Consider the following 57,671-nt stretch of genomic DNA (forward strand, 5'->3'; position numbering starts at 1 on the left):
CTAACCCAGGCCAATCTTCTAGCCGAAATAACCAGAATAAAACCAGGCAAGGCACTTCAGATGAGCCGGTAATTCAATATGACAATACTGGTCCTAACAATAATAATAGATAAAAAAAGTTCAAGCTGATTCATAAGTCAGCTTGAATTTTTTTACTTATAAATTTTTACAAAAAAATTAGGGCCTAAGCCCTAATTTATATTTTTTATTTATTATCTTCTTGGTCTATTTGTGTGATTAGGTTTATTAGTATTTTTTGTAATAAGACCAATAATCCATAATAGTAGACAAGCACCAATTACAGCCCAAATAATTTGAACAAATGTATTAGGAGCTGCTCCATTTAAGAAAAATGCATTGTAAATCCATCCTCCAATAAATGAACCAATAATACCTACAATAATATTAGCAATAGATCCCATTTGTGCATCTTTGCCCATGAACATACTTGCAATCCATCCAGCAAGAGCACCTAGGATAAGTGTCATTATAAATCCTTGTGTTGAAAACATATTTTCTCCTCTCATGTTTTAAAATAAATCCGTAATAAAATATAAGTTATTACAGTATATATATGCCCACTTTTTATAATTTTAAACAAATAATATCTCAACCCCCTAATACTTTGCTCTTATGGTATAATATTTGTGAGGTGAATGTCATGAATGATATTACAATTTTAATAATAGAAGATGAAAACAAAATTTCAACAATAATGAAATCCTACTTTGAAAAAGAAGGCTATAAAGTTTTTCAGGCCTTTGATGGAGAAGAAGGGCTTAGAGTTTTTAACAGCGAAAATATAGACTTAATTATTCTTGATTTAATGCTTCCAAAAATATCTGGCGAGGAAGTTATTAAAGAAATCAGAAATAAATCTGAGTTACCAGTTATAATGGTATCAGCAAAAGTCGAAGAAGATAATAGAGTCGATGGACTAAGGCTAGGTGCAGATGATTATGTAACTAAGCCATTCTCCCCAAAAGAATTAGTAGAACGTGTAAAAGCTATCTTAAGACGTATAGAAAAATATAATATTCCACGTGCAGATATTATAAAAACCAGCGATGGTAGACTTGAAATGGATTTAGAATATAACAGGATCTTTAAGGATAACAATGAAATTTTACTAACCAAAAATGAATTTCAAATTCTTAAAACCCTTTTTACAAATCCAAATAAAATATACTCTAGAGATGAGATTATAGAACAAACTTTTGGCTATGACTATGATGCCTATGATAGGGCTATAGATACTCATATCAAAAATATCCGTTCAAAAATTGAGGATAATCCGAAAAAACCTTTATATATTAAAACTATATACGGTATGGGTTACAAATCAGGCGGGATAGATGATTACATTAAAGAGTAAAATAATCAGAAACTTTACCGCAGGTATCCTATCCTGCGTTTTAGTTTTTTCAATTTTAGTTACCTTACTTGTCACTTCTAGCTATACAGAGCTAATAAAAGATAGTCCTGATTCTCGTCCCCACCAGGTTGCTACTTGGTTTAAAAAATTTAATAATGATCCAGCCTTTACAAAAAAAGATATGCAGGATGGTCTAGATAATCTTGCAAAAAACTTAGATGTAGATATATATTTTGAAAACATAAATGGAACTATTTCATACCCTGCCTATGGTAGGAACAAAAATTCTCCGTTACAAAAAAATGAGCAGGAATTTTCTGTCTATAATATTAATAGAAAAAGAAAATCTGGTACCTTGCATGTAGTTTATAACGCTGATGCAGAACCGGTTAAAAAATTACAAAGAGATTTTTCGAAAGCAATCATCTACTCTCTAAGTATATCATTATTAATAGGCATTATCATATCCTTAATACTTTCAGAAAATATATCAGAGCCTATTATGATAATCAGTGATGAAACTATAAATTTAAAAGATGGTAATTATAAAGTAGATGATAGGATAACTGATATAAAAGAAATAGAAACACTGCAAACAAATATTAATTATCTATCTAATAACTTAAAAAAACAAGAAGAAATTCGAAAACAATATGCCCAAGACATTTCTCATGAGTTGCGCACTCCCCTAACTAATTTGCAATTATATATAGAAGCTATAAAAGATGGAGTTATAGAACCTGAGGAAAACACAATGGCTATTTTATTAGAAGATGTAAATAGGCTAGAAGGACTTATCGAAGGGTTAAAAAAGACCTTTGATGAAAATGTAGAATACTTAGAACTTAATAAAGAAGACTTTAATGTATCAGATCTTACAGAAAATATAGTCCAAAGCTTTAAAGCCAATGCAGAATATAATAATATAAATATAAGTACCTATATCCAAGAAGATATTATTTTTTATTCTGACTATGATAAATATAGCCAAATCCTACAAAATCTTATTTCAAATGCGATAAAAGCTATCGGAAAAAATGGTGAGATAGATGTATATCTAACGGCAGATAACGAAGAAATAAAATTAAGTGTCAGAGATAATGGAGTAGGTATTGCTGAAGATAAAATCGATCGTATATTTGATAGATTTTATAGGATTGAAGATGCGAGAAACACCAAAGAAAATGGACATGGTTTAGGTCTTTCTATAACAAAAAACTTTGTTGATGCTCTTGGCGGAAAAATAAGCGTAGATTCTAAGATAAATGTAGGAAGTACATTTATGCTTACATTTATTAGATAAGGTTGTAATTATGGCAAAAAGAAATTACAGTAATTCTAGAAAATCCAACAGATCTAGAAATACTTCTAGAAATGCAAAAATAAATTCTAATTCATCGAGTAGAAAAAGAGCCTATCAAAAAAGAATTAGAATGCAAAAAAAATATAGGAGAAGGCGCATAGGGCTTGCTATTGTAGCCTTTCTTCTTTTGGCATTCCTGATAAATATTGTAGTAAATGGATTCAATAGATATAAAATCATGGGCTATCCTTCATTTCGTGAAGAAGTTTTAGAAGATATAGGTGAAAATGTATTTGTTGCATCATCTGAAGGCAGGAGCCTATCAAGTGCAGAAAAAGTAACAGATTTTGATGAACTTTATAAAGTTATACAAAGAAATTACGCAGTAGATAGTTTAAATATAGATGATTTCAAAGAATTTATTAGCAAATATGAAGACTATCGAAAAAAAGTGTACACTTCAAAAACTGATCAAGAATATTTTAAACTCATTAACGAATATTTAGATGTATTAAATGATAATAGAACATTTATCTTAGATAAAGAAACCTATGATAGCTTATTTGAATATCATAGGAAATCAAATGATAGCGATAGAAAATCAGTTCTTGAAAATCCACAAGCTGTAGATAGGTATAAAAGGCTTGTAACATCGAGTACTACCTTAAAACCATCCATGACTGCTACAATAGAGCGTGAAGGTGTATTAAAAATTAGCCTAGAAGATTTTAAACCAAACGAATTTGAAAAAGATTTAGAAACTATAGTAGATATATTTTTAGAAAATCCACCTATTACTTCTATTATTTTAGACTTATCAAATAATAATTCTATAGATGATATTTATAAAAATAAACTATTAGAAGTTCTTCTTAATAATAATTATGAAGAGAATAATCTAATATTTTATAGAGGCAATATAGAAGCAAAAAGTCTGGAAGCTTTAAAGAAAAATTCTGATAATTATTATAAAACTGCTTATGTAAAAAATTTAGCGGGTAAATACAACCAAGAGCTTCAAAAAATAGACTTAGAGGATTATATGTATTATGACGAAGTTAGTTTAAATATTACAAAAAATCCTGATTTTTCAAATAGAAATATTTATGTTCTAACAAATGAAAATACAGCTAATGAAGCAATTAAATTAGCAGATATCTTACAAAAAAATGGAGCTTATATAATAAAAAATGGTTTTGAAAGCTCCCCTACCTCTAAAGATATAATCTATAATTTTAAATCAAATTTATATGTTTTAGAGCATTCTGGTTTAGTTTTAAGTTTAAATGGAGCCTATAGCAAAAACGAAGAAAATTTATCATTAACATATGATGAGAAAATAAATTCAAATAATCCTATAATGTCTATTTTAGATATGATTAATTAAAATAACTAGCAGACGCTAGTTATTTTTTTGTATAGAAAAACCAGCAAGACTAGAAAAGTCTTACTGGCTTAAAAATTATTATCTAATTGTATCTTTTCTTACAAGATCTTTAGATTTTTCTTCACCTAGTTTACCACCCCAAGCTGAAAGTGCTAGAGCTGCTAATAAACCTAGGAATGTGATTACAGAACCTGCTGAAAGTTTGTTTGAAGCATCTTCTGCACCTTTTCTTGCACCTGCAACAGTTTCATCAACTGTTCTTTGTGCTTGGTTAGAAAGTTGTTGTACTTTTACTGATGCATCATCAAGAGTTTCTTGTGCTTGTTTATTAGCTTCTTGTAAACCATTGTAGATATTATCTGTTACTTGTTCAGCTTCTTCTTGAGTTAAATCAGAGTTAGCTTCAACAGCATTTGCAATTGCATCTCTATCTGCAGAGTCAGCTATAGTTTGAGCTCTATCAGCTAAGTCTTTAGAAACTCTATCTATTTCAGATTGTGCTGAATCTGGATTTAAAGCAACATTTTTAACTGCTTGTGCAATTTCATCTTTAGATTCTTCTAATTGATTATTTAGGTAATCTGGTTGTAGTTCTGGAATATCTGTATCTGATAGATATTTTTCAATATCTGCTTGTACTTCTTCATTATCAAAGTTTACATCACTAATAGCATTTCCTGCTGATTCAAATCCTGAACTAATAGCATCATTTGTTGCGCTAATTGCAGAACCTGCTACGTTACCAACTCCACCTGCTACATTACCAGCTACGTTTGCTGCTGTACCTAGTACTGAAGAAATAGTATTTAATACTAATGTTAGTAATAATAGAATTGATAGAGCCCATGTGATTGCTCCGTGTAATAGACCAGATTTTCTTGCTGAATAACCTGCAATGTAACCACCTGCTAGGAATGAAAGGATAAGTGTAATTGCTGTCCAAATACCTGTTCCTACTCCAACACCGTCTAGTGGATGAGCGTTAGTTGGTGAAAATAAACCAAATCCTAAAGCTGCTGTAATTAAGCTTAGTGTTGCAAAACATGCTGCTGCTGTTACCGCACCTGCGATGATTGAACCCCAAGATAGGTTATTACCTGCTGGTAGTACGCTAGTTGCTTGTTCGTAAACTGGTACTCCTTCTCTACGTCTTTCTACTCTTTCGCCTCTGCGTGGTGCTCTGCCAGCTTGACGATTATTTGATCTTTCAACAGTTGATTCTGTTTCAAAAGCATCAACTTTTGGATCATTGTTTTTTCTATCTGTCATAATTCCTCCTTTTTAAAATATAATAACAAATAAAACAGTGTTCTGTTACTTCATTATATTACCCTATTTTTTACAAATTTAAACTTTTAATAAATAATTAATTGTACATTTCATAAATTGATTATATTTTTTAATAATTTAAATAATATACTTATAATTTCTCTGTTTTATAAATCTGGGCTCTTTCTATCTCTGCTACCATATCCCTACCTGCCAGCATTTTCTGAATATTTTTTACATCTAAAATTATTACATCATGGTTTAGCAATTCTTTTTTACTAGAGTCATCTAAAAATGAAGTATTTATAACCAAGACAGGTACTATTCCTTCTATTAAATTTTCGTACATACCTATAAGTTTTTTGATAAAATGTCTATCAACTTTTTTCTCATACTCATAATTTTTTATATCAATAGCGTATTTTTTATCAGCTTTTCTTGCAAAAAGTTCAAAATCATGGCTTCTTTGGTATTTTTCTTGGTAGGGTTCTATAAAATATCCTGTATTTTTAAAAGCCTGAGTGATTAATTGCTGAGAATTGTAGTCAAACTGGATTTTCCTTAAGGCATCTAAGAGTTTATTTGGATTTAGTTTAAAAAATCCCCTATACTCAATTTCATTTCCATATCTTTGAATATCAAATCCAACCACCACATCATCGATCACATTAAAATTGCCATGGGCTATGGCATTTCTAATATGCCTTAAAAGGGCCATAGTCTTTGTTTCATCTGTAGCTAGAGTCATAATTATTTTTGGGCAATGGGTACAAATTTCGTTTAGGAATGGTTTTATAACTTCTTGGTCTATAGTTTCAGTAAATAAAACATCTTCATCTTTTAAGCCCATAGCCTTCATTATCTCTATAAATATAAAATCGTCGTACTGGGGATTTAGCAAAAGTTCATTTTTTTCTGATTGCTCAGATTTTATATTTGGTACATACCAGAGTAAATAATAAATTGCCTCCCTTAGCTCCTTACTAAGGTTAATGGGAATGTTCTGGTGTCTTATTTTATATTTTGTTTTATTTTTGCACGTATCGTAGGTAAATTTATCAGTTAATTGCATGGTTAAACCTTATTTAATCTCTGCTAATAAGTCCTTATCAATAATAGTTAGGTAAATATCCATTTCATTTTTACTTAAAAAATCATCTATGGTATTTTGTGCAATAGCTAGGGCCTCTTTTTTTGGATAACCATATATACCAGCTGATATAAGCGGAAAGGCTATGGATTGTAGTTCATTTTCCTTAGCTAGCTTTAATGAATTCTTATAAGACTTTGCTAATAATTCTTCCGATTTTTTTGGATTTATTGTATTATAAACAGGGCCGGCTGTGTGGATGATGTATCTTGCTTTTAGGTCAAAGCCATCAGTTATGACAGCATCTCCTGTTGAGATTGGAGCAAGTTTATTACACACTTTTTCTAATTTTTCTGCCCCTGCTGCTTTAAAGATAGCCCCACACACTCCTCCACCCCTTTGTAGAGAAGTATTTGCAGCATTTACTATAGCATCTACATCTAGTTTTGTTATATCTTTATTGATAATTTCAAAGCTCATTTTAGGACTCCACCAAAATTTTGTTATCCCACTTTATTTCTAGGTCTCCACAATAATGGATATCTATAAAACAATCAAAAGCCTTATCACCTTTTGTTGCTATTCCATAAAAATGAACTAGACCAAAACCATAGGCTTCCTCAAGAATTGTAAAATTATATTTGTTTAAGTCTGCATAAGTTATACTCTTAACACTATCATCCGATATCAATTTTATCCTTATTGGGTAATCCTCATTTGTTTTTATATCAATTAAATCATTTACTATAATGATAGGATTATCTAGGATATAATCATCCTCTGTGGATATTAAAACTGCCTGGCTAAGCTTAATTAAGACCTTGCCGTTTTCTACAGTAAAATCAATAATATTCATATCATGCAAAGACAATACTTCACTATATGGATTTACAATCATCTTATATACTCCTCAATATCATTAAAAAATTCACTCACATAGTAGTCTGTAAATTCTTTTTTTGATCTATCAAAATAATAAAAATAATAAGGTCTACCATTGGCAACCATGCCAGTAACATCAACATAAGACCAATTATCATTAAGTTTTACAACATTCCATTGATGCTCCCCAGAATAGTCTTGAGGTCTGATCTTTTCTTTGGTATTTCCTGTTATTGAATAAGAAGGTATACCCACCCTTTGGCAAAGAATAGCAAAACTTTGAGCAAAACCTGAACATTGGGACAACCCTTTTACTAAAGCCCCATACATATTATTTTCTATTAAATTTTCTGGGCTTGAATCAAACTGGTATTCATTATTTTCTGCTAGCCACTGAGCAAAGTAATAGGCCTTATCATAATCGGATTCATAATTTTCATTAGCATAGTCTACTAAAACCTTTAATTGATTTTCCACTTGAGCTGCCTCTTCATCTGTCATATATGTTTTGGTATTTTCTTCTATTTGATATCTAGGAACAATTTTAAAAGTGTCCTCATCAAACCAATAATTTGCATATATGTAAGGCTCTGTCTTTGCTTGGGAGTAGTAAGGACTTAATAAAAATAAGGTGCTTACAAAATCCATCTTATCATCAAAGTCGTTTGTTAGTTTTACTTTAGGATCTTGGAGGGCTTCTTTTATGATGCGACTAACATAGAATATTTGATTTTTCTCATCATAAAACTCCATCATACGCACCCCATATTTATCCTGGGTTTCTAAATCCTCAAATCTATCTTTTACTAAAAATCCTGGTTTTACTATTTCATAGTCCAGGGAAATTGGCTCAAAAGTTGGTTGTTTTAGAACGGGGCTTTTGGGTTTAATTTTTTCAAGAGAAATATTACTCTCATCAACCACATCTTCTTTTTTTGTATTAGTAATGGGCGGGACACCACCCTCCTTACCCCTGCTACCACAAGAAGTAAGTAACAGTAAAGTAAGTATATAAATAAGTTTTTTCATCAAATATCCTTTTCTTTATTGATATCTTTATTTTAACATAAAAGGAAAACCTTATAAATTTATCTCTTTTTCATTTGTATGAATTTTTAAGTATTCATAGGCACCTGCTATATCTAAATAATTATTAATAACATAATCTGCTCTAAGATTTTCAGGAACTAAAATCATATATTTATTTGGCGTAAGGTAGGCATCTAGAAGAGTCTTTTCTTTTAGCAAAAACTTAAATATTTGATTTCTTTTTACTGGATTTATCCTAAGTTCTTCAAAAATTTCAGGAGTTTCAGGACCGCACACTATACTATCCGCTTCTGAAATAAAATATGAAGTTGATTTACTAATTACATTAAACATTATAGCGAGCGTCCTATTTATTTTTGTTCCCTGAAAGGTCATTAATCCTATATAGTCATCTTCTACTGAAAAAGGATATTCATATGGTTTTAAAGCGTCATGAAGTTCGTATATATATCTTGCAGATTCTTCATCAAAACTAAAATCATCTGGATAATCTATTATATATCTCATACGCTCTCTTATTATCGGACTTATATCCACATCTCCAGCTGATAAAAATTTTGGAGGAGCACCTTCATTTGCAGCAGAAACTCTTATTTTTTTGCTATCTCTGTAGATCTTATCAATTTTCCATACTTGACCAGCCAAAAATATATTTGCTTCTTCTTGGACTTCTGGACGGATTTCTATCTTTCCTATTTTTCCCGCCTCATTATAAACTGTAAAGGCTTGGGCTGTTATAAATTGATTATAAAATCTCCCCATAAACATGAGCTTATCCAGGTTTAATCCTGTAATTACTTCATTTTCTAATATTTCTATATATCCTTCATTAGCCATATACTCAGTTATTTCTTCAAATTCGTCATCAGTTATATCAGCAAATGTAGATAATGTTTTATTTAAAAATAAGTATTCATCAATAGGCAGTCCATAATTTTCTAGAAGAGTTGATAAAACTTGGTGGGCAAAAACATCGTAGGCCTTAGTTGTTTCTTCAATTTTATCTAAAACACCCTCTTCAAATAAAGAAATAGCTGCCATAGATTGGAGGGCATCATAAACTCCAATATTTATTTGATGAAGAATTGACTTGTGAGTTTTTCTTCCACTTCTTCCCAGCCTTTGGGCTAGGGATAGAACTGTGTGAGGAGCTGTAAACTGAACAACTGAGTGCACAGATCCTATATCAATTCCTAATTCTAGAGTAGATGTTGCAACAATTACATAATTTTCATTATTTGCTTCCTTGGCAAATTCTTCAATTTCTTTTCTGAGCAATTTACTGACTGAAGAGTGGTGGGCAAATATTTTTATATCTTCATTCTTTTCCTTATATAAATTGGAAAGCTTCACTGCAATTAGCTCAACCTTTTCCCTAGAATTTGGAAAAATAAGCATAGGCCCCTCTAGGGAGTAATAGTACATGAAATTTACATAATCATCTGACATTTCAATAGGTTCTGGCATATCAAAGGTGTATGCAAAGTCATTTTGACTTTTATCTACTAATATATTTGTATCACGGCCATTGTTAAAAAATCTTTTTGCAAGGTCATAATTTTTATCACCAATTGTCGCAGATAAACCTATCATACGCGGTGGTTCGTAAGTAAATCTAAGCATACGATTTAGTAAAGATTTTAATTGCAAACCACGATTTCCTGATAAAAAGCTATGGATTTCATCAACTACTATGTATTCTAAATCTTCAAATAATATTTTCGCCACTTCTGGCTTACCAGATAGCAAGGCCTCGATAGATTCCGGAGTGATTAACAAAATTCCCCTTGGGCTATCTATAAGATTATCTTTTTTTGCCTTGCTAGCTTCTCCATGCCATGAGGTAATTGGAATGTTCATATCAAAACACATATCATTTATGCGTTTAAATTGGTCATTGATAAGGGCAATAAGGGGCGAAATATATAAAATTTTCACACCCTTGTCCCAATTTTTAACCTTGCTAATGGCAGGCAAAAAAGCAGCTTCAGTTTTTCCAGATGCTGTAGCTGCTGATAAAATCAAATTATTTTCTGTAGAAAAAAATGCTTTTATAGATGCATTTTGAATTTTTGTTAGGGCAGGCCAGCCCTTCTCATGAATATAAAATCTAAGTTCTCTATTTAATAAATCAAAGGAAGTTGTCATATTATTTCTATCTCATCATCCATATCATCAGGATCTTTGCTTATAGTAAGGACATCCTTAAATCGTTCACTTATAATGTCAATTATCTCTTCATTTGGATTTTGTCTTTTTAAATCTAGGATTTCTATAAAATCTTTTATAACCGCACGTGGAGTTAAGAATTCATTTGCTCCTGGCCTATTTAATTGCCCCTCCATGTAGGTAATTATTTCTGACTCAGCTATTTCAATAGATTCTCTGTAATGAACATTATAAACATTTACTAAATTTTCTAAAAGCGTGTAGATTTCTTCATTAGAAAGTGGTTTTAGCCCTAGGACAGTTCGATTTGTATTTACTAATTTATTATCCATACTATCTTCGCTACCTAGTCTCCCTTTTAGTGCCCCGTAGGAAGATAAACCGCGGTTTTCATCAAAAATGGTTTTTCGAGTGGCACCAAAATTTATAAATAAACCCTTAGCTATATTTGACTTCGCCTCGTTATATATATTTAAAATGCGTTCATAGTTTCTCTCACGAGTTACTGAGTGAGGTATCTTATATAAATTTACTGCCTCGTCAAAATTAACTACAAAGCCACTATAACCAATACCTAAAAATAGCTCACTCATATTTTTAAGAGCGTCAAACCAGTTATCATCATTTATTATTTGGTTAATACCTACAACTTTTTTGGCCTCAGTCTTGGTAGTGATATCTCCCCTTAGCCACCTAATAGCATTTGTCTTTATCAGCCTATTATCGTTTATAAATCCTTCATAAAATTTAACTAAGGCCTCTCCAAATTCAAAGGATAAACCTACTGCTGAAAAATTTCCAATGATATTTAAAATCTCATTGGTTACTTCTTTTTGGTAGGCACCTTCTAAAATTTCAGAGACTTCTATACTTAAGTTATCAGCAACCTTAGAAAAAATTTGATTTAACCATTCTTCAATAATTGAGCTTAGGACATTACCATTTTTTAGCGTCTTAGTTTTTATATTATCAATTATTTCAGTATAAAGAGCTACAGCTTTTCTATCTGTCGCATAAAATCTCCTAGATGGATTGAGGTCTAGGGTAGAAACTACAAAGTTTTTTTGTAAGGCAAGCTGTTCTATTGTTGCAAGCATAAAACTTTTCCCAGATCCAAAGTCCCCTACCCAAAAACGGATGTCACTTCCTCCATCAGCTACACTATCTAAAATTTTTATAACTTCTTCTACTTCTCTATTTCTACCAACTAAAAGATGTTGGACACCCATATTTGGCACCACTCCACCTTCTAGGGATTTTATGATAACTGATGCTTCTTTGGGGTTAATTCTTGCTGCCATCTACATACTCCTTTATCATATCTACATAAAATTCATCTATAATTACTTTTTTGTCTTCTACTACTAGAGTCTGGTCACCTATATAATCAAATAAGCTTTCATTTATATTTCCTATAAAGGTATTTAGGGTAAGACCATCTTTTTTTGCCAAAGCTTGGACTTCATCAACAGAAATAAATCCTTGGTCCAAAATTCTAGCCAATACATCAGTATAGGAATTGTCATCTTCATTTGCTACATCTTCTTTAGTCTCATCTATCGGTTCAAGGCTTTCTTCTTCATCGAAAAATTCATTTACTAGACTTACTGTTTTATCCAAGTTTCTCCTAGAAATATCAATTTTTTTGCTATCTACTTTAATTTTTTTAGGGGCAATATTTTTAAGCTTGCTGATTTCTTCAATTAAACTTAAGCTTAGTTCGTTTTCTTTTATAAGTTTTAAAAATTCGTCAAAATTTGCTTTATTAATAATTTCAAATAAATATTTGACATGGCTTTTTTTGTTTAAATCTTTTTTGTATAAGTAATACAAAGCGATTATTTTCTCATCCTCATACCATGACTTAACCAGTTCTTTTAATATTTTTTCAAAGTTTTCATGGTCTTCATAATCTTTTACAAGTTTTATTTCTTCTTCTATGTCAAGGTATATTAGATAATTTATAAAGTCCTGAGTTTTTTTAGGATTTTTAACAAAGTAGTCTCGGTAAATTTCATCTAACAATTTAAAGTCAAGATTATTTAGATAGTCTTTTTGATAGTCACTTACAAAATTATAAATATCAATATTAGCTTCTTCTTTTAATAAGTCACTAGCCTTTTCTGTCGATATCCAGCCATAAAAACTAAATATTTCCCTAATATTTTTCTCACTTATGACTAAGATAGCATCTAAAATATCTTTTGATTGCTGGTAGGGTTTTATTACTCTAGTAAGTCTTTTAGTTTCTATATCTTTTGCATCAAACAAGGCCCTTAAGGTGGATAAGTATAAGTCCATCAGTAGCTTGTAAACTTTTTTGTTTTTCCATAAGACATTAGAGCGCTTGGAAATTTGATTAATTGCTAACTGCTCTTCTTTAGTAAAATTATATTTTTCTCTAGCAGATCCGTCAGGATCCCACCATAAGGAAATTTTATTATTGTCTGTGAGTTTAAAATATTCTTTGGTTTCCTTATCTGCAGGTTTTAATTCATACTTTAATTCATCTGCCCTATCTTCCAGTAATTTTCTAGCATCAGACCCTACATAATCTTCAATTATCTTATAAGACTTTTCTGCTGTTTTTCTTGAAAGGGGATTATAAAAGTTTAAAACTTGTGTTTCTGCTATGAGATATATAGTGTAGTATAGGTCAAAATTTACTGTTTCACGTCTTAACTTTGAGACATGTCTTGCAACAGTTGTACCCTTTTCGTTTAAATAAAGTTCTAGGGTCTCACAAAGTCTTGCATACATTTTTAAGGCGGCCACATTAACTTGGTTTACTCTCATAGCCTTAGACTTATAATGACGATCAAGTTTTAGTATCCAATACCTATAGTCTTTTACTATTGGCTTATCATTTTTTATCTTTGGTGGAATTTTTTCTTCCTTTTCATGGCTTATATCTATAACCCCACTTATATCTCCTACCTCAATTTTTCTTTTAAAGGTCTGTTTTTCGCCTTTTTGGAGCTTAGAAATATCAGCTGCTATATTATCTATCAACTTCTTTATATCTTCATATTTCATATAAGCCCCCTTAATTAATCTTCCAATCATTATACCTTGTCAAGGATTTTTTTGCTCAAAAAAACGCTAGTTTCCTAGCGCTCCTCATTTATAAACCAAATTTTCTAGCAATGGCTACCGATTCATGGTAGTAGGATTTTGCTACCCCATCTTCATTGGCCAAGATATATTCATCTACTAAAAAATTGCTTTCATCGTCATTATCTTTTATTCTATATACTTCATAGCCCTCATAGTCGCCTAAGTAAGATATTTCACTATCTTCTTCAAATTCCTTTATAGCAAACTCTAAGGCCTCATCATAATATTTATTTTCCATATTTCTCCTAATCTATACTAAAAAAATGTACTATTTCGTAATCTTCATCACTATCAGATAGTCGTACACCATCTTCATTTACTAGAGCAAAGGCTCCTACACCATCTGTATCTTCATCAGTATTTATTTCATAGCAATCATAGCTTTCCCACTCGCCTATATAGTTAATATCAGTATAGCCGTCGTATTCACTCTGAACAAATTCCAAAACTTTTTCTTTGCTATTTTCTATTAATGTCATAATTTACCTCAATATCCTAATATATTTTCCATGGTCATATTTACAGATGACTCATACATATTGCCAAATTTTACCAAATGTACCATATATAGGTAGAGTCTGTAAAATTCTAAGCGCAATCTGTAGTTGCTATCTAGTGGGTATATTTCATTATATTTTTCATAAAACTCATCCGTAAATCCACCAAATACTGTTGTAATACCAATATCAAACTCCCTATCTCCATAAAATGGACTTGGGTCGAATAAAGCTGGAGTGCCATCTTTTAAAAACATATAATTTCCTCCCCACAAATCTCCATGTAGTAAGGATGGTTGTGATATATGTTTATCTAATTCTTCTTTCATTATGGCATGCACTTTTTGATATTTTTCATAATCATAACTAGTCCACAAATCCATATCCACAAGTTGCTTAGCAAGGACTGCCATTCTTTGGTCAAGAAAAACTTCTGACCACGTATCACTCCAGTCATTTGAAAAAGTAGTTTGTGAACCCCTATGCGCAAAATCAAAACCAAATTTACCATCGGGATTTTTGTATTGGTGAAGTTTTGCAACAGTTTTAGCAAGTTCACTTTGTGATCCACGGCTACCTTCATCTAAAAACGATAAAAGTAAATATGCATCATTATCAACAAACCCATGATCAATTACACTAGGCCCTGTTATGCCAATTTTTTCGAAAAGTTTTAAACCAGATATTTCTCCATCATAAAAACTATCATCAGTATTTTCTTGGACTAGCAAATAATAGATATCATCATGGGAGTAAATCTTATAAGCATCATTTACATCTCCCCCGCGTGCTGCCCTAACATCTGTTACATCTATTGGTAATTTTTTAATAATTTTTTCCATAGTAATCACCTCTTATAAGCTACTTTTACCCTTACTTATGCTTTACAAACGCAATGAAATATAAAATAAATTTTACAAAAGACTTTTGTAAATTATTATATGATATAATTATATAAAATAATACTAAGGGGGAATTATGTTTACCAACAAAAAAGTAAAGCCAATCTTTTCTGGTGTACTAAGCCTTGCTCTTCTAACATCAGGTGTTTTTACAACAGGAAATGAAGCGTACGCTGCAAATTTAAATGATAGCCAAAAATCTCAACTTGAAACATCATATTTTTCTAACAATGTTTCAAATAAAGCTAGTAAAATGCTTTTAGAAGAATATCCAGGTCTATCAAATGGCTCTGAATCTCAGCTAAAAGATTTAATAAATAAATCTGATGCTGCAATTAAAAAATCAAAGCCAGTTGTAGATAGTCTACACCCAGAACGTGCAAACGAAAGTGAACAAATTAAAAAACTTGATGCTTCTACTTTTGATAACAAGGTAAAGCAAGAATCAGTATTTCTTTTATTTGAACTAACTCCTAAAAAAGTCGAAGCTAAGAAAGATAAATTTGTAAAAATTGTTAATGATTCAATGAAAGTTCAGGCAAAATCAGAATATACCCTAAATAAACTTCGTGGATATAAAACAATCTCTGTAGTTCATGTAAATGATACTCACGGAAGAGTGGAAGAAAATGAAAAAAATGGTGAACTAGGTTTTGCAAAACTTAAAACTTATTACGATAATAAAAATGTAGCAGACAACGCCCTCCTATTAAATGCAGGAGATGTAATCCACGGTACAACATTTGCTACTATTTCTAAAGGTGATAGCGTAATAAATGTCATGAATCAAATGGGATTTGATGCTATGACCGCTGGTAACCACGACTTTAACTATGGTTATCAAAGATTAGTAGAATTAAAAAGCAAAGCAAACTTCCCAATATTTGGAGCAAATGTAGTAAATGAAAATGGCGATAACGTGCTTGACTCAGATAAAATAGTTGATATAAATGGAGTTAAAGTAGGTATATTTGGTCTAGCTACAGAAGAAACAAAAACAAAATCATCTCCAGCAAATACAGAAGGTCTTACATTTGTAAATTCAGTTGAAACTGCACAAAATGAAGTAACAAACCTTAAAAATCAAGGTGCTGATGTAATTATTTGCCTATCTCACCTAGGAGAAGATAAAGAAAGTAAAGAAACATCTACATTAATTGCAGAAAATGTAGAAGGAATTGACCTTATAGTAGATGGACACTCTCACACAGAATTACAAAATGGAAGATACGTTGGTAATACATTGATTGCTCAAACAAAAGCACACGGATATTTCATTGGTGATGTTACACTCTTATTAGATAAAGATAATAAAATTGTAAGTAAAAATGCTAGCTTAAAACCATATAACAGAATGAAATACCTAAATGCAAACAACGATACACTAGCGCAAATTGAATCAGTTACAAATGAGAATAAAAAAGTTCTTGATCAACAAGTAGGAGAAACTAGTGTAGATTTAGTTGGTGTTCGTGATATGGTTAGAACTCGCGAAACAAACTTAGGTGATTTTGTAGCAGATGCTATGATAAATGCAACTGGTGCAGACGTAGCAATCACTAATGGTGGTGGTATTAGAGAATCAATTGCAGCTGGTAGCATTACCAAAGGAGATGTTCTTACAGTATTCCCATTTACAAATTTTGCAGTAACTCTTGAAGTTAAGGGATCAGTGATTAAGGAAGCTTTAGAACACGGACTTTCAGAAGCTCCAAACTCAGCAGGAAAATTCCCACAAATTGGTGGCATGGTTGTAAGATATGATGAAACAAAACCAGCTGGCCAAAGAGTTACAGAAATTACTATTAAAGGCGAAGCATATGATCCAGAAAAAACTTATACCCTAGTAACTAATGACTTTATGGCTATTGGTGGAGATGGATATGAAATGTTTAAAGGTCAAACTAAACTAGCTGAATACGAACTAATATCAGAAATATTTGAAAATGCAATAAAAGAAGGTGGCACAATAGCTCCAGAAAATGATAACCGCCTAAGCCCTATTAGTGCGCAAGTAGATACTAATAAAGCTGCTTAGGTAAAAATATTAACTCCTACTAAAAAGTAGGAGTTTTTTTGTTTACAAATCATTTAAATATAGCTAAAAAACGAGTAATACATATAAATTATAGCTATATTTGACAAAGTACTGATATGCGACTATAATAACGCTGTTAATCGAATTAACAAAAAGGAGAGTATTATGAACAAAAAATTATTAGCACTAGCATTAGCAGGAACATTCGCATTTGCAGGATGTGGAAACAATGCTGAAAACACAGAAAAAGCTGACACAACAGAAACAACAGTTGAAGAACCAGCAGTAGAAGAAGAAACTACAACAGAAGTAGAAGAAAAAGCAGACGAAGCAGCTGATAAAGCAGCTACAGACGCTGAAGAAAAAGTAGAAGACGCTGCTGATGAAGCAGCTAAAGACGCAGCTGATGATGCAGCTAAAGAAGTAGAAGAAGAAACTACTACAGAAAAAACAAACAACTAATAAAGTTAAAATGGATGAGTACGCTCATCCATTTTTATTGACCATTTATAAAATTTAGCTTTTTATATCGACTTACTAATGTAAATTTAATCTACCCTCTCTGATATAAATATTTCATTTTTATCTAAATAAACATCCGATTTTCTCTCATCAAGGTACTTGATTAAAATATATTCTAAGCTATACGAGCTAATATCAGCATTTAGTAGCTCATTTATTTTTTTAAACAATTCAGACTTAGTTATTGGTGAATTACTATATAGTATTGAATCTATAAGTTCGTTTCTATCATTTTCATCTGAAAAATCAACTCTACTGACTATATTTCTATCTTTAATATTAATAATATTATACTTATCAAAGAAAAAATCATATTTACCATTAGAAGTATCATCTATTATGTTTAATTCCTCAGTATTTACTTCTTCCATATTTAAAGTACTTTCAGCAAATGAATTAAATCTATTAACCACTTGTTGGCACACAATTAGTAAATCTTCTTTCGCTCTATTGTTATTTTTATACCAATCAGTTGACCATATTCTATAAAAAGACCATCCCAAATTTTCTAATATTTCTTGCCTTAATACATCCCTATCTCTTGCGTTTTTAGAAGAATGATATGTTCTCCCATCACACTCTATAGCTAATAGATACTTGGTTGTTCCTTCAATTCTTAATCCCATATCAATTTTATAACCTGAAACTCCTATCTGGGTATCAACAGTAAAACCATTTTCTCTTAAAAAATAGCATACCTCTTGTTCGAATGGAGAATCAAAGTGATCATAGTTTTCAATATTTATACTTCTATCTAAAGCCCTGGTACCATTTTCTGCATAATCTAAATAGTCTCTTAAATATCTAGCTCCATCGTATTTTAAATCTTCTACTTTCAAGTCATAATCATGAATAGATGAAACTACTTTCATATTTATTTTAGCGCGAGAAGCAGCAACATTAAGTCTTCTTTCTCCACCTTCTCTACTTAATGGACCAAAGTTCCTTTTTAAGATTCCGTTTTCATTTAACGCATATCCAATACTAAAAATGATTGTATCTCGTTCATCCCCCTGCACTGTTTCAAGATTTTTTAAAAAGAATGGTTCATTTTTTTCATCACTAAAGAATTCCTCAAAGCTAGGTTCTTTTATTCTTCGATTATCTAAGATATTTTCGATTAACTCTGCATGTTTTGAATTTAATGATATTACACCTAATGATCTATTGGGAAAATTTTTAAAATGTTCATATATTAAATTTACTACTTGTTCTGCTTCTTTTATATTTTGATTAGTAACAGAATCTAATTTCGAGTTTACAAACTCAAACTCCATTCCTTCATCCTTACCAACAGGGTTTGAGGACGGAAAAGTTAACAAATTACCATCATAAAATTTTTTATTGGAAAAAGCAATTAGTTCTTCATATTTACTTCTATAGTGCCAATTTAATCTTATTTGGTTAAAATATCCAGTACATATATCCAAAATTGATTCGTAATCATTAACCTCACTTAAATTTTCTTCAAAATCAGAATCAACTGAACTTCTAAAATAATCTGATGGGGGCATTTGCATGGTATCCCCTACAATAATTGATTGTTTTGCTCTATATATGGATCCTATAGCTTCCCAAGGAAATATTTGGCTAGCTTCATCAAATATTACTAAATCAAATTTGAATACTTGTGGATCAAGATAACTACTTACATTTAATGGTGATACTAAAAAACATGGTTTTATGTTTAAAATTTCATTTCCAGCCTCTGTTAGTATTTCTCTGATTGATTTAACTTTTCTCTTCTTTTGATTCTCTTTTCTTAAAAAAGTATATTTGCTATTGGCCTTAATTTTAGTATTGTTTGGTATTTTTTGATATAATCTATGCTTTATAGTTTCTTGGTTATTATTGAAACTTTTTTTATCCAATTCTCTGAAGTCCTCTACATGCTTATCCCAAATATTCTTATTAAAGCTATTTAAAATGTTAGATTGAGTGATTTTAGACTCTATAACTTGCATATAAAATCTTTTTAGAAATAATTTATCTATATTTTCTAAAGGTATATTTTTTTCATTAACTTTATTAACAAATCCTAAAATTTTATATCTATCTAAACTATCAATTAATTTTTTAAAATTTATCCAATTATCAAGATTATCAAACTCAGTAATTATTAATTCTAACTTAAATAGAGATTCTCTCAGTTTTGTATTTTTTATATCAAAAATGTCATTATTAAAATAATTTTGAATTAATTCCAAATCTTCATCATAACTATTAATTCTTTTAGAGATATTTACTAGCTCTTTATCTAACCTAACGATACTTAATAAGTTATTTACAGATGTATCCAATAAAATATTACTTATATTAGGATTATTTAAATATTCATATAAATCTAAGCAAAATTCTACTTGGCCCCAATCGCTATTTATTCCATTATAATCTGGCCCTAACAAGCTTACGATATCTTCTTCTAAACTTTTATATTCTGCAAGCATATCATTATAATCTATTAAAGTGTTGATTATTTTTAAAGCATCGTCGTAGTCAATTTCGGAACTTTTTCTATTCTTACTAATCTCATAAATAGTTTTCTTATATTCTTTTCTAGAAGTAATTCTTTTAAGTTTAGAATCAAATATTTGAGTTAATTTATAGTGTAAATCTTTATAGTCCACAAGATAGATTTCTGCTTTATAAAGATTTTCTATTTCGCTTGATAAAGATTTAATACGTATAGCTAAATCTTTTAATTTGTTAATTTTATCCACATTCGTTTCATCAAATTTTTCTACATCTAAATCTAGAATTATGTTGTTGTTTAGCAAATAGTCTATCAACTTATTAACAATTAATAAATCGTTGTAGTTATTAATTCTTACATTCATTCTATTACTTAAATACTCACTGTGATTAATTAAATCCTTAAAAGCATTAATTGATATATTTATATTTTCATAAACTTCATGTTTGGTAAACAAAGAATTATCTTGTAGTTTATAACCATACCATGGATTTTTGCGGTAATCATACCCTAAATCTTTAGCATATGCTTTATAAGAGTTTAAATAATCTATCACATTATGTAGGTATTCTTTTTTTTCGTTAATAGGAATTGACAATATATAATCAACATCTGGATACTTATTAAGTTTATAATACTCTCCATAATAATCATATAAACTTTTTCCTGTATCTTCATCTAAAGAATGTATAAGGTTATTGTATTCATTTAGGTCTTTAATTAGATTTTTTTCTCGTATATTATCATCATTTACTATATAAGACTTATTATGTCTTCTATTTAATAAATTATTTATATCTGACAATACATCTTTATTGGACACGTTATCAAACAAATCAAGATAAAAGTCTGAAAGACCAACTTTATTTAAATTATTTTTTACAACTTCTAATGCGGCTTGTTTTTGGGATACAAATAATACTTTTTTCCCATCGAATAAACTTTCTGCTATAATATTCGTGATAGTTTGACTTTTTCCAGTTCCTGGGGGACCTTGAAGGACAAAACTTTCATTCCTCTTAGCTGATAGAATGGCTTCTATTTGGCTGGAGTCAGCATTCACTACATTATGTAAATCTAACAACGGATAGAATTCTTCTGAATAATTCTCCTCTTCAATAGAGCTATAGTCTCCATCATCTCTTTCTCCTAATATTTTTAAAATATTTTGATTATTTAAAATTAATTCGTGGTTATTTTTAATGTCTAAGTACATACTGATTTTATCAGTTCTGAAATTACTAATGTAAGTATCTTTTTTTACTTCATAATTGATATTATAAGAATCTTTTAATCTGGACATTTCATTATCTAAAATACTTAAATAATCATCTATGGATTCATTAGAATATTCTGATAATTCAATACCAAAATCTTGATAAAATTTATATCTAAGGATCGGGTTTAATATAATAGAGCTATTGTTCGAGCTTACCGTAAAAGGAGAACCTTTACTTTTTTGATTTATGCTAATTTCCATTAATGAAAGCGGAGAGATATTATAAGTAATAGAAGTAGGTGACTCATTCCATTTTACAAATCCTAGTGCAATATGTAGAACATGTATCCCTCTTTCTTTTTTATATGTTTCAGATTTTTTAATAAGTTCTTCGAGTTTTTTTAATGTTGTATCTTTTTCTAAATCAATACTTTTATTTTTACTAGAGTACAGTACAATTTCTTTCTTATTTATTATTTTTGATAAATTAAATTTTGTGTAAGTACTATTACTTATAAAACCATCATCTTCAATTTTATTTTTTAAATCATTTGGACTCAGATGATCATCTTCCACAATTTCATTATTTTTGCTAAAATACTCATCATATTTTCTGATTACATCTTCAATAGATATAATTGCAGCCGTTTCGTTATCAACTAATTGATTATATATTGTATCAATTGTCGGATATATAACTTTAAAAGATTGCAAATTTTCCTTTAAATTTATTAAATTATTTCTTCTATCTGTTTCTATTAGATTATTCTCATAATCTTTTAATTTATTAATCACTTGTTGATTCATTATTACTCCATATAATTATTATTTGCTATTATTATATTTTATATGAGATCTAAGTTTACTCAAGCTTAATTATAAGCAATAAAAAACTAGAACTTCAGTTCTAGTTTTCAAGACTTTTACTAGATTAGATTTGTAATTATCTAAAAGTATACGAATTGCCCAATTTTGCTTTATAGATTTTTATCTGATATATTAGCGCTGTAAGTTTCCAAAATTCTATGTATTGCAACGCCGTCTTTCTTTATAATATTAATCCTTACTTAATTGCAACTCGGTATTGGAGATCACCAGCAAATCGACTTGTCTTTTAATCTGCCAATCTCTAATCTATTCTCGAAAATAGTTATTTTATTTATTATCAGGATTTTCGTATCCTTTTTTAACTATTTTTTCGCCTTTACAAGTGTTGATTCGTTGGCCTTCAAACTCAACGATACCGCAGTGCTCGCCGTTGCTCATTGGAACGTCTTCTACGATTGATTCTTGATATTCTTTAATTTTTTCTATTTCTTCGTTTGTTTTTTTGTAATTTTCTCTATCTTCTAGTTCTAAATCATCGGCTTCAAATACTTGTTTATCTTTATTATTTTCCATTTTAATTCTCCTTTAGTTCTTTAGTAGAATATACCCATTTTTTTGCAATTTAAAAGACCCCTTAGGGTCTTTATTTTAGTGAGTTGCTCCACCTGTTACGCTTAGGTCTTCTTTATTATCGTATTTTACTATTGCTCTAATTGCTGCATTTAGTCCTTTTACGATATCTTCAAGGCTCATTGAAGCTGTATCTTTTTTATCTACTACTTGTTCTGTTAAAAATGGTACGTGGATAAATCCTGCTTTGATGTTTCCATATTTTTCAGCTAAGTATAAGTCTTGGTACATGATGTGGTTACATACAAAGGTACCTGCTGTGTTTGATACGCTTGCTGGTAGATTTTCTTTTTTGATTTCTTCTACCATTGCTTTGATTGGAAGTGTTGAAAAATATGCTGGTGCTCCATCTTCTCTGATAACTACATCAATTGGTTGATTTCCTTCGTTATCTTCGATACGAGCATCATCTTCGTTAATTGCAACTCTTTCTACAGTGATACCATATCTACCACCTGCTTGTCCGATTGATAAAACTACATCTGGATTTACTTCTTTGATTTTTGCTTCAACCACATCCGCTGCTTTGTGAAATACTGTTGGTATTTCAAGTTTGATTATTTCTGCTCCTTCGATATTGTCATCTATTCTTTTTACAGATTCGATAGCTGGGTTTGTTGGTTCTCCACCAAATGGATCAAATCCTGTTACTAAAATTTTCATTTATTCCTCCTAAAACGCCCAAAATCTCATTAATAGTATATGGGCAATAATCATTAATATTGATAATGGGGCTTGTTCTTTTATTACCCCATTTCTATCTTTCATATCTAATAATCCTACTGGAAGTACGTTAAAGTTACCAGCCATAGGTGTCATTAGTGTACCACAGTAACCTGCTGTCATCGCTAATGCAGCTGCTATTGCAGGATCTGCTCCTTGGGCAATTACAAATGGAACTCCAATTCCTGCTGTGATTACAGTAAAGGCTGCAAAAGCATTACCCATAATTGCAGTAAATACTACCATTCCTAGAACGTAAGCAATAGACCCTGTCCATGGATTAACTGTTGGAATCATATTACCAATAATTGATGCGATAACATCACCAACCCCTGCTGCTGCAAAAATTGCACCTAAAGCTGCTAAAAGTTGTGGTAAAATTGCTACTGAACCTACTTGTTGAACCATTCTATCAGATTGTTTCATCATAGATCCAAAGCCTGATTTTGTCATAATCATTGCTACAATTATTGCAATAATTGCTGTAAATCCTAGTACAGATGAAGAAGAATCTGGGATAAGTTTTGCAATAATAATAGCTAAAACTGCCATTACTATTACTGGAATAAATATTTTATTTCCAAGTCTATTAGATCCTTCTACTTCTACTCTTTCATCATTTATGATAGCACCTTTAACCATGATTCCATTAATTAATGAGATAATTCCAATGATTACTACAAGTATTCCTGAAATCATAGATGGTATTAATTTACCAAAGGCAAAAAGAGTACCTAAAATAAGCCAAAATACTACGGTTGTAAATTTCTTTTCATTATCTTCTGACCTTGCTACCCTATATGCAGTGTAGAAAAATTGTAGACCAATTAATACAAAGATAAATTCTAAGAATTTTGGGAAAAAATCTGCTGTTGGCATACCAAATATTGTTTGCATTATTTAGCCTCCCTTAATTTTCTATCATCAATTATATTTTTAATAACTCCGAGTGCTAAACAAATTAAAGCGATAGGTAGAGATTTTGCTGCTATATCAGCATTTGTTACAGGATATCCTAAAGATTCCATTTGCCCTGCAATTAAAAGTACTCCACCTGCTCCAATAAAGGTATTTTGAGCAAAGAAGTTACCAAAGTTTTCCATAGCTGTTGCACGAGCTTTTAATTTCTCACTTTGTTCTGGAGTAATTTTTCCATATTGTTTTTCGACTGCCGCCTCTGACATTGGGAAAATAATTGGTCTTACAAATTGAACCAGACCGTAAATTCTCATTGATAAGAAACCAGCTAATTCTCTAAATAACAGGTAAACATTAAATAATGCTCCTGGTGATAAGTTTTCACGTTTTTTAACAAGTTTTTCTGCTGATTGTTTTAACCCATATTGTTCAGATAAACCTATAACTGGTAAGGTTATGATAAATAGGGTTACTATTCTTTGGTTTACAAAGTTTTCGCCAAGGATGGTTAGAAATTCTGGGATAGAAATTCCAGCAACCATAGCTGTTACGAATCCTGATAATATAACTGTAAATACAATGTTTAATTTAAAAATAAATCCTAAAACTATTATCAGAATACCTATAAGTTTTAAATATTCCATATAAATCCTCCTTTGAATATTTTTCTAATCGTAAATTAATATGAAGAGAAAGTCAATAAGTATTATTGAAAGAAATCGCCTATAAAATAACAAATAAAAAGGCTATTTCTAGCCTTTCTTTATTTTTTAAGTTTATCAAGCCATTCTTTTTGAATTGCATTCATTTCTTCTTCTACTTTTGCACCTATATCTTCTAGCTCATCATCTGAGAATAATTTTTTAGCTACTTTTGCAAACTCGTCTTCTTCTTCATCCATATGATGAGTGCCAATTTCTTCAAAAACGCTAAACTTTGCATCCCAAGTTTCATTATCCAAAGGTGTATTATTTAAAACTCCTAGTTGAAACATGATTACAGAGTGCTCTTCTGGCATTTCTAAAATAGTATCTTTGTCATCGATGCTCTCACATTTTTCTAAAGCTTTTGGAAATACTATTTTTTCTTCTGCTTCATGGTGGCCAGCAAGTTTTGCATAAACTTTATAAAAAGCATTTTCTTTGGTTTTTCCATCTGAAGATTTAACCTTTTCTATTAAATCTTTTACTTCACTGTGGGCTTGTTCATTTAGTTTTAAGTAGTTCATTTACTTTCTCCTTAATTTTATTTACTCCTATATTATATTAAATTGCTGCCTTTATAGCAATAATTCAAAAAAGGTATATTTTATATAAAAGGAGTTTACTATGGAGTATAAATTAATTAGCGGAAAAGATTTGGAAGATAATTTAGATAAATATTTTATAATTGATGTTAGAACCAAAGAAGAATACGCTGCAGGGCATGTTCCAGGATCTATAAACGTACCTCACGAAGAAGTTTTAGAGCATATTGATAAAATAAAAACTGATAAACCCCTTGCCGTATATTGCGGCTCTACTAAAAGAAGCGAATATTCAGCTGATATTTTAACCTATGCTGGCTTTGACAATATAACAATTGCCCCTGGCGTAAGACTATATGATTATAAAATGACAAAATAAAAATCCTAGTCTAAGCTAGGAGTTTTATTTATTTGTTTAAAAATTCTAAAATATCATAGTAAGCTAACTTATTATCTTTTTCATTTAAGATTTCATGTTCCATATGGTCGTATTCTTTATAGCTGATATTTTCATATCCAACTTTTTTTAAACAATTAAGGGAATTATCAATACCTCTTGTAGCGCCAGTTACTATATCATCTGCACCAGTTGCTGAGTGGATTTTTAGCTTTGGATTTTTAAATTGATAGTTAGAGACCTTATTCATTTTATTATTCAGATCAATAATTACTACAACTGCTCTTTCTAAAAATTGGAAGACTCTAAAACTATCATTTCTTTTTTCTATGACATTATCCATATTATAGGATATCCAGGTATCATCCCCATCGCCTGGTAAAAGCGGAGTAAGGACTGCTGGTTGGTATTCTCCAAAATAAAAAGTAATTATATTTCCTAAAAACACACCAAAGGGAGCAATCTTACTATGTTCAACTGTTCCAATTAAAACTAATTTTTCTATAGTATCATCATAGTTTTGTAAATACATACGAGCTATCATAGAGCCCATAGAGTGGCCTATCATATATATTGGCAAATCAGGATATTTATCGTGTATATAAGAATTTACTACATAGGTATCATCAATAAGTTCTTCTGATAATCTCATAAATCCATTAGGATATTTTTCTGAAATACTTTTGCCATGGCCTCTATGGTCGTGAGCAATTACTATGTAACCATCATCGACTAAATAATTAATAAAATCCAAATAGTTGTAAGAATGCTCAGCCATACCATGGACAAGCTGCACTATGCCTTTTGGGTTTTCATTTTCATATAGTCTTACAAAAATATCGTGGCCATCGGTATTGGTAATATACATTTCTGTATGCTCATCAAAAATTTGTTTTTGTCTAACAAACCATTTTTTGCCAACTCTCATTTTTTTGTAATCACTAGTTTTTTTAAGATAGTGAATTTGAGGCAAGATTAAAATAATAATTATTAAAGGGAGTAACCATAAATTCATAACTAATCCTCCAATTTTTTTACATTTATAGCAGAAGGACCACGTGGTTGATCTATTGCTTCAAATGAAACCTCTTCTCCTTCAGATAATTTTTTGTATTCATCATCTGAGATTATGCTTGAAAAGTGTACAAAATAATCTGTTTCACCTGCATTTATAAACCCATATCCTTTTTTATTATCAAAAAATTTAACTATACCTATTGTCATTATTTTCCCTTTACTGCACTAAATAATATTCTCTGACTGTCATCTCTTACATCATCAAAATCATCTTCGTCATAAGTTTTTATATCTTTAAACCCAGCTTGCTCTACCATATTTTTTACTTCAGAAGTTTTATAAACACGCTCTTGTTGATATTCGTAAATTCTTTTATAAGAGCCATCTTCATTTTCCACAAAAAAATTAAGGTGCATATCAACCAAATCATCTTCATAAAAATTATCCCAGGTATAGAATATATCTTCGTATTCATAAACATAGCAGTTTGAGCCAAAAATCTCTGTCATTTTATACTCGGAATTGATATCAAAAACTAAAAGACCGTCTTCTTTTAAATTTTTATAGCAATTAGCAAAAAGTTTTTTAAGTTCTTTTGGGTCTGTAACATAGTTAATAGAATCAAGCAAGATAACTATCAAATCATATTTACCAGGATTTTCAAACTCAACCATGTCATAATATATAAGATTTATATTATCATTGTCATATTTCTTTGCAAAAACATTGAGCATATCAGGTGAAATATCCAAGGCATCTATGTTTTTAAATTCATCGAAAAAATAATTAGTAAGCATACCTGATCCTGCAGCAAGTTCTAGCATATTTTCTTTTTTAATATTATAATTTTCTACAAGCTCTAAGATATTATTTGCATATCCTTTGTAGTCTAAATCAAAACTTAATTTATCATAAATATAAGAAAAATCTTCGTACATTCTATATTACTCCTTACCTCTAATATAGTCTTTGCATATTTTAGATATAAAATCTGCAAGATAAACTAATATTAAATAGCATATCATATATAAAGTAATTTCTGAATACCTAAAGAAGCTCATAGCTAGCTTAAAGGCCATACCTAGTCCACCTGCACCTACAAAACCAACAACTATTGTCGTTCTAATAGTAACTTCCCACCTATATAAGATATAATTTATAAATTTAATGCTAGTTTCTGGAAATATTCCATAAAGCAAGGCTTGGGAGGTGCTAGCTCCATTTAAACTTAAATTTCTTATAGGTCTTGGGTCCATTTCTTCTATAACCTCTGAACAAAGTTTTGCTAAAACTCCAAAGTTATGCAAACCCAGTGCCAAGGCTCCTGCTGGTAGGCCTGGTTTAAATATAAAAACTAAAATCATAGCCCACATTAGCTCAGGAATCGCTCTTGTTACTAAAAATAAAAATCTTGCAATATAAAACATAATTTTTCCAAAAATATTATTCGATATTAGACTTTCATTTCTTACATTTCTAGCAGAGAAGACTACAAAAATAAACATTAGAATACTAGCAACACCCATAGCAATTATACTTAAAATTAGTGTGTCAAAGCTTAATTTTAAACCGTTTTGCCACTTAGCAGGATCTCTAAAGGCTGGTAGATCCTCCCCTTTTCCTAGTAAACCATTCATAAAGTTTGTAAAATATTCTTTGTTTTTGTCACTAAAAAGTTCGTTCAGATTTGTATTATTATTTCTAAATAAACTTACATAGGATAAGATAATTAAAACTAAAAGGACAACGGCAGTAATTTTCACTCTATTTTTATCAGAAGAAGTTTTTCTCAAGCTATTATTCCAAGTACTTATTACCAAAACCAATGCTACTAAAAAGTAAATATATATCCAAACCCTAGTAAAATTCATATCCTGCAGGGCTAATTGGATTTGAAAACCTAAACCACCAAGACCAACAAAACTTAAGACAGATGAGCTTCTTACAGCACATTCTAGTCTATAGAGAGTGTAGCTTAGCATTTCTTTGAAAGCCAAGGGAAAATAAACATAAAAAAGCGCCTGCATATTGCTTGCACCACTAAGTTTAGCAGCCTCTACTGGTTTTAAATCTACTTCCATTAGTAAATCTGCATAAACTTTGCCAAGAGCACCTGCATAAGGAATAGCTAAGGCAATTACTGCACCAAGAGGATTTAGTCCAATTGCCGCCACAAAAATCCAAGCCCAAACCAATTCGTGAACGGCTCTTAAAAAGCCTAAAATTCCTCTGGCAATTTTCATTACTACTTTATTTTTAAAAATAATACCAGCAGCTAGTATGCCTAGGATAAGTCCAAGAATAATCGCAAGAGAAATTGAAATTAGTGCATAAGATAGGGTTAGCCAAGTGGCATCTAAAGCTTTTAATAAAATTGGACCTGAAATATCTGGATGTATCATAGATGCGAGCATAGATTTTAAAATAGGTATTCCACCTGCATGGATAATCCCTGCTGACCAATCTATGTAAGTTAAGGAAAATATAAAAACAATTAAAAATAAAAACAATAATTTAAAGGGTCTATTAGTAGATTTACTTCTCATACTATATCCTTTTTAATATTATATAGATTTTTGTAGTCTTCTTCTGTGATATTACTTACTCTTTTATGAAAAACTATTTGCCCATCTCTTAAGGCAATAGCTCTGTCAAAATAATCTTTTACAAGCTCTACTGAATGGACACTAGCAAGTAAGGACTTATTTTGATCTTTAGCAAGATTTGTTAGTAGTTTTAATATTTCCTTACTACGAGCTGGATCAAGGGATGAAACGGGCTCATCTGCTAAAATTAGTTTAGGATTTTGTACCATAAGTCTTGCTATGGCTACCCTTTGCTTTTCTCCACCTGATAGCAAACTTACTTTTTGATATGCTTTATCCTCTAAACCAACTTTATTTAATATCTCTAAAGCAAGATCTTTTTCTTTAGTATGAAGTAGATTTGCAAAAGATTTACCAAATCCCCATTCGTTAAACCTACCTATCAAAACATTGTTTATTACTGATAAAGAATCAACTAGGTCAAAACTTTGGCGGATAATACCAACCTTTTTTGCCCTTAGCTTATTATTTTTTATTTCATTGATATTTGAGTTGTCAACTATTATTTCCCCACTATCTGGGCTTAAGACATTAGTAATTAAATTTAAAATAGTAGACTTACCAGCCCCAGAAGGGCCAATAAGTGCTACTATTTCATTTTGATTTATATTTAAATTTATATCGTTAAGAATGACTTGGTCATCAAAACTTTTATTCAAATTTTTTATAGTAAGAATTGAGTTTTCCATTGATTAATTTAACATTCCTAATTGTTCTGCAACTTCTTTGATTAAGTCGTAGTTTTCATTTTTAGTTTCGATAAATTCTTCTGTTGAAAGTAAGTCCATGATTTTGCTATCTTCTTTTTTCATATTTAAGATAGTATCTTTTACTTTTTGTGCTGTTCCTTCACCAAATTTTTGGTCAATATCTTTATTTAAAGTCCAGTTGTAGTCATAGAAATCAGGAGTTCTGTAAAACTCTTCTACTTTTGTTTCATCTACTAAACCTTCATCTAAAGCTTTTTCCCAATATTGAACATTTACTGCTCCAGTTTGGAAAGCACCTGATTCTACAAGTTTATAAGTTTTATCATGTGATCCTGAGTAGTTAGCAGCACCATCAAAATCTTCATCTGGATTAATTCCAGCTTCTGTTAAGAAATATCTTGGCATTAAGTGGCCAGATGTTGAGCTTTCTGATCCAAAAGTAAATGTTTTACCTTTTAAATCTTCAAGACCTTTTAAACCTAATCCTTTTTGCTCAATAAATACTGATTTAAATTCTTGGTCAGATGGTCTTTGAGCGAAGGCTTCTGCTTCTGGAACTTTATTTAAAGCTTGAGTTACAGTTAGTCCACCAAACCAAGCAAGGTCGATTTCTCCCCTGTCAAATGCAGTAACTAATGATGCATAGTCTACTGTAGGAACAAATTCTACTGGTTTACCAATTTCTTTTGATAAATACTCAGCAAAATCATTAAAGGCTTCTTCCATCTCTGCTTGATCAAAGTCAGGAATAGCACCTATTTTAAATACTTCACCATCAGTAGATGCTGTTTCTTCAGCAGTGTCTTCTTCCACCTTAGCTGGCTCATCAGTTTTTGTTTCAGTATTAGAATTACTTGAACATGCTGTAAAAATCAGCATAAAGCTAGCTAATAAGGCTAATAAATATTTTTTCATAAAAACATCCTCCTTATAATATTTATAATTTAATAATATATTACAAGGAGGATTTAGTCAAATATATATCAATTTATTTTTACAAAATAATTGACATTCTAATTAAATTTATTTATTTTTTATTTCTTCAAGTGATAATCTAGTTTTTGCTAGTAAATCTTCATAGTTAGCAAGTTTTTCACGTTCTTCATTTACAACTGCTTCTGGAGCCTTGCTTACGAAGTTTTCGTTATTTAACTTACCACTTGCTCTTTTAATTTCGCCTTCTAGTCTTTTTATCTCATCTTTTAAACGAGCACGTTCTTTTTCATAGTCCATTAAATCATCTAGGCTCATTAGGACTGAAAATTCGTTAAATACTAAGTTTACTAAGTTTTCTTTATCTCCATCAAATTCTTCTTTTAGATAGATATCTACTTCGTTTGAATTTGCAAGATTTTTAAATTGTCCTTTTAGATTTGCTAGTAAATCTTTATATTCTTCATTTTCTGCAAGGATTATTAAATCTTGTTTAGTTTTTGCCCCTACATTTAGGGTTGCTCTTTGGTTTCTAATAGCTGTGATTGCCTCTATTGCTGAGTTTACTGTTGCTTCTTCACTAGTAAATTCAAAGTCTTCATTAAATGTTGGCCAGTTTTCTACTATAAGCATGTCATCTTTGTTTGGAAGTGCTGAGTAGATTTCTTCTGTGATAAATGGCATAAATGGATGAAGTAGGGCTATCATTTTGTTTAATACATATAGTAATACTTTTTTGACATCTGATTTTGCTGCTTCATCATCTCCATTTAATCGTAGTTTGGCAAATTCGATGTACCAGTCACAGTATTCTTCCCAAATGAAGTCTTCTATCCTGCTTGCTGCAAGACCGATTTCATACTTCTCAAGATTTTTTGTAACTTCTTCTATAACATTATTTAGACGTTTTAAAATCCATTTATCTTCTAGGGCGAGATTTTCTACGGTTGAAAAGTCTAGGTCATCGCCTTCTTCTATATTCATTAGAACAAAACGAGTTGCATTCCATAATTTATTGGCAAAGTTACGGCTAGCTATGATTCTTTTTTCATCATAGCGCATGTCATTTCCTGGACTATTTCCAGTAATTAAAGTAAATCTTAGCGCATCTGCCCCGTATTCATTTACAACATCGATTGGGTCTACACCATTACCTAGAGATTTACTCATTTTTCTACCTTGTGGGTCACGAATAAGTCCTGTAAATAATACGTGATCAAATGGAACTTCCCCTGTTGTATATAAAGAAGCAAATACCATTCTAATAACCCAGAAGAATATAATGTCATATCCTGTTACTAAAATATCTGTTGGGAAGAAATAATCTAGTCTATCATTTTCTACTGGCCAACCTAGGGTTGCAAATGGCCAAAGTGCTGATGAGAACCATGTATCTAGAGTATCTTCTTCTTGAGTAACATGAACTCCATTTAGCTTGCCTTCTTCATCTGGATCTTCTTCTGAAACTATTATTTCTCCATCATCTGTATAGAAAACTGGTAGTCTGTGTCCCCACCAAAGTTGACGAGAAATAGTCCAGTCTCTAATATTATTTAGCCAGTTCATGTAAGTTTTACCTAGAGAATCTGGAATTAATTTTAATTCTCCATTTTCATAAACTTCAGCAGCCATTTTTGCAAGCTCATCCATTTTTACAAACCATTGCTTAGAAACAAGTGGCTCTATAACAACTTTTGTTCTTTCACTGTAACCTACAGCGTGAGTTAAAGTTTCAGTTTTTACTAGGTAACCTTCATCTTCTAATTGTTTAACTAAAAGTTTACGAGCTTCGTATCTATCAAGGCCAGAATATTTTCCATAATCATCTGTAATATGTCCTTTTGTATCAATTACAATACATTGACCAAGATTGTGGCGTTCTCCAACTTCAAAGTCATTAGGGTCATGGCTTGGTGTTATTTTTACACAACCTGTACCATATTCCATATCTACATAGCTATCTTCAATTAGTGGAATCTTTCTACCTACTATTGGTAATATTAAATTTTTTCCAATTTTATCTTTAAATCTAGGATCTTCTGGATTTACTGCAACTGCAAGGTCACCAAACATAGTTTCTGGACGGGTTGTTGCTATTGTAATATATTCGTCACTATCTTCAAAAAAGTATTTGATATACCAAAGATTGCCTTCTTTTTCTACGTGGTAAACTTCTGCATCTGATATAGCGGTTTCTGCTTCTGGGTCCCAGTTTACAATTCTATTTCCTTGGTAAATTAAACCATCATCATACATTTTTTTGAAAACTCTTTTTACAGCACGAGTTAGGTTTTCATCCATAGTAAAGCTATCATAGTCCCAATCACAAGAAACCCCGATAGTTCTTAATTGTCTTTTTATTGTACCACCGTATTCGTGGGTCCAATCCCAAGCTTCTTCTAAAAATTTCTCACGGCCAAGTTCTTTTTTTGTATGACCTTCGCTGCGGATTTTTCCAACTACTTTTGCTTCTGTAGATATAGATGCGTGATCTGTGCCTGGTATCCAAAGGGCTTCAAAACCTGCCATTCTTTTATAACGAATGATTATATCTTGAATCGTATTATTTAAAGCGTGTCCTAAGTGTAGTTGTCCAGTTACATTTGGTGGTGGCATTACTATCGTAAATGGTTTTTTATCTTTATTTACATCAGCTTTAAAATATCCACCATCTTCCCATTTTTTATAGATTTCTTTTTCAAATCCACTCGGATTATATTTTGTTTCCATTGTTTCTCCTTTAAATTTCATTAAAAAAGGTGGTAAAGCCATAGCTCTAGGACGAGTTATCGCGTTACCACCTAAATTCCTTTTATTATTAAAAGACTCTTATTGTACTTATGCGTACCACACTGAAATATATATAAAAGCAACCTTCAAAAGCTTGTAACTAAAGATTTGCACCAACCATCTTCTCTCTGAAAGTACTTGCAGTCTACTCCTCTTTTACTATTTCATATTTAATTCTTTTATTATTATATTACGAGAAATATTTTTGTCAAAAACATACTTTTACTCTAATTAGGTAAATAATAAGCTAAAAAAGCCCTTAAAATTTTATGTGAAAATATTTTCATATTTATGTTTTAGTGTTATAATATTTTTAGGGTTGGAGGAGGAAATTATATGGATTTATTTGTATATATTATATCTGATACAGATGGAATTGGTATGTTAAGGTTAGCTCAAAGTACTATGGAAAAATTTGAAGTTAAATATGAAGAGAAAACATTTGCTAACATAAAATCTACTGATGCTCTATCTGAGATATTTGTTGAAATAAGAAAAGATATAGGTTCAAAAATAATTTTCAATTCTTTAAATGACCCGGACCATAATAAAACTATTAGCGAATTTAGTAAAATCGAAGATATCTTAACTATCGATTACACAAGCTATTCCCTAAATAAAATTAGCAAATTTTTAGGGATAAGCCCTATTGATGGATTAACAGATGATGATTATAAAATAGTTCACCATTATAAACGTCTGGATGCTTTGGATTTTGCTATAAAGTACGATGATGGTAGAGATTTTAAGGGGTTAAAATATTGTGACATTTGCATTATAGGAGTTTCAAGATCTTCCAAAACTCCTCTTTCTGTGTACCTTGCAAGTATCGGATATAAAGTAATAAATGTTCCAATAATATTAGACTCTAGATTACCTCGTGAGCTTTTTGAAATTGATTCTAAAAAAATATTTGGCCTTATCCTAGATAAAGATAGGCTGCAAAAAATTAGACAAGAACGACTTAAGTCTATAAACTTACCATCACATTCTAATTATTCTGATTTAGACCGTATAGAAAAAGAATTTGCCTATGCAAATGAACTAATGGAAGACTTAGATTGTCATATTATTGATGTTACATATAAGTCTATTGAGGAAATCTCAGAATACATAATAAGTAGTATCGAAAATGTAAATTAGAAAGGGGAAAAACATGAGCGAAAAATATGTTTATGGTTTTAATGAAGGCAACAAAGAAATGAGAGCTCTTTTAGGTGGTAAAGGTGCAAACCTTGCAGAGATGACAACTATGGGAATTTCAGTTCCTTATGGTTTTACTGTAACCACTGAGGCATGTACAAGATTTTATAAAGAAGAACAAAAGTTATGGGATGATTTAAATAAAGAAGTTTCTGAACATATAAAAGGCCTTGAAGAAGCCAATGGGAAAACCTTTGGTTCAACTGATGATCCACTTTTAGTTTCAGTTAGATCAGGTGCACCTATCTCTATGCCAGGTATGATGGATACTATTTTAAACCTAGGATTAAATGATGATGCAGTTATAGGTTTAGCTAAAAAAACCGAAAATGAAAGATTTGCCTACGACTCTTACAGAAGATTTATTCAAATGTTTGCAGATGTGGCTATGGGTCTTGATAAAAATAATTTTGAAAAATTATTAACCGCTAAGAAAAATGATAGAGGCGTAGACCTTGATACTGAGCTTAGCGCAGAAGACTTAAAAGAATTAGTAGATGAATATAAGGAAAAATATAATGAATTAAAGGGAGAAGATTTCCCACAAGATCCTCGTGAGCAACTTGACCTTGCTATTTCTGCAGTGTTTAAATCTTGGGGTAATGAACGCGCTATCCTTTATAGAAGACTAAATGATATTGATGATGCTATGGGAACAGCAGTAAATGTTCAGTCCATGGTTTTTGGAAATATGGGAGATAATTCTGGTACAGGTGTAGCATTTTCAAGAAACCCAGCAACTGGTGAAAATAAATTATTTGGTGAATATTTAATTAATGCTCAAGGTGAAGATGTTGTAGCAGGTGTAAGAACTCCACAAGAAATAGCTACCTTAAAAGAAGCTATGCCAGAAGTTTATGAAGAATTTGCAAGTACTGCTAAAAAACTTGAAGAGCATTATAAAGATATGCAAGATATGGAATTTACCATCCAAGAAGGAAAATTATTCCTCCTTCAAACAAGAAATGGTAAAAGAACTGCCCATGCTGCCGTAAAAGCTGCAGTAGATATGGTCGAAGAAGGATTAATTGATAAAAAACAAGCAGTTCTTAGAGTAAATCCAAAAGACTTAGACGGATTGCTTCACCCTACCTTTACAAACGAAGCAACGAAAAAAAATAAAGCTGTTGCAAAAGGCCTAGCAGCTTCTCCAGGAGCTGCAGTTGGAAAAATTGCTTTCACCGCAAAAGATGCAGCATTAAGAGCAACAGATGGTGAAGATGTAATCTTAGTTCGTGAAGAAACTTCTCCAGAAGATTTGGAAGGAATGGTAAAAGCAAACGGAATTTTAACTGCACGCGGTGGTATGACAAGCCATGCTGCAGTAGTGGCTCGTGGTATGGGTAAATGCTGTGTATCCGGTGCCAGCGATATCCATGTAAATGAAGATGAAGGAACTATGAGAATTGGAGATGAAGTTTATACTAAAGATGATACTATTTCTCTAAATGGATCTACAGGTGAAATATTCATAGGATCTCTTGAAACTCAATCACCACAACTAGAAGGAAATTTCGGTACATTCATGGGATGGGTTGAAGAATTTAGAGATATGAAAATTAGAACAAATGCAGATACTCCAAGAGATGTAGAGCAAGCCCTAGAATTTGGCGCAGAAGGAATCGGGCTTTGCCGTACAGAACATATGTTCTTTAAAGAAGATAGGATTTTCCAAGTACGTAAGATGATTTTAGCAAATGACCTTGAAACAAGAAAATCTGCCTTAGATAAAATATTGCCAATGCAAGAAGATGACTTCTATCAAATATATACACTTATGGGTGATAGACCAGTAACTGTTAGACTTCTAGATCCACCACTTCACGAATTTTTACCAAGGGGTGAAGCAGAAATAAAAGATTTAGCAGTAGAACTTGGTATAGAACCAGCAAGAGTTAAAGAAAGAATCACAGAATTAGAAGAAGTAAACCCAATGTTAGGTTTTAGAGGACTTAGACTTGGAGTAAGATATCCAGAAATTTCTCGTATGCAAGCTAGAGCCATCATTCAAGCTGCCATTCACTGCCATGAAGAAGGCAATGAAGTCATTCCAGAAATAATGATTCCTCTATCAAGTGATGTAAAAGAATTAAAATATGTAATTGATGAAGTAAATGATGAAATCAAACAAGTATTTGAAGAAAAAGGAAAAGAAATAAAATACCTAGTAGGTACTATGATAGAAATACCAAGAGCTGCAATAACTGCAGATGAGATTGCAGAAATCACAGACTTCTTTAGCTTTGGTACCAACGACCTTACACAAATGACCTTTGGTTTATCAAGAGATGATGCTGGTAAATTCTTACCACTATATCTAGAAAAAGATTTATTTGCCAAAGATCCATTCCAAGTACTAGACCAAAAAGGTGTTGGTTTCCTAGTAGAAACAGCTGTAGAAAAAGGTAGAGCTACTAATAAAGATTTACATTTAGGAATTTGTGGAGAACACGGCGGTGAACCATCAACTGTAAAATATTTATATAATGTTGGACTAGACTACGCATCCTGCTCACCATTTAGAGTACCAATTGCAAAACTAGCTGCTGCCCAAGCTGCTATTGAGAAAAAAGAAAATTAAGTAAATAATAAAAGACCTGGTATATGCCAGGTCTTATCTATTTAATATTTACTCTGCCTTCTGTAGTTCTTCTTTAGCGTGCACTAACTGAGTTATTAAATCATTGTAAGGGGTTTCAATATTATGCTTCTTGCCTTTTTCAACTACTGCCCCATTTATAAAATCAATTTCTGTTTTTTTATTGTTTTTTACTAAATCTTGGTACATAGATGGATAGTGATCTTTTGCCGATTCAGATGTTTGATAGATATAGTCTAACATTTCTTTTTTATCTAGTTTTATACCATCAGCATTTCCTACCTCAACAAATTCATTTACAAGATCATCAACTATTTTCTTATGGGCATTAGTTGAGAAAAATTCTCCTATCTTACATTTTAAAAGTGCTGATGTTGAGTTCATAGTTCCATTTACCATTACTTTTCTCCAAATAGCATGCATAACATTACTATCATATTTAGTATGTAAATTTGCTTGCTCTAATAAATCAGCAACCTTTTTACCTTCTTCTTCATTACCACCAATGTTTTGAACATCTATAGAACCAATTCCTGAAATATTTATAGAGCCTGGACCATTGATACCAGCTGCCCATACTGTAACACCCATATTAATTTGATCAAGGTTTACATGCTCTTTTAAAATTCTTTCATGCCCCATACCATTTAATAGGCACAGTACTTGCGTATTTTCATCTATAAGGTGAGATACATCTTGCATCATACTATCAAGTTTCATAGATTTTGTCATTACAACTATTAAGTCAGCTTTTCTACTAGCTTGAGTTGGTTTTAAGGCCACAATTTCAATTTTATCTTCTACTTTGCCAGTCACTTCTAAACCATTTTTATTTATATTATCAATATGTTCTTGCCAGTAGTCTAATAATATTACTTCACTATCAGTATTTTTTTGAATATGGTATCCAACAGTACATCCCATTGCACCACTACCTGCAATATAAACTAACATATATACTCCTCCTAATTTTTAAATTCAAAAATAGACTCATCATAAATTTTTACAAAACGTTCAAAGATATAATGAACTACAAATGTCACTAATATAGGTATCACAAACCAACAAATTAACATTAAAACAACATTCATCCCAGGTCCTTCTAAAGATGCTATGGGACTTACAAATCCTACTTGCCCAAAGCCACCAGTCTCAGGTGTATTAACAATACCAAAAATTGATACTGGTATAGAAGTGATTGCAGCAGATATCGCTATAGGTAAAGCCATAATTGGATTTGCAAAAAAGTTTGGCATCATCATTTTCATCGCACCAAGAAATATTGCAATCGGAACACCTTTACCATTATTTTTATTTTTTGCTGTTGCTATTGTTAAAAAATATGCACAAGTTGCTACACCCATTCCAGCTGCTGCAGCTGCCATACCATCAAGTCCTATTGCTAAAGTAATAGCTACTGTTGATATTGGACTAATTATTATTATAGAAAATGCAATACAAATTAATAAACTCATTAAAAATGGTTGTAAATTAGTAAAAGAGTTTATACCTTGTCCAATAAAAAACGTTATTTTCGAAACATAAGGAAGTAATTTAAATCCTAAATATCCAGCTCCAGCCCCTATTACTATCGGTAAGAGAATAATATTTAAAGATCCAAACTTATCACCTATCAAAAGCACTAAATAAACAGCTAAGGCAGCAGTTATCATAGTATTGATTAAATCACCAATACCTGCCAGCTGAAAAATAGGAGCCGTACTTCCATTTATGGTAGCTTCTACATATTTCCAGGCTCCTGAGCCTATCATAGATGCTCCACCTACAGCTGCTTGCTGCATGGCAGTTAAACCAAAATTATTTGCAACTAAAAATCCAGTCATAAGTGGAGTAAAAAATTGAAATACTTGAACAATTCTTAAAAACTCACTTGCGAATGTAGAATCAGGAAATAGTTTTAAGATAACAGCTAATACCGCATTTGGTATAAGAGCTATTACTATAGCCTGAGCTGTTCCATTTAGCACATTCATCAAGAAGTTTTTAGGTTTTATACTTTTATCCATATAACCTCCCTAAAATATACTAATATAATAAAACATAAGATAAAGATTGTCAAATAAATCACATTTTGTATTAAAGTAAATTATTATAATGTTTTATTTCAAACAACAAATATAATATCGGCTATATTTTAATAATAAAAATCCCCAAAGCTTAAACTTTGGGGATTAAGTAAGGTTAAATCAAATTATTTTCTTTTAACCAGATTTCTATATCTGTTCCTTTTGCTCTATCTTTTATTCCTTTAGCTACTAGTTTTGGAACTGGTAGATTTGGTTTTTCATAATCATTTAATGCACTTACTGCATTCATTAGGTATCTTATATCGTATCTTGAAGCGTATACTTCTGGAATTCCTTTTTCAACTCCGCATAGAGCATAGACAGCTTCCATAGCAGTTCTACCAGAGTATTCTGTTGTAAATACTGTATCTCTACCTGGTTTATCTAATGTTTCTGCAAATTGTCCCAAGAAAGCAAAGTTAACTGCTCCTTTTGGAACTACGTATGGCCTATCGCCAAACTCACGTGGTTCAAAATGGCTTGTGATATATGGCATCATTACTGGAATTGCAGAGCAATCTTTAGCTAATCTGTCAATTTCTGATGTAGGAACTCCTATATGATATAACCATTCTTTGGTAATTTCTTTACCAGTACAATCTCTCATTGGCTTATCTATATAGTTACCTTTTTTATCTGAGAATAGTCCATATACCCAAACACATACATCATCTTTTGGCTGACCAACGTATTGAGGTTGTCTATTTATTGTCCAGCTCATTAACCAATTTGAGTCATGGACAGTAACTATACCACCTGTCACAGTCTTACCTGTATATGGACTCCTTTGGGTAATTTTTTCTATATAATCAATTACTTCTCCACCATGTACTGTGACTGTACATGATTCCCAATTTGTTCTTTCTACATCTGAACAGAATTTATCTGGATGACCAAATTCGTCAGATTTTAAGGCTATATTTCTCCATAATTCCCAACTACCACCAAGATCAGCAGTTAGAGTTGCTGGAGTATCATCATCTCCATAGCTTGTTGATTCTGTCATAGATCCATTAGTAATAAATACTAAATCATTTTCTGATAAGTCTATGGATTTATCTTCTCCCTTACTATTTTCGATAACTAATTTAGTAGCAACTTTTTTCTCATCAGTTATATCAAAATCAACATCTTTTACAGTTACACCATATTGGAATTTTGCACCTTGATCTTTTAACCATTTTACAATAGGTTTTACAATTGATTCGTATTGGTCATATTCTGTAAATTGAAGTGCAGATAAGTCTGGTAATCCTCCAACGTGGTGAATAAATCTGTTTAGATATAATTTCATTTCTAAAGCAGAGTTCCAGTTTTGGAAGGCAAACATAGACCTCCATAAGGTCCAGAAGTCACTTTCTAAAGTTTCTTCACTAAATACTTCATCAATTTGTTTATTTACCAATTGATCATCTGCTGTAATAGTTAAATCTATTATTTCCTTTAAAGCTTTATCGCTTAGGTTAAATTTTCCGTTATCATATCTTTGTCCATTTTTATGGATGATACGACATTTACTGTAGTTAGGGTCATCTAAGTTTGTATAAAAGAAATGGTCTAGGATTGATTGATCAGGGTCTTCAGCTGATGGAACTGCACTATATAAGTCCCAAAGAATCTCAAAATGGTGACCCATTTCTCTACCACCACGTGCTACATAGCCATGGTACTCATCTTTATAATCACCATCTAAACTACCACCTGGCATTTCTAGTTGTTCTAAAAATGTAATATTTTCTGGATTCATATGTGCATCTTTTACTAGAAATCCACCAGCAGATAAGGCAGCAAGACCTGTTCCTATTATATATGCTTTTTTATCGTCTATATCTTTAGGTTTTCTAGCTTTGACAAGAGAATGGTAGTTACCATTTACAAAGTGAACTCTATCATCATAACTTTTTTTATTCATAATTACTCTCCTTTATGATAAGACAAATTTTTTAGCTGGTATATAATATCAGTTAAAATATCTTATATTTTTATATTACCCCCTAAACTAATTACTAATCATTTATATTCTTTTATTAGTATAATAATTATATAGAAAAATATTTATATAAGTTCTTTCATATTTAAATTATTATTAAATATATTTTCTTATTAAATTTATAGTTAGTAAATTATTATTTAAATTTACTTCTGCCTCATCTATTAGGTAACCTATTATTTTTATTTCTTCTTGATTATCAGAATCTAGCAATTCGTCATAATAATTATCATAAGCTAGTACCCTAGGATGATTTAGAATTTTTTTAAGCTTATCTATATCTATAAATATGGGATTAACCACTCCCTTAATATTTATATTTGTATAAGTCTCCTCTAAGCTAACATTTGCACTTATATTTTTAAAATCGTGAGTAACAAAATACTCCACTATTACATTTAAAATTTTTCTAGCCTTATCTCTTTCTCTAATCACGTTTACGCCTTTCTATAAAATTTTTATATAAAGGTACTAAAACTGCAGCTACTATACCTCCAGCTAGACCATTATTATATAAATTGATTCCTCCATGGATAAGTCCTGTATTAGTTGCGACAGCCTTATGAATAAATCCTGCAAATATACCTGCAAGAAATCCAAATTCACCTGCAATTGGTGCAAGAGTTGTTGAAAATAAAGCAGTAAGTATTGATGTTGTACTGGAAGGATCATATTTATTAATTAAACTTGTAAGATATACTCCTAGCATTATAGGGATAATATTTCTAGGGTGTTTACCAAAAGCTGCAAAACCCATTACAGTGAAAATACCTCCAAGGATAGGACCATTAAAGATACCCGCACTCATTTTTACAAATAAAATAGCAATCAAACCATTTAGGCCCATATTTATCATTACCAAATATTTATTTGCTTCAATAGTATAATCGGTAATAAGCTTACCACTTAAATCTAGGATATTTTTCTTATAGCCATTAAAGCCTTTATTTTTAATAATTCCGTAGAATGCTAGGAACAAGCAAAATATTAAAATAAAATAAAATGCATGATTGTCATTACCAGAATAAGTTTCACTAATAATTGGCATTTCTTTATCAAACATTCTAAGTATCCCTGCAAAAATTATTCCCAAAATTCCTAAGGTAAATCCTACGTTATATAAAGAGTAACCATCATGGAATTTTACAAAAGATGCAGAAATCGGAACTATAATTAACCCTATTATTATACCTGCTAAAAATCCTAGTAATAGGCCCACTGGTAAAGAAAAATCTAATCCAAATATTAGCAAACTAATAAGAGGACTAATACCAGTTACAAAACACATGACTTGCATGAGACTAGATATAGGGATTTTTTTAAATTTAGAATATAAATATACTCCAATCATTAAAGGTAGGGAGTTAATAATATTCTTACCAAAAAAACTAAAACCTGTTAGGGTAAATAGACCTGCAACTAGGGCACCTGTTATAGTAGCTCCACTTCTTTCTGCAAGTATGAGGGAGATAAAAAGCATGAAGCCTGCATTTACAAAACTTGCCCCTAGACCACCAATTTCCATATAATCTGATACTAAAATACTAGGAGCACTAATTATTTCTAATATACCTTTTTGGATATTTGAAACTGAGTCTAGGCTTAAACCAAAAATAATTAGTAGTAAACTAAGAATATAAAAATCTTTATACTTAATCTTACTTATTTTTTTCATTTTTAAACTTTCACTTTTTTACTTCTAACTTTAAAATTTTCTATGCTTACTTTGTATACATTTGTGATATTTAAACTCCTAGTTATAGGTATATCAAAATAATCAATCATATTCGGTGTATATTTTTGACAAATAGCACGCATAACTTCTATTTTCTCTTTATCTTCTAAGAGTAACTCTGCATCTCCATTTACAATTACAGACTCAAAGTTAGTTGTAAAAACTGTATTTACAAACTTACCATGCTTACTTGGATCTGTTACCATTTCTTCTATTTGATTTTTATCATATAAATCTGGTACTTCTACTTCTCCAATAAAGCTTATGCTAACCCTAGGATTTTCTTTTAAAAAATCTATATTTTTACCCTTTTGGCCTGTATGAAAATATAAACTATCACCTAATCTAATTATAGACATTGGTACTCCGTAAGCTTCGTTATTACTAGCCATAGATATAAGACCATATTCTGCCCTGTCGATAATTTGGTATGCTTGATAACGTTTTTCTATAGCTTTAATATCAGTCATAAACTCTCCTCCTCTAATAAATTTTACAAACCTCTTTTGACTTTAATTATAAACTACAAATACAGCCTTGACAACGTTTAAAAAACTATATTGATTTTATATAAGGTTATAATAACAAATAAATTCCATAAAAAAATAAATAAAGAATCTTTGATTTTATTGGATAGTCATAAAAAATTTGGAATTTAAAAATCGGCACAAGATTAGTATCTCATACCGATTAAATTATTAGTTACTTTTAAAATTAATTTAAAAATATAATTCTATGTTTATAACTTAAGTTCAAACTCTATTAATTATCCTATTGTCAAATTCATATCTGTTCTATCGCTGCTAATCTTTTGCCTGGAACTGAAGATAATAGTTTTTTAGTATAATCTTTTCTAGGATTTTCAAAAATTTCTTCTGATTCACCATATTCTACGCATTTCCCATGGTACATGACAAGAACTTCTTCAGCCACATGTCTTACTACAGATAAATCATGAGAGATGAAAATCATACTAAGTCCCAACTCTTTTTGTAAATTCTCCAGAAGATTTATTATTTGAGCTTGTATGGAAACATCAAGAGCAGAGGTTGGCTCATCTGCAATAATTATTTTAGGATCTACAGCAAGGGCTCTTGCTATGGATATTCTTTGTCTTTGTCCTCCTGAAAATTCGTGAGGATACCTATCCATATGATATTCAGAGAGTCCACAAATTTCCATGGTTTCTAGAACTTTTTGATATATTTTTTTATTATCTTTTTCTCCAAGTAGATTTCTAATTCCCGATGCAATAATATCTTTACATTTTTTTCTAGGATTTAGGGAAGAATACGGATCTTGGAAAATCATTTGAACATCTGTTCTATAATCTTTAAGTTCTTTTTTATTTGCAGATAAAATATCTTTACCATTATAGATAACTTCACCCTTAGCATCTGGGTATAAGCCCATGATGATTCTTGCAAGTGTTGACTTTCCTGACCCACTTTCTCCAACAACTCCAAGCGTATGGGAAGTTTTAAGATCAAAAGAAATATTATCAACGGCTATTAGATTATTTCCCTTTTTTAATTTAAATTCTTTTTCTAAGTTTTTAACTTGTAATATTGTTTTTTCTTCCATATTATCACCTATACAAGAAGCAACTTACCTTATGGCCATCAATATCAATTTCAGGAGGAACTTTCTTCTCACAAATATCCATCTTATACTCACACCTATCACAAAAATTACAACGCTCAGCAAGTCCTATAGGGTTTGGAACCGAACCTTTAATTGTATAAAGTTCTTCTTTTTTCATGTGTGCACTTGGAATTGATTTTATAAGACCTTTGGTGTAAGGGTGGAGAGGATTTTTGAAAATATCTTCTGCCCTGCCCCTTTCTACAACTCTTCCAGCATACATTACATTTACATAATCTGCTATGTCAGATACAACTGCCAAATCGTGACTTATAAAAATTATAGCAGTGTTCATATCTTCTTTTAACTTTTTCATAAGTTCCAAAACTTCTTTTTGGATAGTTACATCTAAGGCTGTCGTTGGCTCATCTGCAATGAGCAGCTTTGGAGAAGAAGAAAGAGCCATTGCAATCATAATTCTCTGTCTCATTCCTCCAGAAAGTTCATGAGGATAGGAGTTATAAACATCTTCTGCCCTATCAATTTCGACTTTTTTTATCATTTCCAAAGATTTTTCTTTAGCAGTTTTTTTATCCATTTTTAGATGGGTCCTAAAAACTTCTGAAATTTGATAGCCAATCTTTAAGGCTGGATTTAGTGATGTCATTGGCTCTTGAAAAATCATGGAGATTTCATTGCCCCTTATTTTTCTAAGCTCTTCAGCGGATAAATCTAAGAGATTTCTACCATCAAAAATAATTTCTCCAGATATTTTTTCAATGGAAGAATCATCTAAAAGACCCATTATAGCAAGACTTGTAACAGATTTACCAGAACCACTCTCTCCTACAATAGCCGTTGTTTTTCCGTAACGAGTATTTATATTGGCTTTATTTACTGCTTTTACAATACCTTGAGAACTTTTGAAAAAAACTTCAAGGTCTTTTATTTCTAATAACATACTACCTCCTAAATTTCGGATCAAAGGCATCTCTTAGGGCATCACCAACTATATTTAAAACTAAAATAGTTAGGGCAATAGCCATACCAGGAAAAAGTGTAATATGAGGGTAGTTTCTTATATAAGCCCTGCCCTCCGAAAGCATTTGTCCCCATTCTGCCTCTGGTGGCATAATTCCCATTCCAATAAATGAAAGAGAGGCTGCCGATAATATTGCTGTTCCTACTCCAATTGTTGCTTGAACAATTATTGGTGCAAAACAGTTGGGAAGAATTTCAGTAAAAATCAATTTTAAGTTATTGACACCAGCAAGTTTTGCTGCTTCCACATACTCTAAGTTTTTGACAGCCATGACCTGACTTCTTACAATCTTCGCATAAGAAGGAATAGAAGATAGGGATACGGCCAAAATTAGATTTTTCATACCTCCACCAAGGGCTGCTGCTAAAGCAATAGCAAGAACAAGCTGTGGGATAGATAATATTGTATCCATAATTCTCATTATAATTGCATCAAAGACTCCTTCATAGTAACCGGCAAAGGCACCAATTATAACTCCTATAACTGTAGAAATAACTACTGAAGTAAAACCAATCTTTAGAGAAATTTGAGCACCCTTTAAAACTCTAGAGAAAATATCACGACCGAAATTGTCAGTACCCATGATATGCTCTGCACTTGGTTTTAAAAAGTTTTCTTGAGGGATTTGCTCAGTATAGTCATAAGGAGTAAGAAAGTCCGCAAAAATTGCTGCAAGAATGATTAAAATCAAAATTACAAGGGCAACGACTGCGAGTTTATTTCTCTTATAATATTTAAAAAATGTTTTAAATCTATCTCGCATACTGCACCTACTTATACTCTGCTTTTATTCTAGGATTTATAAAACCATAAAGAATATCTACAATTATCGAAATTAGTAAATAAACTATGGCAATAAGTAAAATTGCTCCAAGAATAATTGGGTAATCACGAGTTTTTATAGAATCTACCATCAATCTACCAATGCCAGGAATTGAAAAAATTGTCTCTGTCAATATACTTCCACCCAGAAGCCCACCAGCTTGAAGTCCAATTGTTGTTATAACAGGAATCATAGCATTTTTTAGGGCATGGACTAATATAATTTTTCTTTTTAAAAGCCCTTTAGATAAGGCTGTCCTAATGTAGTCCTTATCTAAAACATCTAACATGGCTGATCTTGTCATCCTCATAATAACTGCAGAAGATTGAAAACCTAGAGCAAACCAAGGTAAAATCATCTGTTTGAAAGATGAAAATCCTGATGCTGGAAGTACTTTTAATTTAGTTGAAAATATTATTATAAGTAAAAGTCCTGACCAAAATATTGGCATAGCAAGACCTACCATTCCAAGGGCTGTAATTATAGAATCTATAGCAGTATTTTTCTTTATAGCTGCCAAAACTCCAAAAGATATTCCCATAATTATAGAGATAATAAGGGCTCCACTGGCAAGCTTAATTGTTGTTGGAAAAACTCTTAAAAGAGTCTCGGTAACTGACATACCTGACTGGTAACTTTTACCTAAATCAAAATGAAAAACTAAATTTTTCAAATAATTTCCATATTGAACTATAAAGGGATCATTTAACCCCAAACTTTCTCTGATTGCTTCAACTGTTTCCTTTGTCGCATTGGGACCTGCTGCAGCTAGAGCAGCATCTCCTGGAGATAGATAAAGCAGAGAGAATACTATAAAACTTATTCCTAACAGAGTAGGTATTAGTATCAAGAGTCTTTTTAATATATATTTTGCCATATATAATCCTTTCTTTGCTAGAAAGAGAAAATTCACCAAATAAGAACTTGGTGAATTTTTAAAAATTAATTTTCTAATAATGTTACATCTTTAAGTTCTTGCGGATATTTTGGAAGTAGCTTAAGCCCTTCTACCTTACTGTTTGCTGCCACAAGTGTTTCACCATAGCATATATATAACCATGGATACTCTTCATTTATAAGTTCTTGAGCTCTTTTGTAGACTTCTGCTCTTTTAGTTTCATCAACTGTTGCAAGACCTTCCTTCATTAGGTTATCAAGTTCTTCATTTCCAAAGTACATGTAATTTGGTCCATGACCCTTGTTTGATGAATGGAATGGTTGGAATAACTCATAGTGAGCATCTACAATAGATGGGTTCCAACTCATAATAAACATATTATGCTCTTGTCTTTTAAGTGCGTCAACAAATGCTCCCCATTCAAGTCTTTGTACATCTAGGCCAATTCCGTATTCTTTTAATTGAGCTTGCATCATTGTTGCAACATTCACTCTTTGAGTATTATCAGAAGTGTAGATTGAAAGATTATCTCCCTCTCCTACTCCTGCTTTTGCAAAAAGTTCTTTTGCCTTTTCCTTATCTACTTTATTTTCTGGTAAATCATCTGCAATAGAATATTTGAAGTTAGGGTTGATAGGGCTTGTTGCAAGTTTTCCACTATTCATATAAACAGTTTCAAAAATCGAATTCATATCAATAGCATTAACCATAGCTTCTCTGGCTTCTTTTTTATCAAAAGGTGCCTTTTCCATGTTAAATCCGATAAAGTGAACTGAGTTATCAAGTTTTCTAAATAAATTTAGGTCAGGATTGTCTTCTATGTTAGAAATTTCATTTGGATCAACTTTGTAAGCTAAATCAACTCCACCACTTTCAAGTTCAATAATTCTTTGAGATGCTTCTGGTATAACTTTCATTTCTATACCAGCAATTTGTGGTTTATCACCCCAGTAATTTTCATTTACTGAAAAATTTGCATGATCATTTTGCACCCATTCATCTAAAACAAAAGGTCCTGTTCCCATAGGCTCATTAGCAAGGTCTGCTCCATTTTCGACATATTTTTTTGAAAGAATGGAAACAGCTGGGTGGGAAAGTGAGTTTAAGAATGCAGCATCTGGTTCAGTTAGTTTAAAGGAGAAAGTCAAGTCATCTTCTTTTTCGTAAGAGTCCTTGTCAATTTTTCCGTAAAATGGTTCGAATTTTTCAGATTCTGCAGCTCTTTTTAGAGTAAATATAACATCATCCACTGTTAAAGGGTCTCCATTAGAGAACTTAACACCTTCTCTTAACTTTATTTTAAAGGTTTGTGGATCTGGATTTTCAATAGATTCTGCAAGTGAGTTTTCAATTTCTCCCTCTGCATTTCTTTTTACTAAAGTATCATAAACTTGGAGTAAGATATTTTCAGCATAGTCATCATAACCGTATCAGTTTCAAGGGTTGTTGTATCTTCTGAAACTGCAACTTTTAAGATTTTTTCTTCAGCTTCACTATTTTCATTTGATGAGCAAGCTGTTATAAATAAGGAAATCGCCAAAAGCATTCCAGTAATTATTTTCTTTTTCATTAATTATATTCCTTTCTTAATTACTTTATATGAAACAGTATCTAATATATATTAATTTGTATACCCTCTAATACACGAATAAACTATCAACTTCCTTTCTTAAATGTTTTATATGAATAGGCATTTTTTATATTAAATTAGCTAAATAAAGTCATACAGTTTTTTTCGATAAAAATATAATTTTTATAGACAACGATTTTATTTACCTAACAATTTTAATACTCCTAAATATAAAAAATACTTTATATCCTATCCTTTATATAGTTGCTTAAAAAATTAGAGAGCTTATATAGGAATTGCCCTTAAACTTTATCTCTAAGCACATCCTTATTTTTAGAAAATTTTATACCCAAGGATTTTACTATATTATATTAATTATATCATAGTCTACCTTATAAATTAAAGAAAAAAGTTATTAAGATTTCTTTTAACTTTATATTAGAAAGTTACGAATTTTACCTATAATTTATTCTAAAATATCTTTATTTAATAATCTAAGATTTTTTAACATTCGTTAATATAGCCTTTATAAATAGAGATTGCTTAATTGTTTGTACTAAGTAAAAATTTTAAAAAAAATAAGCCTATTAAAGACTTATTTTTTGTTACCAGCCATTCTCTCTTTTCCCCAATAAAATATAGCAATAGTTCCTGGTCCTATATGGCTACCAACGGTTGGTCCTATATTAAATATTTTTACTCCACCATCTATATGAGGAAATGCTTCTTCTATCATTTCTTTTACTTCGTTTGATAATTCTATATTATCAGCTGTTGAAATAAATACTTGATCATTGTAATCTTGACCGCCAATGGCATTGTCTTGCATTTTTTGAAGTAAAGTTTTTAATAACTTTTTACGAGTTCTTATTTTTGATGTAACTATCATATGTCCTTGATCATCTACTTCTATTAAAGGACAAATATGAAGAACTCCTCCTATACTAGCAGCAGTTTTTGATATTCTACCACCACGTGCTACATATTCTAAATTTTCGTTGCTAGTGTAGTTTATCACATGAAGTTTATTTTCTTGCGCCCAATTATATAACTGTTCAGCATTCATTCCCTCTTTTTTCAATTTTGATAGTTTAGAAACGAGCAATCCAACCCCCGCAGAGGCCATTTTTGAGTCTATTGGGTAAATTTTTCTTTCAGGAAAGTCTTCTTTTAATATATTTATAGCTTCAAGTAGTGATTCATATTGACTTGACATACCAGTTGATAAGCAAATATGAACTACATCTTGACCTTTTTCTAATAATGATTTTAGGTATTCTACATACTCACCAGTATTTATTCTAGAAGTAGAAGGAGAAGCACCCTGTCTCATATTGTCATAGAAAGTTTTCATATTTAGTGATTGTCCAAAGTCATCTAAATAATTTTTACCATCTAATTCATAATTTGCATTTATTACGCTTACATCTAGTTTATTTACGTAATCAACTGATAAATCAATAGTTGATTCACAGCTTAATATGTAATCTGTCATATTTCCCCCTTTTAGGAACTTTTAATACTCTATATTTTATCATAAGTTAATGATAAGTCTACCTTGTAATCTACACTTACTTGAGCTTATACCCTTGGTTTATAATTTTTTAATAATCTCTTTATTTATAATATTTTTATCAAATGTCACATTAAAAATATCCATTATAAAATATGATTCATCTATATCTACTTCTGGATATAGTTTACCTTTACTAACCAATATATCATCAAAACTTAATAAAAAGTTATTTTTGCAATCACCTATAACTATATATTGAACTAAAGGATAATCAAGATTGCCCTTATCATCTAAATAAGGATATCCTATTTCTAAAGGTTTTTTTATGTCTATATTTCTTTCATACAAATACTTAGCCAAATTCGGATAATACTTTTTTATATTTTTATAATAGAATTTACACATATCACAATCACATAAATCAGTATAGCTATTATAAAATTTTCTGTTTTTCTTACAATCTATATTCATGGCAATCCCTTATTAATATTAAAATTACTATCTTTATGTTATCCTATTTATTTACGGTATTCAATTTTTAATGCAATTAATGTATAATTATTTTTGGAAAGAAACTTTTAGGAGGAATTATGAAATTAAACAAAGTTTTTTCACTAGGAATGACACTAGCAACTGCCCTAGCATTTACAGCATGCGGGAATAATGATGCAAACAATGATGCAGAAACTAAAAATGAAACTGCAAGTACAGAAACCACTGATGGGAACACTTCATTAGATAAACTAACTGTTCAATTTGTACCATCTCGTGAACCAGACGAAATAATCACAGCAACAGAACCTTTAAAAGACATGTTAAAAGATGAACTTGCTAAAGAAGGTTATGATGTAGAAGATGTAGATATCTCTGTAGGTACTTCTTATGAAGCAACAGGTGAAGCTATGAGTGCTGGTACTGTTGATGTAGGATTTATTCCAGGCGGAACTTATGTAACTTATGATGATGGCGTTGATGTAATCTTAACTGCAACACGTGATGGACTTTCTGTAGACTCAGATGATCCAAAAGAATGGAATGATAATGCGCCAATTAAAAATATAGATGATCAAGTAACATTTTATAGAGCTTTAGTACTAGCTGGTCCTTCTGAAAAAGGAAAAGCCCTAGCAGAAAAAGTAAATAATGGCGAAGAATTATCTTGGGAAGATCTTAACGAGTTAAACTGGGCTGTTATGGGACCAACATCATCTGCAGGATACCTTTACCCATCACTTTGGATGAAAGATAAATTTGATCACACAATCTCAGATTTATCAAATGCTGTTCAAGCAGACTCATACGCTTCTTCATTCTCTAGACTTGCTACAGGTCAAGTTGATGCACTAGTAACATATGCGGATGCTAGAATGGACTATGCTGAACAATGGCAAGGTGAATTTGGTGGAGCAAATGATATTTTCGATGATGTCCAAGTAATCGGTGTAACAGATAAAATCATGAATGATACTATTTCTGTTTCAAAAACTAGCGAAAAAATGACACCAGAATTTATTGAAGCTTTACAAAATGCATTTATCAACATTGGTAAAACTGATGAAGGTAAAGAAGTAATTGCTATTTATACTCACAAAGGATATGAAAAAGCAGATCCAGCAGCCTACGATGCTGAACGTGAAGCTCAAAAACTAGCAAGAGACGCTAACTAATAATTATCTAAAATAAAAGAAAATAAGGACCTATGCCTAAGGGGCTTTAGGTCCTATTTTTTAGAAAATAAAGGAATAATAATGATTGAATTTAAAAATGTTTCAAAAACTTATGATGGTGGTTTTCTAGCATTGAAAGATATAAATCTTACCATTCCTGATGGAGAGTTTGTATCTATAATCGGATCATCTGGTGCTGGTAAATCAACCCTTATTCGTACTATAAACAAAATGCATGATATATCTAGCGGAGAACTAATAGTAGATGGTAAAGATGTATCAAAACTAAAAGGACAAAACCTTAGAGACTACCGCCGTACAATTGGTATGGTTTTTCAAGGATTTAACCTTGTAGAAAGAACTACAGCTCAAAAAAATGTGCTATCAACTTTTGTACCAGATCTAAACTTTTTTCAAAAACTATTTGGAGTTTATACTAAAGATATGAAAAGAAAGTCACTAGAAGCTTTAGATAGTGTAGATATCCTTGATAAAGCTTATTCTAGAACTGACGCCCTATCTGGTGGACAAAAACAAAGAGTAGCTTTAGCACGTACTATTGTTCAAAATCCAAAAATAATCTTAGCTGATGAACCAATTGCAAGTCTAGACCCTGTTTCTAGCCGCCAAGTAATGAATTATTTTAAAATGTTAAATAAAGAATATGGCATCACTGTAATAATAAATATCCACGATGTAGAAACAGCCCTAGAATATTCTGATAGAATTTTAGGTATCAAAAAAGGTGAGCTAGCCTTTGATGGCAAACCAACTGAAGTAAACCAAGATGTTATTAGAAATATCTACGGCCAAGATCCAAAAGATATTGTGGTGGAGTAGAATATGGATAATATTTTTAAAGCAAAAACCATAACCCTTTCTAACGGAAAAGTAGTTGAAGAAAAGAAATCAAATGCTCTTTTGATTTCAATCTTACTCCTAGCTTTTCTAATTGTTGCACTCAGGGTGACAGGTTATGACTCCAAAATACTTGCAAGGAATGGCCGCAATTTAACAGTTATCTTAAAGGATTTATTTTCTCCTGATTGGGAATATCTACCAAAAGTTATAGGCCCTACCATAGATACTATAAAAATGTCCTTATTTGGATCATTTTTAGGTGCTCTTTTATCTTTACCAGCTGCTTTTTTAGCTGCATCAAATATGGTAAATAATAAGATAATAAATTGGATATTTAAACTATTATTTACTATACTAAGAACACTTCCAACTCTAGTAATAGCTTTAATTGCAACTTACGTTTTTGGCCTAGGAACTTTGGCTGGTACCTTTGCAATCTTTGTATTTTCTTTTGCTTATGTAGGAAAGCTAATGTATGAAGAAATAGAAACTCAAAACCTAGGCGCTTATGAAGCTATGATTTCACTAGGCTATACCAAACCAATGGCATTTTTTAAAGGAATCATTCCATCAATTATGCCCACATATTTATCAACAGCTCTTTTTAACTTTGAAGGAAATGTTCGTTATGCTTCAATCTTAGGTTATGTAGGTGCTGGTGGGCTAGGTTTATTAATAAATGAAAATATAGGTTGGCGTGACTACCATAGAGTTGGGACAATATTATTTGCCCTAGTAATTACAGTTTTTATAATCGAACTTATTTCTAGGACGATAAGAAAGAAACTATCATAGGAGGAAATTATGGATCAAAAAATAGAAAAAGTTTTAAATAATGAACCAAATTATAGATTAATTCGTACTATTTTGACAATTATAACCATAGCCATCCTCTTTTGGTCATCAGGGGTCATGGATTTTTCAAAAGTAAATTCTCAAGGTACTGGTATTGTAAAATCAATTTTAGGAGGAATTATCCATCCAGATATGACTCTTCTAACAGATTTTTCAAAAGACAGCCTATGGTATTTAATTTTTGAAACTATTTGTATTGCATTTGTTGGAACACTAATCGGTGCATTAATTTCGCTACCTCTAGCATTTCTATCATCTGCAAATATTGTACCAAGAATAGTGGCAGAAATATTTAAACTTCTTATTTTACTAATAAGAACAATTCCTGCTATTGTATATGGTCTTATGTTTATAAGGGTAACTGGTCCTGGACCTTTTGCAGGGGTAATGACTATGACCTTTACATCTATAGGTATGCTCACAAAATTATTTCAAGAAACTATAGCAAATATTGATACAAATATCCTAGAAGCCTTTGAATCTCTTGGAATAAATACTTGGGGTAAGATAAGATTTGGAATACTTCCACAATTATTTGCAAGTTTTCTATCAACTATTATCTATAGATTTGATATGAATATTCGTGATGCTACCACTTTAGGATTAGTAGGAGCTGGTGGTATCGGTGCTCCACTTATCTTTGCAATCAATGCTTATAGGTGGAATGAAGTTGGAGTTATCCTACTTTCTCTTATGATATTAGTTTTAGTAGTAGAACTATTATCAACTAGAATCCGTAAAAAACTTGCCTACGGTATATAGGAAATAGATATGAAACTAACAATTTTAGAAACAAGCGACATTCATGCTTATATCTCTGAAAAATCTTTTAGCAATCCAAATTTAAATGAAAAATTTTCATTATCAAAAGCTAAAAGCTATATAGATAAAGTTAGAAATGAAAATGATAATATAATTTATATTGATAACGGGGATAGCATCCAAGGCTCCCCCCTAGCGAGCTTTTATAAGGAAAATAATGATTTAAGTAATCTAACAAATACTTATAATTTATTAAAACCAGATGCAATAGTTCTAGGAAACCATGATTTTAACTACGGAAAGGCCTATTTAAAATCATATATAGATAACTTAAATACTGATGTTTTATCTGCTAATACTATTAGAGAAAATGATTATCTAGATATAAAACCTTATATTACAAAAAACATTGGAAATATAAAAGTGGGTATCTTAGGACTTACTACCCAATATATTCCTCACTGGGAAAAACCTAAAAATATTGAGGGTCTAAGCTTTAAATCAGCCTTAGAAACTGCAAAATATTACCTGCCAATCTTAAGAAATGATGAAAATTGTGACATAATAATAGTTTCCTACCATGGGGGCTTTGCAAAAGATTTAGAAACTGGCCGTGAACTAATTCCACAAACTGGTGAAAACGAAGGGTACGAATTACTTTTCTCAAATTTAGACTTTGATGTTTTCCTAACTGGCCATACTCACAAAGAAATTGCAGGCATATATAATAATATCGCAGTAACCCAACCAGGTTTTGCTGGAGCAAAAGTTGCAGAAATAACTATAGATATCGACGAAAATAAAAAAGTCATTGATAAAACAGTTAACTTAGTTGATTTGGCTGAGGTTACTGCTGATAATGAAATAGAAAAACTTATTGCAGATGATATGGTTGGTGTAAATAATTACCTTGACCAAAAATGTGGGGAAATATCTCCAGATGCCATTATCGATTCTGTAACTATGGCACAAATATCCGGCCATCCTTACATTGATCTGATAAATAAAATCCAAATGTACTATACAGATTGTGATATTGCAGGAGTTGCTATCTATTCAAAAGAAGCTAAGGGTATTCCAACTAGTGTAACCATGAGAGATATAATAACAAATTATAGGTTTAATAATACTTTGATGAAAGTTGAAGTTAGTGGAAAAGAATTCAAAGAAATATTAGAACACAATGCCAATTATTTTATGCTAGATGAAAATTACAAGCTAGTGCAAAACCCAGAATATTTTATTTATAATTATGATATATATTCAGGAGTAGACTACACCTTTGATTACACCAGAAAAAGGGGAGAAAGATTAGTAAAAGCTACTTATAAGGGTCATGAAATAAGTGATGATGAAAAAATTATCTTTGCTACAAATAACTACCGAGCTATCGGTGGTGGAGACTTCCCAGTCTTAGACGGATCACAAATAGTTTGGGAATCTTCGCAGGAAACTCCACAGCTTATTTTTGAATATATTGAAAATAAAAAACTAGTTAAGATAAGAGACCTTGATACAGTTAATATTATTGGATTTAAGGATGTAAAATAAAAAGGACTAGCTATCAGTTGATAGCTAGCCCTTTTTTGTCTTCTAATTTATTCCCAAATGAACTTCCTGTTTCAAGTTTATAAAGTTCATACATTAACCAAATTATTCCAACTGTAATAATTATGTGTCCTAAACCACTAATTCTCGAAATAGCACTGAGATTTATTGTATCTACTCCATCCGATACAACTGTAAATATCCCTTTAACGAACATTGTGACAATAGTAAAGGCAAAACCTGTAATATAAGTGTGATAGGCTTTTTTTAATGGTAATATATATTCTTCATCGAAATTTTTAATTAACAAATAAATAGTCATTAATGCTAAAAATCCAAGAGCTAATGTGTGAGTATGGATAAGTTTTAAATAAGTATCACCGTCAAATCCATAATATTTTGTAAATTCACTAGAAAAAGCACCAGCAAATATACCCATTACAAGCATTGTAAATGAAGTAGCTAGTAATGAACTCGCCCTAAATTGTCCAGCAAAATATTTAAATCCAAATACTACTATAAATAAGTATGCAAGAGTTTTTGGCATCATCAAAGCTCCAACTGCAGGATACTTATCTGCAAATAAAACTACAGGGATATAGAATGCAAAGCTTAGTAAAATCAGCCACCACATATTTTTAAGACCTGGTTTTTCTTTCTCTTTATATGACCAAATAATTAGCAAAATACCCATTATCAAGAAAGGAATATTTCTATAGATCCCCCATTGGTATGATTCCTTTGCTCCTCCCCAATTATTTTGCGGCATTGCTACTAGGATGATTCTGATAATTGCTAGTGCATAAACTAAAATCTTTTTTTTATTATCATAGTCTCCAC

At 31.0% G+C, this 57,671-nt stretch carries 54 protein-coding genes (2 of these 54 cut by a window edge); 14 read left to right on the forward strand and 40 right to left on the reverse strand.

The genetic code is table 11. From position 1 onward, the window contains the following. A protein-coding gene (locus ACCQ40_RS03445) for a penicillin-binding protein 1A (RefSeq protein WP_410032608.1) crosses the window boundary here: on the forward strand, nt 1-113 show its 3' portion. 2,872 nt of this gene lie to the left of the window's left edge; 113 of the gene's 2,985 nt are visible here — the last part of the coding sequence; its start codon lies off the left edge, out of view; its stop codon occupies nt 111-113. Nucleotides 114-212: 99 nt separating this feature from the next. On the opposite strand, the gene ACCQ40_RS03450 is transcribed toward ACCQ40_RS03445, so the two are convergent. Continuing rightward, the gene (locus ACCQ40_RS03450) at nt 213-512 is read right to left on the reverse strand and encodes a GlsB/YeaQ/YmgE family stress response membrane protein (protein ID WP_410032609.1); all 300 of its coding nucleotides are present in this window, start codon (nt 510-512) and stop codon (nt 213-215) included. A 149-nt stretch (nt 513-661) separates the two neighbouring features. Between ACCQ40_RS03450 and ACCQ40_RS03455 the strand changes: the two genes are divergently transcribed. The 3 genes from ACCQ40_RS03455 to ACCQ40_RS03465 are packed head-to-tail and all read left to right on the forward strand — an operon-like array spanning nt 662 to nt 4,065. Continuing rightward, nucleotides 662-1,375, forward strand: a complete 714-nt coding sequence (locus tag ACCQ40_RS03455) for a response regulator transcription factor (protein WP_410032610.1) — start codon at nt 662-664, stop codon at nt 1,373-1,375. After that, complete coding sequence (locus tag ACCQ40_RS03460) at nt 1,356-2,678, forward strand: sensor histidine kinase (RefSeq protein ID WP_394011691.1); 1,323 nt, start codon at nt 1,356-1,358, stop codon at nt 2,676-2,678. The genes ACCQ40_RS03455 and ACCQ40_RS03460 overlap by 20 nt, the downstream gene beginning before the upstream one ends. A gap of 10 nt (nt 2,679-2,688) precedes the next feature. After that, nucleotides 2,689-4,065 carry a peptidase S41 gene (locus tag ACCQ40_RS03465; protein WP_410032611.1) on the forward strand — a complete coding sequence of 459 codons (1,377 nt, stop codon included), beginning with the start codon at nt 2,689-2,691 and terminating at the stop codon, nt 4,063-4,065. A gap of 78 nt (nt 4,066-4,143) precedes the next feature. Here the strand turns inward: ACCQ40_RS03465 and ACCQ40_RS03470 are convergent, their stop codons facing one another. The 11 genes from ACCQ40_RS03470 to ACCQ40_RS03520 all read right to left on the reverse strand — a co-directional run bounded on the left by ACCQ40_RS03470 (nt 4,144) and on the right by ACCQ40_RS03520 (nt 14,981). Next, nucleotides 4,144-5,334, reverse strand: a complete 1,191-nt coding sequence (locus tag ACCQ40_RS03470; protein WP_394011693.1) for a hypothetical protein — start codon at nt 5,332-5,334, stop codon at nt 4,144-4,146. A 151-nt stretch (nt 5,335-5,485) separates the two neighbouring features. Further along, on the reverse strand, nt 5,486-6,406 hold the full coding sequence (locus ACCQ40_RS03475; RefSeq protein WP_410032612.1) for a hypothetical protein: 921 nt from the start codon (nt 6,404-6,406) through the stop codon (nt 5,486-5,488). Nucleotides 6,407-6,415: 9 nt separating this feature from the next. Beyond that, nucleotides 6,416-6,904 (reverse strand): macro domain-containing protein, encoded by a 489-nt coding sequence (locus tag ACCQ40_RS03480; RefSeq protein ID WP_394011695.1) that lies wholly within the window; start codon nt 6,902-6,904, stop codon nt 6,416-6,418. 1 nt (nt 6,905) lies between these two features. Further along, on the reverse strand, nt 6,906-7,322 hold the full coding sequence (locus tag ACCQ40_RS03485; RefSeq protein ID WP_410032613.1) for a hypothetical protein: 417 nt from the start codon (nt 7,320-7,322) through the stop codon (nt 6,906-6,908). Then, nucleotides 7,319-8,335, reverse strand: a complete 1,017-nt coding sequence (locus ACCQ40_RS03490) for a transglutaminase domain-containing protein (RefSeq protein WP_410032614.1) — start codon at nt 8,333-8,335, stop codon at nt 7,319-7,321. The genes ACCQ40_RS03485 and ACCQ40_RS03490 overlap by 4 nt, the downstream gene beginning before the upstream one ends. 51 nt (nt 8,336-8,386) lie before the next feature. Then, entirely contained in the window at nt 8,387-10,504 is a 2,118-nt protein-coding gene (locus ACCQ40_RS03495; protein ID WP_410032615.1) for a DEAD/DEAH box helicase, read from the reverse strand. Continuing rightward, on the reverse strand, nt 10,501-11,826 hold the full coding sequence (locus ACCQ40_RS03500) for an ATP-binding protein (protein WP_410032616.1): 1,326 nt from the start codon (nt 11,824-11,826) through the stop codon (nt 10,501-10,503). Before ACCQ40_RS03500 ends, ACCQ40_RS03495 begins: the two co-directional genes overlap by 4 nt. Next, complete coding sequence (locus tag ACCQ40_RS03505) at nt 11,810-13,561, reverse strand: tellurite resistance TerB C-terminal domain-containing protein (protein ID WP_410032617.1); 1,752 nt, start codon at nt 13,559-13,561, stop codon at nt 11,810-11,812. Before ACCQ40_RS03505 ends, ACCQ40_RS03500 begins: the two co-directional genes overlap by 17 nt. Nucleotides 13,562-13,649: 88 nt before the next feature. Next, nucleotides 13,650-13,880 carry a hypothetical protein gene (locus ACCQ40_RS03510; protein ID WP_394011701.1) on the reverse strand — a complete coding sequence of 77 codons (231 nt, stop codon included), beginning with the start codon at nt 13,878-13,880 and terminating at the stop codon, nt 13,650-13,652. 7 nt (nt 13,881-13,887) lie between these two features. After that, nucleotides 13,888-14,121: a hypothetical protein gene (locus ACCQ40_RS03515; RefSeq protein ID WP_410032618.1), complete on the reverse strand. Its 234-nt coding sequence runs from the start codon at nt 14,119-14,121 to the stop codon at nt 13,888-13,890. 8 nt (nt 14,122-14,129) lie between these two features. Further along, nucleotides 14,130-14,981 (reverse strand): fructosamine kinase family protein, encoded by an 852-nt coding sequence (locus ACCQ40_RS03520; RefSeq protein WP_410032620.1) that lies wholly within the window; start codon nt 14,979-14,981, stop codon nt 14,130-14,132. 136 nt (nt 14,982-15,117) lie between these two features. Here ACCQ40_RS03520 and ACCQ40_RS03525 point away from each other — a divergent pair, with 136 nt between their 5' ends. Next, entirely contained in the window at nt 15,118-17,079 is a 1,962-nt protein-coding gene (locus tag ACCQ40_RS03525; protein WP_410032623.1) for a bifunctional metallophosphatase/5'-nucleotidase, read from the forward strand. Nucleotides 17,080-17,244: 165 nt separating this feature from the next. After that, a complete protein-coding gene (locus ACCQ40_RS03530; RefSeq protein ID WP_394020464.1) occupies nt 17,245-17,541 on the forward strand; it encodes a hypothetical protein in 297 nt (98 codons plus the stop codon). 86 nt (nt 17,542-17,627) lie between these two features. Here ACCQ40_RS03530 and ACCQ40_RS03535 read toward each other — a convergent pair whose 3' ends face one another. The 6 genes from ACCQ40_RS03535 to ACCQ40_RS03560 form a co-directional block, all read right to left on the reverse strand. Then, on the reverse strand, nt 17,628-22,100 hold the full coding sequence (locus ACCQ40_RS03535; RefSeq protein WP_410032625.1) for a DUF4011 domain-containing protein: 4,473 nt from the start codon (nt 22,098-22,100) through the stop codon (nt 17,628-17,630). A 348-nt stretch (nt 22,101-22,448) separates the two neighbouring features. Further along, complete coding sequence (locus tag ACCQ40_RS03540; protein ID WP_394020459.1) at nt 22,449-22,694, reverse strand: hypothetical protein; 246 nt, start codon at nt 22,692-22,694, stop codon at nt 22,449-22,451. 75 nt (nt 22,695-22,769) lie between these two features. Further along, entirely contained in the window at nt 22,770-23,414 is a 645-nt protein-coding gene (gene pcp / locus ACCQ40_RS03545) for a pyroglutamyl-peptidase I (protein ID WP_394020457.1), read from the reverse strand. 9 nt (nt 23,415-23,423) lie between these two features. Then, nucleotides 23,424-24,371 (reverse strand): 5-oxoproline transporter, DUF979 family subunit, encoded by a 948-nt coding sequence (locus tag ACCQ40_RS03550; protein ID WP_410032626.1) that lies wholly within the window; start codon nt 24,369-24,371, stop codon nt 23,424-23,426. After that, a complete protein-coding gene (locus ACCQ40_RS03555; RefSeq protein WP_394011710.1) occupies nt 24,371-25,036 on the reverse strand; it encodes a DUF969 domain-containing protein in 666 nt (221 codons plus the stop codon). Before ACCQ40_RS03555 ends, ACCQ40_RS03550 begins: the two co-directional genes overlap by 1 nt. A gap of 119 nt (nt 25,037-25,155) precedes the next feature. Beyond that, on the reverse strand, nt 25,156-25,620 hold the full coding sequence (locus ACCQ40_RS03560; protein WP_410032627.1) for a hemerythrin domain-containing protein: 465 nt from the start codon (nt 25,618-25,620) through the stop codon (nt 25,156-25,158). A 100-nt stretch (nt 25,621-25,720) separates the two neighbouring features. Between ACCQ40_RS03560 and ACCQ40_RS03565 the strand changes: the two genes are divergently transcribed. After that, on the forward strand, nt 25,721-26,017 hold the full coding sequence (locus ACCQ40_RS03565) for a rhodanese-like domain-containing protein (protein ID WP_410032629.1): 297 nt from the start codon (nt 25,721-25,723) through the stop codon (nt 26,015-26,017). 28 nt (nt 26,018-26,045) lie between these two features. On the opposite strand, the gene ACCQ40_RS03570 is transcribed toward ACCQ40_RS03565, so the two are convergent. The 7 genes from ACCQ40_RS03570 to ACCQ40_RS03600 all read right to left on the reverse strand — a co-directional run bounded on the left by ACCQ40_RS03570 (nt 26,046) and on the right by ACCQ40_RS03600 (nt 34,031). Further along, entirely contained in the window at nt 26,046-27,050 is a 1,005-nt protein-coding gene (locus ACCQ40_RS03570; protein ID WP_394011713.1) for an alpha/beta fold hydrolase, read from the reverse strand. A 2-nt stretch (nt 27,051-27,052) separates the two neighbouring features. After that, complete coding sequence (locus ACCQ40_RS03575) at nt 27,053-27,259, reverse strand: cold-shock protein (protein WP_394011714.1); 207 nt, start codon at nt 27,257-27,259, stop codon at nt 27,053-27,055. After that, nucleotides 27,259-27,990, reverse strand: coding sequence for a class I SAM-dependent DNA methyltransferase (locus ACCQ40_RS03580; protein WP_394011715.1), 732 nt, complete (start codon nt 27,988-27,990; stop codon nt 27,259-27,261). The genes ACCQ40_RS03575 and ACCQ40_RS03580 overlap by 1 nt, the downstream gene beginning before the upstream one ends. Nucleotides 27,991-27,996: 6 nt before the next feature. Beyond that, nucleotides 27,997-29,598 (reverse strand): PhnE/PtxC family ABC transporter permease, encoded by a 1,602-nt coding sequence (locus tag ACCQ40_RS03585; protein ID WP_394011716.1) that lies wholly within the window; start codon nt 29,596-29,598, stop codon nt 27,997-27,999. Next, entirely contained in the window at nt 29,595-30,347 is a 753-nt protein-coding gene (locus tag ACCQ40_RS03590; protein WP_410032630.1) for a phosphonate ABC transporter ATP-binding protein, read from the reverse strand. The genes ACCQ40_RS03585 and ACCQ40_RS03590 overlap by 4 nt, the downstream gene beginning before the upstream one ends. Nucleotides 30,348-30,350: 3 nt before the next feature. Further along, a complete protein-coding gene (locus tag ACCQ40_RS03595; RefSeq protein WP_394020438.1) occupies nt 30,351-31,283 on the reverse strand; it encodes a putative selenate ABC transporter substrate-binding protein in 933 nt (310 codons plus the stop codon). A 108-nt stretch (nt 31,284-31,391) separates the two neighbouring features. Then, on the reverse strand, nt 31,392-34,031 hold the full coding sequence (locus ACCQ40_RS03600; RefSeq protein ID WP_394020436.1) for a valine--tRNA ligase: 2,640 nt from the start codon (nt 34,029-34,031) through the stop codon (nt 31,392-31,394). A gap of 396 nt (nt 34,032-34,427) precedes the next feature. On the opposite strand from ACCQ40_RS03600, the gene ACCQ40_RS03605 reads away from it, so the two are divergent. Further along, nucleotides 34,428-35,234, forward strand: coding sequence for a pyruvate, water dikinase regulatory protein (locus tag ACCQ40_RS03605; protein WP_410032631.1), 807 nt, complete (start codon nt 34,428-34,430; stop codon nt 35,232-35,234). Between the two features lie 13 nt (nt 35,235-35,247). Continuing rightward, nucleotides 35,248-37,875 (forward strand): pyruvate, phosphate dikinase, encoded by a 2,628-nt coding sequence (gene ppdK, locus ACCQ40_RS03610; RefSeq protein ID WP_410032632.1) that lies wholly within the window; start codon nt 35,248-35,250, stop codon nt 37,873-37,875. Nucleotides 37,876-37,923: 48 nt separating this feature from the next. Here ppdK and ACCQ40_RS03615 read toward each other — a convergent pair whose 3' ends face one another. The 14 genes from ACCQ40_RS03615 to ACCQ40_RS03680 form a co-directional block, all read right to left on the reverse strand. Continuing rightward, a complete protein-coding gene (locus tag ACCQ40_RS03615; RefSeq protein WP_410032633.1) occupies nt 37,924-38,847 on the reverse strand; it encodes a 2-dehydropantoate 2-reductase in 924 nt (307 codons plus the stop codon). A gap of 11 nt (nt 38,848-38,858) precedes the next feature. After that, nucleotides 38,859-39,920, reverse strand: a complete 1,062-nt coding sequence (locus tag ACCQ40_RS03620) for a PTS sugar transporter subunit IIC (protein ID WP_410032634.1) — start codon at nt 39,918-39,920, stop codon at nt 38,859-38,861. A gap of 175 nt (nt 39,921-40,095) precedes the next feature. Further along, a complete protein-coding gene (locus ACCQ40_RS03625; RefSeq protein ID WP_410032635.1) occupies nt 40,096-41,892 on the reverse strand; it encodes an oleate hydratase in 1,797 nt (598 codons plus the stop codon). 174 nt (nt 41,893-42,066) lie between these two features. Continuing rightward, nucleotides 42,067-42,405 (reverse strand): hypothetical protein, encoded by a 339-nt coding sequence (locus tag ACCQ40_RS03630; protein ID WP_410032636.1) that lies wholly within the window; start codon nt 42,403-42,405, stop codon nt 42,067-42,069. Further along, nucleotides 42,398-43,645 carry a DUF1576 domain-containing protein gene (locus tag ACCQ40_RS03635; RefSeq protein ID WP_410032637.1) on the reverse strand — a complete coding sequence of 416 codons (1,248 nt, stop codon included), beginning with the start codon at nt 43,643-43,645 and terminating at the stop codon, nt 42,398-42,400. The genes ACCQ40_RS03630 and ACCQ40_RS03635 overlap by 8 nt, the downstream gene beginning before the upstream one ends. A gap of 2 nt (nt 43,646-43,647) precedes the next feature. After that, nucleotides 43,648-44,175 (reverse strand): pyridoxamine 5'-phosphate oxidase family protein, encoded by a 528-nt coding sequence (locus ACCQ40_RS03640; RefSeq protein ID WP_410032638.1) that lies wholly within the window; start codon nt 44,173-44,175, stop codon nt 43,648-43,650. Nucleotides 44,176-44,488: 313 nt separating this feature from the next. Next, nucleotides 44,489-45,289, reverse strand: coding sequence for an ATP-binding cassette domain-containing protein (locus ACCQ40_RS03645; RefSeq protein WP_410032639.1), 801 nt, complete (start codon nt 45,287-45,289; stop codon nt 44,489-44,491). 4 nt (nt 45,290-45,293) lie between these two features. Further along, nucleotides 45,294-46,250, reverse strand: coding sequence for an ABC transporter ATP-binding protein (locus ACCQ40_RS03650; protein WP_410032640.1), 957 nt, complete (start codon nt 46,248-46,250; stop codon nt 45,294-45,296). 1 nt (nt 46,251) lies between these two features. Next, on the reverse strand, nt 46,252-47,094 hold the full coding sequence (locus tag ACCQ40_RS03655) for an ABC transporter permease (RefSeq protein ID WP_410032641.1): 843 nt from the start codon (nt 47,092-47,094) through the stop codon (nt 46,252-46,254). Between the two features lie 7 nt (nt 47,095-47,101). Beyond that, nucleotides 47,102-48,031, reverse strand: a complete 930-nt coding sequence (locus tag ACCQ40_RS03660) for an ABC transporter permease (RefSeq protein WP_410032643.1) — start codon at nt 48,029-48,031, stop codon at nt 47,102-47,104. A gap of 65 nt (nt 48,032-48,096) precedes the next feature. After that, nucleotides 48,097-49,455, reverse strand: coding sequence for an ABC transporter substrate-binding protein (locus ACCQ40_RS03665; RefSeq protein ID WP_410032799.1), 1,359 nt, complete (start codon nt 49,453-49,455; stop codon nt 48,097-48,099). Then, nucleotides 49,428-49,622: a hypothetical protein gene (locus tag ACCQ40_RS03670; protein WP_410032644.1), complete on the reverse strand. Its 195-nt coding sequence runs from the start codon at nt 49,620-49,622 to the stop codon at nt 49,428-49,430. Before ACCQ40_RS03670 ends, ACCQ40_RS03665 begins: the two co-directional genes overlap by 28 nt. Nucleotides 49,623-50,217: 595 nt before the next feature. After that, the gene (locus ACCQ40_RS03675; RefSeq protein WP_410032646.1) at nt 50,218-51,117 is read right to left on the reverse strand and encodes a DegV family protein; all 900 of its coding nucleotides are present in this window, start codon (nt 51,115-51,117) and stop codon (nt 50,218-50,220) included. Nucleotides 51,118-51,216: 99 nt separating this feature from the next. Next, nucleotides 51,217-51,498 (reverse strand): hypothetical protein, encoded by a 282-nt coding sequence (locus ACCQ40_RS03680; protein ID WP_410032647.1) that lies wholly within the window; start codon nt 51,496-51,498, stop codon nt 51,217-51,219. Between the two features lie 230 nt (nt 51,499-51,728). Between ACCQ40_RS03680 and ACCQ40_RS03685 the strand changes: the two genes are divergently transcribed. The 5 genes from ACCQ40_RS03685 (at nt 51,729) to ACCQ40_RS03705 (ending at nt 56,834) form a co-directional block, all read left to right on the forward strand. Then, nucleotides 51,729-52,805 carry a phosphate/phosphite/phosphonate ABC transporter substrate-binding protein gene (locus ACCQ40_RS03685; protein WP_394020404.1) on the forward strand — a complete coding sequence of 359 codons (1,077 nt, stop codon included), beginning with the start codon at nt 51,729-51,731 and terminating at the stop codon, nt 52,803-52,805. Nucleotides 52,806-52,886: 81 nt separating this feature from the next. Continuing rightward, entirely contained in the window at nt 52,887-53,645 is a 759-nt protein-coding gene (phnC, locus tag ACCQ40_RS03690) for a phosphonate ABC transporter ATP-binding protein (RefSeq protein ID WP_463049204.1), read from the forward strand. Between the two features lie 3 nt (nt 53,646-53,648). Further along, nucleotides 53,649-54,461: a phosphonate ABC transporter, permease protein PhnE gene (phnE, locus tag ACCQ40_RS03695; protein ID WP_410032648.1), complete on the forward strand. Its 813-nt coding sequence runs from the start codon at nt 53,649-53,651 to the stop codon at nt 54,459-54,461. Between the two features lie 9 nt (nt 54,462-54,470). After that, nucleotides 54,471-55,283, forward strand: a complete 813-nt coding sequence (phnE, locus tag ACCQ40_RS03700; RefSeq protein WP_394011735.1) for a phosphonate ABC transporter, permease protein PhnE — start codon at nt 54,471-54,473, stop codon at nt 55,281-55,283. A gap of 9 nt (nt 55,284-55,292) precedes the next feature. Next, nucleotides 55,293-56,834, forward strand: coding sequence for a bifunctional metallophosphatase/5'-nucleotidase (locus tag ACCQ40_RS03705; protein WP_410032649.1), 1,542 nt, complete (start codon nt 55,293-55,295; stop codon nt 56,832-56,834). A 13-nt stretch (nt 56,835-56,847) separates the two neighbouring features. On the opposite strand, the gene ACCQ40_RS03710 is transcribed toward ACCQ40_RS03705, so the two are convergent. Further along, nucleotides 56,848-57,671 carry the 3' portion of a DUF2871 family protein gene (locus ACCQ40_RS03710; protein ID WP_410032650.1) on the reverse strand. The gene runs 283 nt beyond the window's last position, so the window shows 824 of its 1,107 coding nt (coding positions 284-1,107); its start codon lies beyond the right edge, outside the window — the gene reads right to left on this strand; its stop codon occupies nt 56,848-56,850.

The organism is Anaerococcus cruorum (assembly GCF_046365495.1).
In the GTDB taxonomy this organism is placed as follows: Bacteria; Bacillota; Clostridia; order Tissierellales; family Peptoniphilaceae; genus Anaerococcus; species Anaerococcus cruorum.

Coding starts and splice junctions, on each gene's coding strand:
- ACCQ40_RS03635 (WP_410032637.1), bottom strand. CDS start 43,645: ATGAAAAAAATAAGTAAGATTAAGTATAAAGATTTTTATATTCTTAGT.
- ACCQ40_RS03475 (WP_410032612.1), bottom strand. CDS start 6,406: ATGCAATTAACTGATAAATTTACCTACGATACGTGCAAAAATAAAACA.
- ACCQ40_RS03550 (WP_410032626.1), bottom strand. CDS start 24,371: ATGCAAACAATATTTGGTATGCCAACAGCAGATTTTTTCCCAAAATTC.
- ACCQ40_RS03685 (WP_394020404.1), top strand. CDS start 51,729: ATGAAATTAAACAAAGTTTTTTCACTAGGAATGACACTAGCAACTGCC.
- ACCQ40_RS03655 (WP_410032641.1), bottom strand. CDS start 47,094: ATGCGAGATAGATTTAAAACATTTTTTAAATATTATAAGAGAAATAAA.
- ACCQ40_RS03645 (WP_410032639.1), bottom strand. CDS start 45,289: ATGGAAGAAAAAACAATATTACAAGTTAAAAACTTAGAAAAAGAATTT.
- ACCQ40_RS03500 (WP_410032616.1), bottom strand. CDS start 11,826: ATGGCAGCAAGAATTAACCCCAAAGAAGCATCAGTTATCATAAAATCC.
- ACCQ40_RS03565 (WP_410032629.1), top strand. CDS start 25,721: ATGGAGTATAAATTAATTAGCGGAAAAGATTTGGAAGATAATTTAGAT.
- ACCQ40_RS03480 (WP_394011695.1), bottom strand. CDS start 6,904: ATGAGCTTTGAAATTATCAATAAAGATATAACAAAACTAGATGTAGAT.
- ppdK (WP_410032632.1), top strand. CDS start 35,248: ATGAGCGAAAAATATGTTTATGGTTTTAATGAAGGCAACAAAGAAATG.
- ACCQ40_RS03620 (WP_410032634.1), bottom strand. CDS start 39,920: ATGGATAAAAGTATAAAACCTAAAAACTTCTTGATGAATGTGCTAAAT.
- ACCQ40_RS03490 (WP_410032614.1), bottom strand. CDS start 8,335: ATGAAAAAACTTATTTATATACTTACTTTACTGTTACTTACTTCTTGT.
- ACCQ40_RS03650 (WP_410032640.1), bottom strand. CDS start 46,250: ATGTTATTAGAAATAAAAGACCTTGAAGTTTTTTTCAAAAGTTCTCAA.
- ACCQ40_RS03660 (WP_410032643.1), bottom strand. CDS start 48,031: ATGGCAAAATATATATTAAAAAGACTCTTGATACTAATACCTACTCTG.
- ACCQ40_RS03570 (WP_394011713.1), bottom strand. CDS start 27,050: ATGAATTTATGGTTACTCCCTTTAATAATTATTATTTTAATCTTGCCT.
- ACCQ40_RS03485 (WP_410032613.1), bottom strand. CDS start 7,322: ATGATTGTAAATCCATATAGTGAAGTATTGTCTTTGCATGATATGAAT.
- ACCQ40_RS03450 (WP_410032609.1), bottom strand. CDS start 512: ATGTTTTCAACACAAGGATTTATAATGACACTTATCCTAGGTGCTCTT.
- ACCQ40_RS03460 (WP_394011691.1), top strand. CDS start 1,356: ATGATTACATTAAAGAGTAAAATAATCAGAAACTTTACCGCAGGTATC.
- ACCQ40_RS03675 (WP_410032646.1), bottom strand. CDS start 51,117: ATGACAGATTACATATTAAGCTGTGAATCAACTATTGATTTATCAGTT.
- ACCQ40_RS03590 (WP_410032630.1), bottom strand. CDS start 30,347: ATGGAAAACTCAATTCTTACTATAAAAAATTTGAATAAAAGTTTTGAT.
- ACCQ40_RS03600 (WP_394020436.1), bottom strand. CDS start 34,031: ATGGAAACAAAATATAATCCGAGTGGATTTGAAAAAGAAATCTATAAA.
- ACCQ40_RS03670 (WP_410032644.1), bottom strand. CDS start 49,622: ATGAAAAAGAAAATAATTACTGGAATGCTTTTGGCGATTTCCTTATTT.
- ACCQ40_RS03455 (WP_410032610.1), top strand. CDS start 662: ATGAATGATATTACAATTTTAATAATAGAAGATGAAAACAAAATTTCA.
- phnE (WP_394011735.1), top strand. CDS start 54,471: ATGGATCAAAAAATAGAAAAAGTTTTAAATAATGAACCAAATTATAGA.
- ACCQ40_RS03705 (WP_410032649.1), top strand. CDS start 55,293: ATGAAACTAACAATTTTAGAAACAAGCGACATTCATGCTTATATCTCT.
- phnC (WP_463049204.1), top strand. CDS start 52,887: ATGATTGAATTTAAAAATGTTTCAAAAACTTATGATGGTGGTTTTCTA.
- ACCQ40_RS03470 (WP_394011693.1), bottom strand. CDS start 5,334: ATGACAGATAGAAAAAACAATGATCCAAAAGTTGATGCTTTTGAAACA.
- ACCQ40_RS03595 (WP_394020438.1), bottom strand. CDS start 31,283: ATGAAAAAATATTTATTAGCCTTATTAGCTAGCTTTATGCTGATTTTT.
- ACCQ40_RS03495 (WP_410032615.1), bottom strand. CDS start 10,504: ATGACAACTTCCTTTGATTTATTAAATAGAGAACTTAGATTTTATATT.
- ACCQ40_RS03510 (WP_394011701.1), bottom strand. CDS start 13,880: ATGGAAAATAAATATTATGATGAGGCCTTAGAGTTTGCTATAAAGGAA.
- ACCQ40_RS03525 (WP_410032623.1), top strand. CDS start 15,118: ATGTTTACCAACAAAAAAGTAAAGCCAATCTTTTCTGGTGTACTAAGC.
- ACCQ40_RS03640 (WP_410032638.1), bottom strand. CDS start 44,175: ATGACTGATATTAAAGCTATAGAAAAACGTTATCAAGCATACCAAATT.
- ACCQ40_RS03625 (WP_410032635.1), bottom strand. CDS start 41,892: ATGAATAAAAAAAGTTATGATGATAGAGTTCACTTTGTAAATGGTAAC.
- ACCQ40_RS03580 (WP_394011715.1), bottom strand. CDS start 27,990: ATGTACGAAGATTTTTCTTATATTTATGATAAATTAAGTTTTGATTTA.
- ACCQ40_RS03615 (WP_410032633.1), bottom strand. CDS start 38,847: ATGTTAGTTTATATTGCAGGTAGTGGTGCAATGGGATGTACTGTTGGA.
- ACCQ40_RS03585 (WP_394011716.1), bottom strand. CDS start 29,598: ATGAGAAGTAAATCTACTAATAGACCCTTTAAATTATTGTTTTTATTT.
- ACCQ40_RS03520 (WP_410032620.1), bottom strand. CDS start 14,981: ATGGAAAAAATTATTAAAAAATTACCAATAGATGTAACAGATGTTAGG.
- pcp (WP_394020457.1), bottom strand. CDS start 23,414: ATGAAAATTTTAGTAACAGGATTTGATCCATTTGGTGGAGAACCAACA.
- ACCQ40_RS03530 (WP_394020464.1), top strand. CDS start 17,245: ATGAACAAAAAATTATTAGCACTAGCATTAGCAGGAACATTCGCATTT.
- ACCQ40_RS03560 (WP_410032627.1), bottom strand. CDS start 25,620: ATGAACTACTTAAAACTAAATGAACAAGCCCACAGTGAAGTAAAAGAT.
- ACCQ40_RS03505 (WP_410032617.1), bottom strand. CDS start 13,561: ATGAAATATGAAGATATAAAGAAGTTGATAGATAATATAGCAGCTGAT.
- ACCQ40_RS03605 (WP_410032631.1), top strand. CDS start 34,428: ATGGATTTATTTGTATATATTATATCTGATACAGATGGAATTGGTATG.
- ACCQ40_RS03515 (WP_410032618.1), bottom strand. CDS start 14,121: ATGACATTAATAGAAAATAGCAAAGAAAAAGTTTTGGAATTTGTTCAG.
- phnE (WP_410032648.1), top strand. CDS start 53,649: ATGGATAATATTTTTAAAGCAAAAACCATAACCCTTTCTAACGGAAAA.
- ACCQ40_RS03555 (WP_394011710.1), bottom strand. CDS start 25,036: ATGGAATATTTAAAACTTATAGGTATTCTGATAATAGTTTTAGGATTT.
- ACCQ40_RS03465 (WP_410032611.1), top strand. CDS start 2,689: ATGGCAAAAAGAAATTACAGTAATTCTAGAAAATCCAACAGATCTAGA.
- ACCQ40_RS03535 (WP_410032625.1), bottom strand. CDS start 22,100: ATGAATCAACAAGTGATTAATAAATTAAAAGATTATGAGAATAATCTA.
- ACCQ40_RS03575 (WP_394011714.1), bottom strand. CDS start 27,259: ATGACAATAGGTATAGTTAAATTTTTTGATAATAAAAAAGGATATGGG.
- ACCQ40_RS03540 (WP_394020459.1), bottom strand. CDS start 22,694: ATGGAAAATAATAAAGATAAACAAGTATTTGAAGCCGATGATTTAGAA.